The 56,338-nt window shown below is 72.2% G+C and carries 52 protein-coding genes; 31 read left to right on the top strand and 21 right to left on the bottom strand.

Going from position 1 to position 56,338, the window contains the following annotated elements:
- Positions 1-145 precede the first annotated feature (145 nt).
- The 3 genes from ABTZ03_RS15000 to ABTZ03_RS14990 are packed head-to-tail and all read left to right on the top strand — an operon-like array spanning position 146 to position 2,575.
- A complete protein-coding gene (locus ABTZ03_RS15000) occupies positions 146-1,063 on the top strand; it encodes an ABC transporter ATP-binding protein (RefSeq protein ID WP_350513366.1) in 918 nt (305 codons plus the stop codon).
- Entirely contained in the window at positions 1,060-1,794 is a 735-nt protein-coding gene (locus tag ABTZ03_RS14995; RefSeq protein ID WP_350513365.1) for an ABC transporter permease, read from the top strand. Before ABTZ03_RS15000 ends, ABTZ03_RS14995 begins: the two co-directional genes overlap by 4 nt.
- Positions 1,795-1,828: 34 nt before the next feature.
- Positions 1,829-2,575, top strand: a complete 747-nt coding sequence (locus ABTZ03_RS14990) for a hypothetical protein (protein WP_350513364.1) — start codon at positions 1,829-1,831, stop codon at positions 2,573-2,575.
- 326 nt (positions 2,576-2,901) lie between these two features.
- Here ABTZ03_RS14990 and ABTZ03_RS14985 read toward each other — a convergent pair whose 3' ends face one another.
- The gene (locus tag ABTZ03_RS14985) at positions 2,902-3,267 is read right to left on the bottom strand and encodes a hypothetical protein (protein ID WP_350513363.1); all 366 of its coding nucleotides are present in this window, start codon (positions 3,265-3,267) and stop codon (positions 2,902-2,904) included.
- Between the two features lie 120 nt (positions 3,268-3,387).
- Complete coding sequence (locus ABTZ03_RS14980) at positions 3,388-3,870, bottom strand: phage tail sheath subtilisin-like domain-containing protein (protein WP_502894472.1); 483 nt, start codon at positions 3,868-3,870, stop codon at positions 3,388-3,390.
- Positions 3,871-4,487: 617 nt separating this feature from the next.
- Between ABTZ03_RS14980 and ABTZ03_RS14975 the strand changes: the two genes are divergently transcribed.
- From ABTZ03_RS14975 to pcaB, 6 genes are all read left to right on the top strand, one after another.
- Positions 4,488-5,675, top strand: a complete 1,188-nt coding sequence (locus ABTZ03_RS14975; protein WP_350513361.1) for a CapA family protein — start codon at positions 4,488-4,490, stop codon at positions 5,673-5,675.
- A gap of 28 nt (positions 5,676-5,703) precedes the next feature.
- The gene (locus ABTZ03_RS14970) at positions 5,704-6,585 is read left to right on the top strand and encodes a ThiF family adenylyltransferase (protein ID WP_350513360.1); all 882 of its coding nucleotides are present in this window, start codon (positions 5,704-5,706) and stop codon (positions 6,583-6,585) included.
- Entirely contained in the window at positions 6,576-7,589 is a 1,014-nt protein-coding gene (locus ABTZ03_RS14965; protein ID WP_350513359.1) for an aspartate carbamoyltransferase, read from the top strand. Before ABTZ03_RS14970 ends, ABTZ03_RS14965 begins: the two co-directional genes overlap by 10 nt.
- Positions 7,590-7,705: 116 nt before the next feature.
- Positions 7,706-9,085, top strand: coding sequence for an FAD-binding oxidoreductase (locus ABTZ03_RS14960; protein WP_350513358.1), 1,380 nt, complete (start codon positions 7,706-7,708; stop codon positions 9,083-9,085).
- Positions 9,086-9,123: 38 nt separating this feature from the next.
- Entirely contained in the window at positions 9,124-11,112 is a 1,989-nt protein-coding gene (locus ABTZ03_RS14955; protein WP_350513357.1) for an FAD/NAD(P)-binding protein, read from the top strand.
- 73 nt (positions 11,113-11,185) lie between these two features.
- Complete coding sequence (gene pcaB / locus ABTZ03_RS14950; RefSeq protein WP_350513356.1) at positions 11,186-12,619, top strand: 3-carboxy-cis,cis-muconate cycloisomerase; 1,434 nt, start codon at positions 11,186-11,188, stop codon at positions 12,617-12,619.
- A gap of 50 nt (positions 12,620-12,669) precedes the next feature.
- Here the strand turns inward: pcaB and ABTZ03_RS14945 are convergent, their stop codons facing one another.
- Positions 12,670-13,440 carry an ArsR/SmtB family transcription factor gene (locus ABTZ03_RS14945; protein WP_350513355.1) on the bottom strand — a complete coding sequence of 257 codons (771 nt, stop codon included), beginning with the start codon at positions 13,438-13,440 and terminating at the stop codon, positions 12,670-12,672.
- A 224-nt stretch (positions 13,441-13,664) separates the two neighbouring features.
- Here ABTZ03_RS14945 and ABTZ03_RS14940 point away from each other — a divergent pair, with 224 nt between their 5' ends.
- The 5 genes from ABTZ03_RS14940 to ABTZ03_RS14920 all read left to right on the top strand — a co-directional run bounded on the left by ABTZ03_RS14940 (position 13,665) and on the right by ABTZ03_RS14920 (position 17,846).
- A complete protein-coding gene (locus ABTZ03_RS14940; protein WP_350513354.1) occupies positions 13,665-14,078 on the top strand; it encodes a RidA family protein in 414 nt (137 codons plus the stop codon).
- A gap of 32 nt (positions 14,079-14,110) precedes the next feature.
- The gene (locus ABTZ03_RS14935) at positions 14,111-15,556 is read left to right on the top strand and encodes an MFS transporter (protein WP_350513353.1); all 1,446 of its coding nucleotides are present in this window, start codon (positions 14,111-14,113) and stop codon (positions 15,554-15,556) included.
- A gap of 110 nt (positions 15,557-15,666) precedes the next feature.
- Positions 15,667-16,146 (top strand): hypothetical protein, encoded by a 480-nt coding sequence (locus ABTZ03_RS14930; protein ID WP_350513352.1) that lies wholly within the window; start codon positions 15,667-15,669, stop codon positions 16,144-16,146.
- A 97-nt stretch (positions 16,147-16,243) separates the two neighbouring features.
- On the top strand, positions 16,244-16,729 hold the full coding sequence (locus ABTZ03_RS14925; protein WP_350513351.1) for a hypothetical protein: 486 nt from the start codon (positions 16,244-16,246) through the stop codon (positions 16,727-16,729).
- Positions 16,719-17,846, top strand: coding sequence for an MAB_1171c family putative transporter (locus tag ABTZ03_RS14920; protein ID WP_350513350.1), 1,128 nt, complete (start codon positions 16,719-16,721; stop codon positions 17,844-17,846). Before ABTZ03_RS14925 ends, ABTZ03_RS14920 begins: the two co-directional genes overlap by 11 nt.
- A gap of 91 nt (positions 17,847-17,937) precedes the next feature.
- On the opposite strand, the gene ABTZ03_RS14915 is transcribed toward ABTZ03_RS14920, so the two are convergent.
- The 3 genes from ABTZ03_RS14915 to ABTZ03_RS14905 form a co-directional block, all read right to left on the bottom strand.
- On the bottom strand, positions 17,938-18,681 hold the full coding sequence (locus tag ABTZ03_RS14915; RefSeq protein WP_350513449.1) for a peptidyl-tRNA hydrolase: 744 nt from the start codon (positions 18,679-18,681) through the stop codon (positions 17,938-17,940).
- 133 nt (positions 18,682-18,814) lie between these two features.
- Positions 18,815-19,291 carry a hypothetical protein gene (locus ABTZ03_RS14910; protein ID WP_350513349.1) on the bottom strand — a complete coding sequence of 159 codons (477 nt, stop codon included), beginning with the start codon at positions 19,289-19,291 and terminating at the stop codon, positions 18,815-18,817.
- Between the two features lie 101 nt (positions 19,292-19,392).
- On the bottom strand, positions 19,393-20,322 hold the full coding sequence (locus ABTZ03_RS14905) for a beta/alpha barrel domain-containing protein (protein WP_350513348.1): 930 nt from the start codon (positions 20,320-20,322) through the stop codon (positions 19,393-19,395).
- 124 nt (positions 20,323-20,446) lie between these two features.
- Between ABTZ03_RS14905 and ABTZ03_RS14900 the strand changes: the two genes are divergently transcribed.
- Positions 20,447-20,818, top strand: a complete 372-nt coding sequence (locus ABTZ03_RS14900; RefSeq protein ID WP_350513347.1) for a YbjQ family protein — start codon at positions 20,447-20,449, stop codon at positions 20,816-20,818.
- A gap of 137 nt (positions 20,819-20,955) precedes the next feature.
- Positions 20,956-22,059 (top strand): NAD(P)-binding domain-containing protein, encoded by a 1,104-nt coding sequence (locus ABTZ03_RS14895; RefSeq protein ID WP_350513346.1) that lies wholly within the window; start codon positions 20,956-20,958, stop codon positions 22,057-22,059.
- A 37-nt stretch (positions 22,060-22,096) separates the two neighbouring features.
- On the opposite strand, the gene paaE is transcribed toward ABTZ03_RS14895, so the two are convergent.
- The 8 genes from paaE to ABTZ03_RS14855 all read right to left on the bottom strand — a co-directional run bounded on the left by paaE (position 22,097) and on the right by ABTZ03_RS14855 (position 30,626).
- Entirely contained in the window at positions 22,097-23,227 is a 1,131-nt protein-coding gene (paaE, locus tag ABTZ03_RS14890) for a 1,2-phenylacetyl-CoA epoxidase subunit PaaE (protein WP_350513345.1), read from the bottom strand.
- Positions 23,228-23,803, bottom strand: a complete 576-nt coding sequence (gene paaD / locus ABTZ03_RS14885; protein ID WP_502894469.1) for a 1,2-phenylacetyl-CoA epoxidase subunit PaaD — start codon at positions 23,801-23,803, stop codon at positions 23,228-23,230.
- A gap of 20 nt (positions 23,804-23,823) precedes the next feature.
- On the bottom strand, positions 23,824-24,828 hold the full coding sequence (paaC, locus tag ABTZ03_RS14880) for a 1,2-phenylacetyl-CoA epoxidase subunit PaaC (RefSeq protein WP_350513344.1): 1,005 nt from the start codon (positions 24,826-24,828) through the stop codon (positions 23,824-23,826).
- 13 nt (positions 24,829-24,841) lie between these two features.
- A complete protein-coding gene (gene paaB, locus ABTZ03_RS14875; RefSeq protein ID WP_350513343.1) occupies positions 24,842-25,135 on the bottom strand; it encodes a 1,2-phenylacetyl-CoA epoxidase subunit PaaB in 294 nt (97 codons plus the stop codon).
- A complete protein-coding gene (paaA, locus tag ABTZ03_RS14870; RefSeq protein WP_350513342.1) occupies positions 25,132-26,142 on the bottom strand; it encodes a 1,2-phenylacetyl-CoA epoxidase subunit PaaA in 1,011 nt (336 codons plus the stop codon). The genes paaB and paaA overlap by 4 nt, the downstream gene beginning before the upstream one ends.
- Before the next feature lie 245 nt (positions 26,143-26,387).
- Positions 26,388-27,740, bottom strand: a complete 1,353-nt coding sequence (locus ABTZ03_RS14865) for a M20 family metallopeptidase (protein WP_350513341.1) — start codon at positions 27,738-27,740, stop codon at positions 26,388-26,390.
- A gap of 775 nt (positions 27,741-28,515) precedes the next feature.
- Positions 28,516-29,175, bottom strand: a complete 660-nt coding sequence (locus tag ABTZ03_RS14860; RefSeq protein ID WP_350513340.1) for a response regulator — start codon at positions 29,173-29,175, stop codon at positions 28,516-28,518.
- On the bottom strand, positions 29,172-30,626 hold the full coding sequence (locus tag ABTZ03_RS14855) for a sensor histidine kinase (RefSeq protein ID WP_350513339.1): 1,455 nt from the start codon (positions 30,624-30,626) through the stop codon (positions 29,172-29,174). The genes ABTZ03_RS14860 and ABTZ03_RS14855 overlap by 4 nt, the downstream gene beginning before the upstream one ends.
- 216 nt (positions 30,627-30,842) lie before the next feature.
- Here ABTZ03_RS14855 and ABTZ03_RS14850 point away from each other — a divergent pair, with 216 nt between their 5' ends.
- The 4 genes from ABTZ03_RS14850 to ABTZ03_RS14835 all read left to right on the top strand — a co-directional run bounded on the left by ABTZ03_RS14850 (position 30,843) and on the right by ABTZ03_RS14835 (position 34,553).
- Positions 30,843-31,640 carry a class I SAM-dependent methyltransferase gene (locus ABTZ03_RS14850; protein ID WP_350513338.1) on the top strand — a complete coding sequence of 266 codons (798 nt, stop codon included), beginning with the start codon at positions 30,843-30,845 and terminating at the stop codon, positions 31,638-31,640.
- Between the two features lie 156 nt (positions 31,641-31,796).
- Positions 31,797-32,810, top strand: coding sequence for an aldo/keto reductase (locus ABTZ03_RS14845; RefSeq protein ID WP_350513337.1), 1,014 nt, complete (start codon positions 31,797-31,799; stop codon positions 32,808-32,810).
- Between the two features lie 67 nt (positions 32,811-32,877).
- A complete protein-coding gene (locus tag ABTZ03_RS14840; RefSeq protein ID WP_350513336.1) occupies positions 32,878-33,468 on the top strand; it encodes a TetR/AcrR family transcriptional regulator in 591 nt (196 codons plus the stop codon).
- A 167-nt stretch (positions 33,469-33,635) separates the two neighbouring features.
- A complete protein-coding gene (locus ABTZ03_RS14835) occupies positions 33,636-34,553 on the top strand; it encodes an ADP-ribosylglycohydrolase family protein (RefSeq protein ID WP_350513335.1) in 918 nt (305 codons plus the stop codon).
- Between the two features lie 103 nt (positions 34,554-34,656).
- Here the strand turns inward: ABTZ03_RS14835 and ABTZ03_RS14830 are convergent, their stop codons facing one another.
- A complete protein-coding gene (locus ABTZ03_RS14830) occupies positions 34,657-34,923 on the bottom strand; it encodes a GlsB/YeaQ/YmgE family stress response membrane protein (RefSeq protein ID WP_350513334.1) in 267 nt (88 codons plus the stop codon).
- Positions 34,924-35,107: 184 nt separating this feature from the next.
- On the opposite strand from ABTZ03_RS14830, the gene ABTZ03_RS14825 reads away from it, so the two are divergent.
- Positions 35,108-36,349, top strand: a complete 1,242-nt coding sequence (locus ABTZ03_RS14825; protein ID WP_350513333.1) for a glycosyltransferase — start codon at positions 35,108-35,110, stop codon at positions 36,347-36,349.
- Positions 36,350-36,442: 93 nt separating this feature from the next.
- Here ABTZ03_RS14825 and ABTZ03_RS14820 read toward each other — a convergent pair whose 3' ends face one another.
- The 4 genes from ABTZ03_RS14820 to ABTZ03_RS14805 all read right to left on the bottom strand — a co-directional run bounded on the left by ABTZ03_RS14820 (position 36,443) and on the right by ABTZ03_RS14805 (position 41,434).
- Positions 36,443-38,032: an NCS1 family nucleobase:cation symporter-1 gene (locus ABTZ03_RS14820; protein ID WP_350513332.1), complete on the bottom strand. Its 1,590-nt coding sequence runs from the start codon at positions 38,030-38,032 to the stop codon at positions 36,443-36,445.
- A gap of 25 nt (positions 38,033-38,057) precedes the next feature.
- Complete coding sequence (locus ABTZ03_RS14815; protein WP_350513331.1) at positions 38,058-39,071, bottom strand: TIGR03842 family LLM class F420-dependent oxidoreductase; 1,014 nt, start codon at positions 39,069-39,071, stop codon at positions 38,058-38,060.
- A gap of 78 nt (positions 39,072-39,149) precedes the next feature.
- A complete protein-coding gene (hydA, locus tag ABTZ03_RS14810) occupies positions 39,150-40,580 on the bottom strand; it encodes a dihydropyrimidinase (protein WP_350513330.1) in 1,431 nt (476 codons plus the stop codon).
- 11 nt (positions 40,581-40,591) lie between these two features.
- Positions 40,592-41,434 (bottom strand): nitrilase-related carbon-nitrogen hydrolase, encoded by an 843-nt coding sequence (locus tag ABTZ03_RS14805; RefSeq protein WP_350513329.1) that lies wholly within the window; start codon positions 41,432-41,434, stop codon positions 40,592-40,594.
- A 512-nt stretch (positions 41,435-41,946) separates the two neighbouring features.
- Here ABTZ03_RS14805 and ABTZ03_RS14800 point away from each other — a divergent pair.
- The 10 genes from ABTZ03_RS14800 to ABTZ03_RS14755 all read left to right on the top strand — a co-directional run bounded on the left by ABTZ03_RS14800 (position 41,947) and on the right by ABTZ03_RS14755 (position 53,530).
- Positions 41,947-45,054, top strand: a complete 3,108-nt coding sequence (locus tag ABTZ03_RS14800) for a hypothetical protein (protein ID WP_350513328.1) — start codon at positions 41,947-41,949, stop codon at positions 45,052-45,054.
- Positions 45,055-45,206: 152 nt separating this feature from the next.
- On the top strand, positions 45,207-45,284 hold the full coding sequence (locus ABTZ03_RS14795) for a putative leader peptide (protein WP_350513447.1): 78 nt from the start codon (positions 45,207-45,209) through the stop codon (positions 45,282-45,284).
- Positions 45,285-45,492: 208 nt separating this feature from the next.
- Entirely contained in the window at positions 45,493-46,065 is a 573-nt protein-coding gene (locus tag ABTZ03_RS14790) for a cysteine dioxygenase (RefSeq protein ID WP_350513327.1), read from the top strand.
- On the top strand, positions 46,059-46,445 hold the full coding sequence (locus tag ABTZ03_RS14785) for a rhodanese-like domain-containing protein (RefSeq protein ID WP_350513326.1): 387 nt from the start codon (positions 46,059-46,061) through the stop codon (positions 46,443-46,445). The genes ABTZ03_RS14790 and ABTZ03_RS14785 overlap by 7 nt, the downstream gene beginning before the upstream one ends.
- A gap of 313 nt (positions 46,446-46,758) precedes the next feature.
- Complete coding sequence (locus tag ABTZ03_RS14780) at positions 46,759-47,943, top strand: ABC transporter ATP-binding protein (RefSeq protein WP_350513325.1); 1,185 nt, start codon at positions 46,759-46,761, stop codon at positions 47,941-47,943.
- Entirely contained in the window at positions 47,933-48,601 is a 669-nt protein-coding gene (locus ABTZ03_RS14775; RefSeq protein ID WP_350513324.1) for an ABC transporter permease, read from the top strand. Before ABTZ03_RS14780 ends, ABTZ03_RS14775 begins: the two co-directional genes overlap by 11 nt.
- Positions 48,598-49,275 carry an ABC transporter permease gene (locus tag ABTZ03_RS14770; protein ID WP_350513323.1) on the top strand — a complete coding sequence of 226 codons (678 nt, stop codon included), beginning with the start codon at positions 48,598-48,600 and terminating at the stop codon, positions 49,273-49,275. The genes ABTZ03_RS14775 and ABTZ03_RS14770 overlap by 4 nt, the downstream gene beginning before the upstream one ends.
- 41 nt (positions 49,276-49,316) lie before the next feature.
- The gene (locus ABTZ03_RS14765) at positions 49,317-50,279 is read left to right on the top strand and encodes an ABC transporter substrate-binding protein (protein ID WP_350513322.1); all 963 of its coding nucleotides are present in this window, start codon (positions 49,317-49,319) and stop codon (positions 50,277-50,279) included.
- Between the two features lie 138 nt (positions 50,280-50,417).
- A complete protein-coding gene (locus ABTZ03_RS14760) occupies positions 50,418-50,963 on the top strand; it encodes a hypothetical protein (protein WP_350513321.1) in 546 nt (181 codons plus the stop codon).
- 512 nt (positions 50,964-51,475) lie between these two features.
- Positions 51,476-53,530 carry a glycosyl hydrolase family 18 protein gene (locus ABTZ03_RS14755; RefSeq protein ID WP_350513320.1) on the top strand — a complete coding sequence of 685 codons (2,055 nt, stop codon included), beginning with the start codon at positions 51,476-51,478 and terminating at the stop codon, positions 53,528-53,530.
- Between the two features lie 128 nt (positions 53,531-53,658).
- Here the strand turns inward: ABTZ03_RS14755 and ABTZ03_RS14750 are convergent, their stop codons facing one another.
- Entirely contained in the window at positions 53,659-54,942 is a 1,284-nt protein-coding gene (locus tag ABTZ03_RS14750; RefSeq protein ID WP_350513319.1) for a multidrug effflux MFS transporter, read from the bottom strand.
- A 307-nt stretch (positions 54,943-55,249) separates the two neighbouring features.
- Positions 55,250-55,732, bottom strand: a complete 483-nt coding sequence (locus ABTZ03_RS14745) for a hypothetical protein (RefSeq protein ID WP_350513318.1) — start codon at positions 55,730-55,732, stop codon at positions 55,250-55,252.
- Between the last annotated feature and the right edge of the window lie 606 nt (positions 55,733-56,338).

Genomic DNA, 56,338 nt, shown 5'->3' with positions numbered 1-56,338 from the left:
CCCCCGCGGGACTGCCCTCGGTCTCCCTCCCGGGAGGGAGACCGGTCCCCGCCGAGGCGGGATCCGCCGGACCGGCCCGCTCCGGTCGAATGGAGCCACCGCCCGACGCATCGGCGGTGACACCTGCGAGGAGGGGACGGCGGCCGTGATCGAGATCCAGGGCCTGACCAAGGAGTACGACGGCAGGCGGGTCGTCGACGACCTGTCCTTCGAGGTCCGGCCCGGCGTGGTGACCGGCTTCCTCGGCCCGAACGGCGCCGGGAAGAGCACCACCATGCGGCTGGTCCTCGGCCTGGACCGCCCCACCGCCGGACGCGCCCTGGTCGGCGGCCGACCGTACACCGAACTCGACCAGCCGCTACGGCAGGTGGGCGCGCTGCTGGACGCCCAGGCCCTGCACGGCGGCCGGACGGCGCGGGGCCACCTGCGCTGGCTCGCCGCGAGCAACGGCCTGCCGGAGCGGCGGGTCGGCGAGGTGCTCGCCCAGGTCGGGCTGGCGGAGGCGGCCGGGCGGAGGATCCGCGGCTTCTCGCTCGGGATGCGCCAACGCCTGGGCGTGGCGGCTGCCTTGCTCGGCGACCCGCCGGTGCTGCTGCTGGACGAACCGGTCAACGGCCTGGACCCGGAGGGCATTCGCTGGATCCGCACCCTGCTGCGCGACCTGGCCGCGGAGGGCCGGTCGGTACTGGTCTCCTCCCACCTGATGACCGAAATGGCCCTCACCGCCGACCACTTGGTGGTGATCGGCCGGGGTCGACTGCTGGCGGACTCGGCCACCGCCGAGTTCATCGAGCGGCACGGCCGGAGCAGGATCCGGGTCCGGGCCGTCAACCCGAGCAAGCTGGCCGCGCTGCTCGGCGCCGCGGAGCGCGGCTTCAACGCCACCGAAGTCGACGACGGAGCCTGGGAGTTGACCGGAGTCGATGCGGAGCGGATCGCCGCCCTGGCGGCCGCGAACGGCGTGGTGCTGTACGAGATCGCAGCCCAACAGGACTCGCTGGAGGAGGCGTTCATGCGGATGACCGCCGACAGCGTCGAGTACCGGACGGAGCCCGCCGGATGAACCTCGCCGCCCTCCGCGCCGAACGGATCAAGCTCACCACCCTCCGCTCGCTCTGGCTCCCGCCGCTGATCGCCGCCCTGCTCACCGGCGGTGTCACCACGGCCGTCGGGTCGATACTCGGCGGCGGCGCCGACCACACCATCACCGACGACCCCGGCGTCGGGGTCTTCTACGGGCTCAACTTCGGCCAGGCGGCCCTGGTCGCCTTCGCGGTCCTGCTGATCGGGCAGGAGTTCAACACCCGGATGATCGACGTCTCGCTCACCGCCGTCCCCCGGCGCGGCCGACTGTACGGCGCCAAGCTGGCGTTGGGCGCCCTGGTCGGGCTCGGCGCGGGCGCGGTCGGCACCGCGGGCGGCTTCGCCGGCTACGCGGCCACCGTCCCCGGAGACTGGCACGGACCCGCCTTCGTCCGGGCGGCGACCGCCGGAGTGCTCTACCCACCGTTGCTGGTGGTGCTCTGCCTCGGGGCGACCGCGATGCTGGGCAACCTCACGGCCGCCATGGGCCTGTTGGGCCCGACCGTCTTCCTGCTATCCCCGCTGCTCGCCGGCGTCCCCGGAGCCCGGGACGCTGTCCAGTTCCTGCCCGACCGGGCGGGCCAGTACGCACTGCACTACACCGACGACCCGCACACCGTGTACGGGCACTGGACCGGGCTGCTGATCATGGCGCTCTGGACGGCCCTGGCGGCGTACGGCGGCCTGTGGGCCCTGCGGCGCGCCAAGTGACCTCGAACTGCCCCCGGACGAAGGAGAGATGAGGATGAGCCTGGGCAACGCCCTGCGCGCCGAACGGATCAAGTTCACCACCCTGCCCTCGCAGTGGGCGGCCCCGCTGGCCGCCCTGGCGCTGACCGTCGGCATCACCGCGGCCGTCGGCGCCGCCGAGGGCGCCCCGGCACCGGGCTCGGGCAAGGACCCGGCCAACATGATCTACTACGGGCTGCTGTTCGGCCACGTCGCCGTGGCCTGCCTCGGAATCCTGCTGATCGGGCAGGAGTTCAACACCCGGATGATCGGCACCTCGCTCACCGCCGTCCCCGGGCGCGGCCGACTGTACGGCGCCAAGGTCACGCTGGGCGCCGGACTGGGCCTGCTGCTGGGCCTGGTCTCGACCGCCGGCTGCTTCCTCGCCGTCCGCGCCGCCGCCGACCTCGACCTCTCCACCCCCGGCCTGACGCGCAGCTTCGTCGCCGGGGTGCTCTACCACCCGATGATGGTGCTGCTCTGCCTCGGACTGACCGCGATGCTGGGCAACTTCAGCGCCGCCCTCGGCCTACTCACCCCGATGGTGTTCCTCGGCACCACCTGGCTGGGCGCGATCCCCGGTGTGCGCGAGGCCGGCCAGTTCCTCCCCGACCGCGCCGGCCTGTACGCGATGCGCACCCAGACCGAACCGGGCATCCACTACGGCCACTGGACCGGACTGCTGATCATGGCCCTCTGGACCGCCGCGGCCGTCTACGGCGGACACCGGTCGATGCAGCGCTACCAGGCCTCGGGCGGATAGCGGGCCTCAGCCCGGCGACGGCGGCGAACAGGTAACAGAAAACAGCTGACAACTTTCGAAATCTGTTATCTGTTCGCTGTCATCTGTTTGTCGTCACCTGTCTGCCGCCTTCTGCCCGCTGCTCCCACTCCCCGTCACCGCAGCGCCGGGTGCTCCGCGATCACCGTGCAGCTACCGGGGGCGATCTCCCTGCGCCCGGGTTCTGCACCCAAACCGCACCGGCCACAATCCAAGAAGATCATGAGGCAGCTGCACGGGCGAGCCGGGTTCCCCCTGCTCCGCCACCGCATCCTCCTCCAGTGATCACTACCCAGCGCTACCACCGATTACGGGACAGAGCCGAAGACCGTACAGACCCACAGCAGGCGCTGCGGGCCCAGCGGCGTGGCAGCCGGTTCATGGTCGAGCGCCGTTCGCGGTGGCTGCCGCGAATGGCGGGCGGCCACCGCGCCGCCCGGCGGTCTGGCGCGTCGGACGGAGAACAGGCCGAGAAGCCACTTCTCCGGGCTGGGGTCCGGAGAAGCGAAGAAGGTGAAGCCCCAGGCCTGCGCGGCGGCCTTGTCGAGCAGACCGGAGGAGGATCCCTGCGTGAGCTGCGCGTACTCGTCGTTGGCGACCTGCTCGGTGACGTTGCGGGCCTTCATGTACTGCTCGAACTTTGCGTAGTCGACAGGCCCGTCGCCGCCGCACATGAGGTGGGGCCCCGCCTCTGGGAGCGAGCGGACGTAGGAGGGAGCGTCTCGACCTTTTCCCGATCACCGTCTTTTCGACGATCATGAGCGTCTCTTCACGGGACACACGACCGTCACGGGTCACGTCACCGTCCTTGAGGCTGTTCCAACAGTCCTTGAAGGCGCCCTCAAGCGTCGTCGCCCGCGCCGTCGCGGTCGAGGAATGCGCTGGAAGTCATCCCAGGCGATGTATCCGTCGGTGTCGGTGTCGGTGTCGATGACGGGAAACACGTGCAGGCAGTTCACGCCCGTCGAGTTCAGGTCCCCGTTCTGTTGGTCGGTGAGGACCGTCGGGACGGACAGGACGCCGCGGAGGTTCTGGTTCGCCGGGGCTTTGAACACGCCGCGTTCGGCATCGTTGCGGGCCCAGACGCCGACGACGTGGCCGCACGGCGGTACGGTGCGGTTCGCTCTGTCGAGCCCTGGGACGGTGAGCCAGGGGTAGTACACGGTCGTGAACGCGGCACCGTCCGTGTCGGAGGACGCCAACGACCCGACGAAGACGGTGACCTCGGAGGGCTTCTCAACGGGCGGGGGTTCCAGGATCGCCAGACGGTTGCCCATCTTCGTGCAGTGCGCCACAACGGACGCGATGACCGGTATGGGCAGCCGTCGCGTCCCGGCTCCTTGTCCAGAGGTCCGGTACAGCGACCATGTGTGCCGTCCGTCAGCCCCACCGATGCCCGCGCCAACACGAAGCCCGCCAGCACGTCGGTCTCGAACCGCTCCAGTTCCTCCGCCGAGACCGGTTCCCGGTACTCGCGCAGGTCCCGCACTGCCGCCAGCGCCGACGACCCGCACCTCCTCGCCTTCGGCCAGACCGTAGATCGGTCGCACGAGCTGAGAACGCTTCAGGATTCCCGAAGTTACGCCACAGGCCGGCAGAGCACTCGAAGGGGGAAGAAGCCCCAGGCCACGGCCTCGATCAACCAGCGGGGCTCAGGAGAACTCGCGGGATATCGCACGGACGGACGGGATGGCGGACCGTCTCGCTGACCAGGTCGGCCATGCCTGCGCCGGCAACGATGAGGCCCATCGAGCGTCCACTTTAATGGATGCATTTGCGCCAACTCTCGCTTCTCCGTTCGCTGTTGTTGACGCTCAACGCAGGTTTCAGCGTATGGTGAAGCCCGCGCTCATCCACTATTGCGGATGGTGCGGTCGGAGCGGTCGAAGGGGCCATGCCACAGATGGGTGAGTTACACATCGTCGCCGTTGGGGACGTCTTCGTGCACCGCGAGGAACCGGAGGGAGCGTTTCGGCATGTCCGCAGTGTCTTTCGCAGCGCGGAGGTGACGTTCGCCAACCTGGAAGGGGTGTACAGCAACACCGGGGAGCGGGCCCCGAGCGCAGGTGTGCCGGTGATCGCGGAGCCGGCGCATGCAACGAGCATCACGGACGCCGGTATCAACGTTGTCTCGCTTGCCAACAATCACAGCCTCGACGGCGGGTCGCTCGCGCTGCTCGAGACTCGCAAGCTCATGCTGGACAGCGGAGTGGCCACCGCAGGAGCCGGTGAGAACAGTGCTGCGGCACATCGGCCTGCCGTGATCGACACCGGCCGGGGGCGGGTGGCGGTGCTGGCCTACGCCGCAGTCTTCCCTCGAGGGTACGAAGCCCGCCCAGGCGTACCCGGCCTCGCCCCGGTGCGGGCGAGCACGCTCTACTCGCCCTGGGAACAGAACGAGTGGAACCCGGGACTGCTACCCAGGGTCACCACCGTTCCGGACGAGGGTGACATCGAGGCGATGCGTGAGGACATCGCGCAGGCCCGCCAGCAGGCGGATCTGGTGGTGACGAGCTTTCACTGGGGCGACTTCACCAGGCCGTTCGTCCTGACCGATCACGAGGTGCACACCGCGCATGCCGCCATCGACGCCGGCGCGGACGCGGTGCTCGGACACCATCACCACCTGCTGCGCGGAATCGAGTTCCACCGCGGCCGTCCCATCTTCTACGGGCTGGGACACTTCGCCTTCGATCTGCCGGGACTCGAAGAACGGCTGCAGGATTCGGCCTATCTCGGACGCGGAGATGCCAGGCTTCGGCGCGAGAGTGCGCGACGCTTCGGCGAGTACCGCATCGGGGCGCGCGAAGGCTATCCGCTGTTGCCGTTCCATCCCGAGGGCAGGCTCACGGGCTTCGCCGTACTCGGATTCGGCGAGGGGAAGCTGCAGGTCGGGTTCGCCCCCTGCGTCCTCGGCCCGGACAACAGCCCTCGCCCCGTGGCGGCCTCGACTCCCGAAGGGAAGGAGGTCATCGACTACCTGGAACAGTGCTGCGAGTTCGAGGAAATCGCCACGCGCTTCGAGCGGGATGCATTCACGTTCGAGGGCGTGTCGGTTACTGCGGTCAAGCCCGAAAACTGAAATTCCACATACCAGTGAGAGGTCATCGATGTCGGAACGCAAGCGTTTTGTCGCCACGGAGACCAGCGAGCAGTACTACTGGGAGCGGGTCCGGCGCAACCTGGGCTGGCTGGGCGACACGCCGGCGGAGCAGAAGGGACGTCAGCTCAAGCTGAAGAACGCGGTCATCGGGGTCGCCGGCGTCGGCGGGATAGGCGGAGCGACCGCCGAACGCCTGGTGCGGATGGGTGTGCAGAACCTGAAGGTGGCCGACCCGGACACGTTCGAAATCTCCAACATCAACCGGCAGTTCGGCGCGACCATCGACACGGTGGGCCGCAACAAGGCCGAGGTCGTCGCCGAGGCGGTGTACAACACCACGCGGGACGTGAACATCGAGGTGTATCCCGAGGGCATCACCGAGGACACGGTGGACGAGTTCTTCGAGGGCTGCGACTACGTCCTCGACAAGATCGAGCTCTACGCGATCGAGGCTCGTTACACCCTGCACCGGGCCTTCCGTCGTTCCGAGCGGTGCCAATTCATGATGCTCACCCCTGTGTTCGGCCACCGCACGTTCTTCTTCAAGTGGACCCGCGACTCCATGACGGCGGAGGAGTACTTCGGCGTCCCCGAGGGCGAGGAGATGAACGAGAAGAACGCCGAGCAGCTCATCAGCAGGTTCATTCCGGAGATGCCGGACTACCCGGGCCGGCCCATCCTCGACGAGTGGTTCATCAAGAACCAGGAATGCCCTATCTTCGCGGGCACCCCGCCGCTCGCCCAGGGCATGCTGGCGTCCCGTCTCGGCCAGGCCATCACCGGGCTGGACCAACTGCCCGGTGCGGTGCCGCTGCCGGTCACGCCCGGGTACGCGATGCTCGACACGCAGAAATGGGTGGCGAAGACGGTGGAGGGCAAGTGGTGGTAGCCAACGGCCTCACCATCCCCGAGGCCACGCCCGACAGCCGCTCGGCCGAGCGGCCCACGCTGCCTCGGCACGCCGTGTCGCTGCGCACCTGGCGGCGCTCCGACTATGAGAGCGTCTGGGCGAGAGCGGATTGGATGCTGCGCCAGCCGCGGGAGATCGTGGCCCGGTCGGCGCCCGGCATGCTGCTCGGGGTGCTGTTCTACCAGAACAGCACCCGCACCCGGCTCAGCTTCGAGGCCGCCGCGCGCCGCATCGGCGGCTCGACCATCGGCTTCTCCGATGTCACGACCACCAGGGCCGGTGACTTCTACCGGGAGTCCCTGGAGGACACCGTGCGGGTCGTGGGCAGCTACGCCGATCTCCTGGTGCTCCGGCACACGGAGGACACCGCGGCGGAGCGAGCGGCGGCAGTGTCGCAGGTCCCCGTCATCAGCGCCGGCACCGGTGACCGGGAGCACCCGACGCAGGCCATGCTCGATCTGTGGGTACTGCACTCCAAGTTGGGTCAGCTCAAGGGCGTGACACTGGGCTATGCAGGAGATCCCACCTGTCGGCACGCGCGTTCGCTCATCCACGGGCTGGCCGCCTTCGGCGCGGCGGGCATCGTCTTCCTCGCGCCGGACGGCGCGTTGGTTCCGGACGACGTTCAACGCACCATCCGGGACACTGGGATGTCCATGGAGACAGCGGGCTCAGCGGCCGAATTGCTTCGGAAGGTCGATGCGGTCAGCATGATCCCGTTCGAGCTGTCGGACTTCCACGAGACCGCTGTGCACACCCACACCCGGTCCCACCGGCTCGATGAACGGTTTGTGTTCAACAGCGCGCTGCTCGGCCGCACGGGGACGGGCGTTCCGGTTGTACACACCGGCCCGCGCGGCCCCGAGCTGCCGCCCGAGACGGACGATCTGGCCAACGTGCACTACTTCGAGGGTGTGGCCAAGGGCGTCATTCTGCGCTCGGCACTGCTGGCGGAGCTCTTCTCCTCCCGCCGCATCCGGTAACACCTCGCCCCGCGCCGGACGGAGAGACCGAGCGTGGGCCGTACCGGGGCCCGACACCCGCTACGGCCCGCGCTCGCTTCCCTCCCCGACTCCCTCTCCGCTCTCAGGAGATCACCATGCCGGACGACCCGTTGATCGCTGCCCTGGGCGCTCGTGCCCCGCTCTCACGCGTGCTGGCCGAAAAGGACATCGCGAGCGGCTATCTGCACGACGAGGCGGCCGGAGCCCCGTTCGGGCGGGCCCGGGCGCTCGTGCTGCCGAAGGACACCCAGGAGGTCTGCGCGATCGTCGGCGCCTGCGCCGAGTTCGGAGTGCCGCTTGTGCCACGAGGTGCGGGCACGGGCCTTTCGGGTGGTGCCAACGCCGTCGACGGCTGCGTGGTGATCAGCACCGAGCGCATGAATCGGGTGCTCGAGATGGACGTGGACAACCAGACCGCCACCGTGCAGCCGGGCGTGGTCAACGATGAGCTCAATCGTGTGTGCGCCGCGCACGGGTTGTGGTATCCGCCCGACCCGGCAAGCTCCGCCTGGTCGACGATCGGGGGGAATGTGGCGACCAACGCGGGCGGGATCTGCTGCGTGAAGTACGGAGTCACCGGGGACCATGTGCTCGGCCTCGAAGCCGTCGTGGGTGACGGTACGGCGGTGCGGCTCGGCGGCCGCACCCTCAAGGGCGTGGCCGGGTACGACCTGCGCGGGCTGTTCGTCGGGTCCGAGGGCACCCTCGGAGTGATCACAGAGGTCACCGTGCGGCTCCGAAGCGCCAGGCGTCCTCCGGTGACGGCGGTCGGCTTCTTCGGCGAGCTCGCCGACGCGGGGCGGGCCGTCGCCGCGGTGGCCGCCCGCGGAGTGACACCAGCTGCCCTCGAGTTGGTCGACCGCCATTGCCTCAGGGCCGTCGACGAGTGGAAACGGACGGATATTGATCCCGGCGCCGCCGCCCTCCTGCTCGCGCGCAGCGACGCACCGCCGGGTGCGGCGGAGGAGGAAGGCAGAGTGCTGGTGGACTGCTTCAAGGGCGCCGGAGCCACCTGGGCGGACGTGTCCACCGACCCGGGCGAGTCCGAGGCGCTGTTCGAAGCCCGCAGGCTCGCCTACCCGGCGTTGGCCCGGTCAGGCCCCGTCCTGACCGAGGACGTGTGTGTGCCGCGCAGCCGGGTGCCGGAGATGTTGGCCCGCATCGCCGAAATCTCCGCCGGCTGGGAGACACCGGTGGCCAATATCGCGCACGCCGGGGACGGGAACCTGCACCCCCTGATCAGGATGCCGAGCCTGGATGCCGCTGCCATGACCAGAGCACAGCACGTCTTCGACGACATCATGGACGCGGCCATCGCACTGGGCGGAACCGTGACCGCCGAGCACGGTATCGGCTTGCTCAAGCGAGACGGAATGCGCCGCGAGATGAGCCAGGCCGTCCTGGCATTGCAGCGGAGCGTCAAAGAAGCGCTCGATCCCCGAGGAATCTTCAATCCGGGGAAGATCCTGGGCTGACGCGCCGCCCGCGGCCACGCAGAACCGAAGCAGCCATTGTGGAGGATGAGTTGGTACTCGAATTACAGGCATCGACCGCCAGGTCCATCGCGGTGGTCGGAGCCGGGCCGCGCGGATTGGCGGTCGTCGAGCGAATCTGCGCGAACGCGCCCGCGGTGACTCCTGGACGGCGCATACACGTGCACGTCATCGACCCGTTTCCCGCCGGAGCGGGTCGGGTGTGGCGGACCGACCAGGCAGGCGAGCTCCTCATGAACACGGTGGCGTCGCAGATCACCGTATTCACGGACGACTCGGTCGAGTGCGAGGGTCCGGTGGCCGTGGGGCCGAGCCTGTACGAGTGGGCGCGGTTCTTCTGGCTGCTCGCCCGAGCCGGCGAGTACGAGTTCACGGTACGGGAGGAGGCGAAACGGCTCGGGGCCGACTCGTATCCGACCCGTGCCTTCTACGGCTCCTATCTACGGTGGGCCTTCGAACGCATCGTCAACACCGCGCCGCAACAGGTCCGAGTGACGGTATGGCCGGCCAGGGCCGAGCGACTCATCGACAGCGCTGACGGGAGCCAGACCGTTGAGCTGAGCGACGGCGAGCCGATCACCGGTCTGGACGCGGTGATCCTCGCCCAGGGGCATTTGGACTGCGAGCCGACCGGGGCGGAAACAGCGCTGGCCGCCCACGCGAAGGAAGCCGGGGGCCTGTACATTCCGCCGCAGAACCCTTCGGAGGCCGACCTGTCCGGGATCTTCCCCGGAGCCGTGGTGGCGCTGCGTGGCCTCGGACTCAACTTCTTCGACTACCTCGCACTGTTGACCGAAGGGCGCGGGGGCAGCTACCGATCGCGGGGGGACCGCCTGGTCTACGAACCGTCCGGCGAGGAGCCGACACTCATCGCGGGCTCGCGCCGGGGCCTGCCTTATCACGCGCGTGGCGAGAACCAGAAGGGAGTATCCGAACGCCATCAGCCGCTGTTCCTCACCCCCGAAGTGATCGCCGGGTTCCGGCGGCGCGCCGAGGAAGGCGAGGAGGTGGAGTTCCGGCGTGATGTGTGGCCGTTGATCAGCCTGGAGGTGCAGGGGATCTACTACGCCACGCTGATCGGCCAACGCGAGTGCCGGAGCTCGGCGACCGAGTTCCTCGAGATGTACGCCATGACCGCCGGCACGGATGAGGAACCGGAGCTGCTGCGTGGTTGCGGCATCGGGGCGGAGGAGAAGTGGGGCTGGGAAGCGGTAAACCGGGCCGACGCGGGCCTGCGGTTCGAAGGGGTCGACGACTTCAACCACTGGCTGATCCGGCATCTTCGGGAGGACGCCGCACAGGCGGCGCAAGGCAATGTCACCAACCCGTACAAGGCCGCCCTCGACGTGCTGCGTGACCTGCGCAACGAAGTGCGGCTGGTCGTCGACCACCAAGGCATCACCGGCCCCTCGTACCGGGACCACCTCGACGGCTGGTACACCCCCATGAACGCCTTCCTCTCCATCGGCCCGCCCCGCAGCCGCATCGAGCAGATGGCCGCGCTGCTGGAAGCGGGTTTCCTGACCCTGGTGGGCCCCGGCATGAGGATCGTCGCCAACACCGTCGCCGGACGCTTCGACGTGGAGTCCCGGCTGACCGGTACACGGCCCCTCTCGGCGTCCGTGGTCATCGAGGCACGCCTGCCCCGGACCGACCTCCGGCGCACCCGCGATCCCCTGCTGCGCGACCTGCTCGCCTCGGGCCGCTGCCGTCCCTACCGGATCGGCTCCCCGCACGGTCCCGGCTACACGACCGGGGCCGTGGCAGTCGGCCCGCGTCCCTACCCGGTACTGGAGGCCGACGGGCGACCCCATCCCTCCCGGTACGCCTTCGGTGTACCGACCGAAGGGGTGCACTGGGTGACCGCGGCCGGCATTCGCCCCGGCGTCAACTCGGTCACACTCGCCGACGCCGACGCCATGGCCCGCGCGGCGCTCGGCGCCGTCGACAGCCGGTCCGCCGAGCGCGCCCCCTCCTCTTCCCGCCCGGAGGTGTCGTGTGACGCCTGAACGGACCGATACGGCCTCGGCAGGCCGGTGTGCCGGGGGTACCGTGGGGCTCGAAGCCGTGGACGCGGGGTTGATGGCACCGGTGCGAGCCGGTGTGCCGACCGAGGCCGCGCTGTCGGACGGTGCGTGGCTATCGGCCATGCTCGACACCGAGGTGGCCCTCGCCCGCGCCCAGGCGCAGATCGGGATGATCCCGTGGAGTTCCGCCGACTCGATCGCTGCCGCGGCCGGCAGCTGGCGGTGCGACCTGGTGTCGCTGGCCCGCCGGGCGCGCGAGGCCGCCAACCCCGTGGTCGGATTCGTGCAGGAGTTCACCCGGGAGGTGGCGCACCGGTACCCGGAGGCCGCGGACGACGTGCACCGGGGGAGCACCAGCCAGGACATCCTCGACACCGCGACCATGCTGCTCGCGGCCCGTGCCCTGGACCTGATCCTGGACGACCTGGAGCGCGTCTGCGCCGCTCTGGCGGGGTTGGCGGAGCGCCACCGCGACACCCCCATGGCCGCGCGTACCCTCACTCAGCACGCGGTGCCCACCACGTTCGGTCTGAAGGCGGCCGGATGGCTGCACGCCATCGGCGAGGAGTCCCTGCGTCTGCGGCAGGCCCGAGGTGATCTTCCGGCCCAACTCGGCGGAGCTGCAGGAACGTTGGCCGCCTACCAGGAATACGCCGAGCTGCGCGGTGTGGTGGCTCCAGGGGGCGGGTCACCCGCGCTGGAGCTGGCCTCCGCTTTCGCCGAGGAACTGGGCCTGGCGGACCCGGCGCTGCCCTGGCACACCGCCCGCGCTCCGATCGCTGCGCTCGGCGCCGAACTTGCCCTGCTCACAGGGGCGTTGGGGAAGTTCGGGACGGATGTGCTGAACCTCGCGCGGACCGAGGTCGCCGAGGCGATCGAGCCGGTGGCCGAAGGGCGCGGAGCCTCCTCCGCGATGCCGCAGAAGCGCAACCCCGTGCTGGCCACGCTCCTGGTCTCGGCCGCGTTACAAGTTCCCTCCTTTGTATCGGTGTTGATGCACTGCCTGGTGGCCGAGGACGAACGGCCCGCCGGTGCGTGGCACGCGGAGTGGCAACCGCTACGGGAGGCCCTGCGGATCGCGGGCGGTGCGGCGCACACGGCGGCGGAGCTGGCCGAGGGGCTGCTCGCCCGGCCCGCCGCCATGGCACGCAATCTGCGGCTCACCGAGGGACAACTCGTGGCCGAGCGGCTCGCCGTGCACTTGGCGGACGCGCTGGGCAAGGCCGGTGCCAAACAGCACCTGGGGAGGACAGCCGCCGCGGCCACCGAGACTGGTGTGCCTTTCAGCCGTGCGGTCCGCACCGATCCGGGCATTCTCGAGCACCTCTCTCCCGAACGGATCGAGCAGATCCTCGACCCCGCCGACTACTTGGGCGCGGCCGGTGCGCTGGTCGACCGGGCGCTCGAAGCACATCGGCTGCGCTGCCGGCGCGGTGGCGACCGACCCGCGGCCGGCTCGGACGCGAGTTTCCCCGCCCACCGACGGTGATCCGACGCGGTGCGTGCTCCGCCGGTGCTCCGGCCCCGGCCGGGGGACGATCAGGCGGCGGCGCGCGTGCGCAGGGCGTCCATCTCGATGCCCAGCCAGTCGCGGAAACCGCTCACGCCCTCGTCCGGGACCCGGATCGCCCGGCTCTTGGGCGCCTTGACGACCCAGCCGAGCTCCAGCAGCCGTTCGAGCAGTTGGGCACCCACGGCACCGGCCAGGTGATGGCGCTGCTCCGTCCAGTCCACGCAGTAGCGCACGATCGCCCTGGTCGTGAGCGGAGGCTCGACGCCCACTTCGTTCAGCACCTCCCAGCCGGAGTCGGTGACCCGGTAGGTCAGGTCCCAGCCGGGGGCGGAGAGCCGATCCCTGACCGAGTGGGCCGGGTCGTGCACGCCGTCCCCACCGATGAGGACCTTCCGCTCGATCAGCGCCCCCATGACGCTGACCCCCAGGTGGCCGGCCAAATGGTCGTAGCAGGTGCGCGCCAGACGCATGGCGCCGGCCCGGGTGTTGGAGCGCAGGGAGCGTGGTGTGAAGGGCGGGGCGAGTTTGGCAAGCGATTCCAGAGCCTGTGCGACCTCCGCCGAGGCGAGGCTGAAATAGCGGTGGCGGCCCTGCCGTCTGACTGTCAGCAGCCCGCCGTCCACCAGCTGGCCCAGATGACCGCTGACCGTGGACGGTGCCACCCCTGCCTCGGTCGCGAGCATCGTCATGGGAAGCGCCCGATTGTCCAGCAGAGCGAGCAGAATCCGGGCCCGGGTCTGGTCCCCGATCAGGGCGGCCGGAGTAAGGAAATTCGCGTCTCCCGCTAAGTCGCGCATGACTCTCCAACCCATTTGAGTGCGGTCATCGTACGCCCTCGATCCTGCCACTGTCCCGGGTACCGAGCAGGCACCGGCCGGCCGGGATCCCCACGGCACACTTCGACCGGGCCCGAAGCTTTCCGGGGCTAGGTTGGAACTCTCCGCTCCCCGGCAACACGCAGCGCGCAGCGCGCACAACGACGTATGCGTTCCGGGCCCGAGGGAGACGTATCGATGTCCACGTGGAGGTATTGATGGGCCGCGAGTTGATCACCAGGGGCAAGCTTCCGGGCTATCGCTATTCCCCCGGAGTGGTGGTCGGGGACACCGCCTATCTGGCGGGCCATTTCGGTGTCGACGATGACGGGAAACTCGTCGCGGCCGACGTGGCCGCGCAGGGGCACCGAGCGCTGATGAACCTACGATCCACCCTCGACGCCGCGGGAATGACGTTGGGTGACGTCGTGAGCATGCGTGTGTGGCTCACCACCTATGACGACATGCCCGCTTTCGACGAGGTCTACGGGGAGTTCTTCCCGGCGGACCCGCCTGCCCGGACGGCATTCATGATGGAGCGCCTTCCGTTGGGAGCGGCGGTCGAGCTGGACGCGATGGCGGTTCGTCACTCGGCCGAGGTGAAGGCGCGACTGGCCTGATGTCGGGCACGGAAGGAAGTGAAGGAACGTCGATGTCCCTGGATGACGTGAAAGCCCCTGCCGGTGCGGAAACAGCTCCAACGACGACCCGCGCGGCTTCCCGGCTGCCGCTGATCGCGCTCTGTCTCGGCTTCTTCATGGTGATGCTGGACGTGACGGTGGTGACCGTCGCGCTGCCGCCGATCGGCCGGGACTTCGGGTCGAGCGGCGATCTCGCGGGCGCCCAGTGGGTCGCCGACGGCTACACCATCGTCTTCGCCGGGCTGCTGCTGTCGGCCGGTTCCGTCGGCGACCGGCTCGGCAGCAAACCCGCGTTCCTGACCGGACTTGGCCTGTTCGTCGCGACCTCCATCGGGTGCGGCGTGGCGCCGGCCTTGTGGTTCCTGGTGGTGATGCGACTGTTGCAGGGGCTCGCGGCCGCGCTGGTCGTGCCCACGTCGCTCGCTCTGATCCAGGCATCGTATGACCGTAAGGAAGACCGTGCCCGGGCTATCGGCGTCTGGGGCGGGATCGGGGGTATCGCCGCGGCTTCCGGACCCGTGCTCGGCGGGCTGCTGGTCTCCGCGTTCGGCTGGCGCTCGGTGTTTTATGTCAACCTCCCCTTCGGGTTGCTGGGAATGGCCCTGACGGCCCGTTGTGTGGTGGCGCCACGACCGCAGCGAGTGCGTGGGATGGACCTGCCTGCGCAGGCCCTCGGCGTCCTGGCCCTCGGGGCCATGACCTTCGCGATCATCGAAGGCGGGCACCAAGGGTGGTCCTCGCCGACGGCGGTGGCCGCAGCTGCGCTCTTCGCCGTCTGCGGGGTGCTCTTTGTCCTGGTCGAGCGGCGGGTGGTGAACCCCATGCTGCCGCTGTCACTGTTCCGCCAGGTCACGTTCTCCAGTGCCACGGTCGTCGGTCTGCTGCTCAACGTCGGGTTCTACGGGCAGTTGTTCGTCGTCACCTTCTACTTCCAGCAGTACCGTCACTATTCGGTGCTCTGGGCCGGTCTGGCGATCCTGCCCCAGACGGCGATGGCCGGCCTCGCCTCGGCCCTGGGGGGCCGGATGACCGCGCGCACCGGCCCGCGGGCGCCCATGACGCTGGGCCTGCTGATCGGCGCGGCCGGGTTCTTTGGCCTGCTCGTTGCGGGGCGCTCGACCCCGTACTGGGCACTGGTGCTGCCGTTGGCCGCGATCGGTTTCGGCACAGCCTTCACCATGCCCGCGGCGGTGGCGGCGGTCGTGGAGTCGGCTCCGTCGAACAGGTCGGGCGTCGCGTCGGGAGTGCTCAATGCCGCTCGCCAGGTCGGGAGCGCGGTGGGTGTGGCGCTCCTGGGCGCTCTGGTCGCCGGTGCTGGGCACTTCGAGTCGGGGATGCGGGTCGGTTCGCTGATCAGCGGAGGTTGTTTCCTGGTGGGTGCGCTGATCGCCCAGGCAGTGGGCCAAGGGCGGCGCGAGCCGTTCGGGGATGACCTGCAGTGCTCGGGGAGCCGTTGAGGGCCCATCAATGTTGTCCGCCAAGGCGGATGAACACGCCGAGCCGCGTGTAGCATCGACCGACACAGCGAACAGCCCACGCCGGGCGTTACGTATCCACCAGAGGCTGGATGATGAGCAACAGCGGACTCCCTCGGGAGCATGGCAACCGACCGCTGCTCGCCAAGTTCGATCAACGCTTGAGCGAGTTGATCGCGGCGCTCTACCCGGACGAGCGGCAGCGCCCCGGATACGCGAAAATCGCCGCACAGATCAGGCAGACCACCGGCGGCACGATCTCGGCGACCTATCTGTGGGAGCTGGCCACGGGTAAGAAGCGCAATGTGACCCTGGAGCAGCTCGATGTCCTAGCCGAGTTCTTCGGGGTCCCGCCCGAGTATTTCTTCGACGACCAGGTCGCCGAACGTGTGAACTCACAGCTCAAGCTGGCCGCCGCGCTGCGCGACACGCGCGTCCGCAACCTTGCTCTGCGTGCCGACGGGCTGTCGCCCGAGACTCTCGACGCCCTGCTCACCATGGTCAATGAGGCCCGCAGATTGCAACGTCTTCCCGACGACGAGGCACCGGGCGAGCTGACGGACGAGAGCTAGCCCCGAGCGCTGATTCTTATTTGCCCACTCGAATGAGAGTGAAAGCATCCGAATGTTGAGCTGCTTCAAGAGACTCCGACGACAATGTCAGTCGATAGTGGATCAGCTGGACCTTCCCCACCCCTTCTCCGCAGAAGCCTTGTGCGTACAGCTCTCCCGAAAGCGTCGACGCCCCATTCATTTACACGCGCTTCCACTGCACAGTCTGGGCAATTCGGTCTGCGGCCTGTGGCTGGCCACGGATACCGACGACCACATATTTTACGAGCAACAGACGACCAGACTCCATCAAGAGCACATCGTCCTCCACGAAATCGGACACCTCCTCTTCGATCACTATGCGCTCGGTACGCGTGGCGCCGCCGAACTGACCGAACTGACCGGACTGTTCGCGGACCTCAGCCCTCGGACCGTCCAACGACTCCTCACCCGCACGAGTTATTCCACGGTTCAGGAGGAGGAGGCGGAAATGCTGGCCAGCCTCATCAGGACAGCGCGGACTCGAGAAGGCGGGTCACCGCAGGTCGGAGCCCTCGGCGAGCTCGAGGCGGCGTTCGGAGGCGGCGGTCTGCATGCTCGCTGAGACGGCCCACCTCGGGCAACTGGTCGAATATGCGGGGACGGCAGCCATCTGGGCCGCAGTACTGCTGCGTATCCCCTCGGCCCGCCACGACCGCCGACGGCGCGGACTGTGCATCGCTGTGGCTGCAGCAGCGGCCGCCATGGCACTTCGCCTCGGCCCGGTGGGTCGGGCCATCGGTTTCTTCACTCATGACCCCAATCTGACCCAGCTGGCCATGCACCTGTTCGGAGCCTTCTCCGCCATCCTGGTGCTCGACTTCGTCCTCGTGGTCACCGGCGGCGGTCCACCAAGAGCACGGCTGCACATAGTCGGCGCGACGCTCCTGCTCGCCCTGGTCCTCCTCGGTGCGACGGCGAAGCCACCCACCCTGGCGCTCATCGGACCGCACGGAGTTTCGGTACCGTCCATCGGGTTCTGGTGCACTCTCATCGGCATGCACCTCGCGGCCGACGGCACGTGCCTCATCGTGTGCTGGCGCTACAGCCGCCGAAGCACCAGTGGCTCCTCGCGAACGAGCCTGGCGCTGTTCGGGCTGGGAACCGCCTTCGCCGGGCTGTTCTGGATCGGGTATCTGATCTACCTACCGACCCGGTCGGCGTGGATTCCCCCGCTTCTGTCGCTCACCATGGGCCTGCACGGTATGCTCCGGGCTGCCTCGATCGTCGTTCCGACCGCTCTGGACACCCGCCGAGTCCTGGACAACACCACAACCCTGTGGCGTCTGTGGCCGTTGTGGCGGGCTCTCGTGGACGCCGTGCCCTCCGTGGCACTGGCCAGGCCGCGCAACCGCCTGCGGGAGACCCTCTGGCCGCAGGGCCCCCGGGAACTGCTCATTTACCGCAAAATTGTGGAGATCCGCGACGCGATCCTCGTCCTGTGCGACTACTTGCCGTCGAAGCACGCCTTCGCCACGGGAGGGACCGACTCCGCAGGCACCCGTGGCGAAGACCCCGACGCCCTCGCCGACCTGTTGAGGGAAGCATGCCGGGCCAAGCTTGCGGGTGAGCCCCCGTCAGTGGATCGGTCGGCTCTTGCCCAGCCGGACTTTGCGGACATGGCAGGGGAGACGGAATTCCTGCTCCGGGTCGCCGCGGCCTACCGCTGCCCGGCGGCGTGAGCCCCCAAGAAGACCCGCCGGAGGCATGCGCCTGTCGGGAACACGCGCGCCTCACCCGCTACGCTGCCGTGTTGGGGTCAGCACGGCGCGTTCACGGACGTCGTCGGCGCGGGGTGGGGCAGTAGCGCGTGCCGCCTTCGAGTGCGACAGTTAGCCCGGGGGCGATCTCCGTGAAGCCCGCGTCGTGGACCACCGGCAGCCCGCTGCGGACCAGTTCCTCCCACGCCTCCGGCGCCGCCGTGCGGACCGCGAGCGCGAAGCCCGACTCCGCCCACTCCTTGCGCCGCACCTCGTCCAGGCGCCACCAGGCGAGCTGCGCCGCGTGCCCGGTCTGGGCCATCGTCTTGCCTGCGCTCATCTCCAGCGTCGGATTGAGCCAGAGCACCGGCACCCCGGCCTCGGGCGCGCCGACCTCGGCGGTCTCCTCCAGGTCCGTCCCGGAGACCTGCAGCTTGGCGAGCTCCTTGGGCCAGCCGTCCAGCGGGATCGGCGGGAACACCCGCACCTCCGCCTCGCGCCCCCGCACGGTGATCCCCGGCAGCTCCTCCGCCCGACGCCACTCCCCGCCCCGGGCCCGCCGGACCACCTTGCGGATCCGGGCGTCCTCCCAGGCCGCGACCCGCTCCGCCCACTCGCCGTCCGCCGCGGTCACCCGGGGATCGGCGAGCAGGGTCAGCACGGCCCGGGCGGAGGTCTCCAGCGCGTCCGTCCGCCCCGGCGGCGTGGCCCGCTCCATCCGGACGACCAGCGGCAGCACGTACTGCGGCCGCGCGTCACGGTCCTCGGGGCCGGGGACGTCGTCGGGGGCGGGAACGGGGGCCGGGGCGTCGAACAGAGAAGTCACCCGTCCAGCATGCCAGCCACGCCCCCGACGCCTCGGTCCGCCCCTGGTCCGCCCCTGGTCCGGCGCTGCTCCGGTGCTGGTCCCGCCCCGGGTCGGCCCCGGGTCGGCCCCGACCGGCAGGCGCTCAGCGCAGCCGCTGCCGCAGCTCCTCCACCGCCGCCCGGATCCCCGCGCCGTAGGCGTCCTCCGGCAGCGCGTCCAGGCTCCGCACCGCCCGTTCAAGCTGCTCGCGGGCGAGGTCGGGCTCGCCGAGCTTGAGGTGGTCGGAGGCCAGGTTGAGGTGCAGGGAGGGGTAGAAGGCCCGCACCTGGAGGGCCGACTCATAGGTCCGGGCGCGCTCGGCGGTCAGCGAGTCCGCGGCCGCGAGGGCCCGCAGGTCCCACTCCAACTCGGCCCGGGGGTCCTCCTGGAGGTCGGCCAGATAGTGCGCCAGGACGCAGCGGTGGAAGACGTCCCGCTCCCCCAGCTCCTCCCACAGGGTCTCGAAGCTGGAGCGTGCCTCGGCGGTCCGCCCGCGCTGCGCCGCCCGCACCCCGTCCAGCCCGAGCGCAATCCGCCCCAGGGCCGACTCGTCCACCTCCGGCACCGCTCCCGAGGGCACCCCTCGCTCCCCGGCTGCACCGGCTGCACCGGACACGCCAGAAACATCAGACACATCGGACATGTCGGCAGCGTAGCCGTCCGGGCCGGACCGACGCCCGTTCAGCGCCGGTACCCCCGCTGCGGGTCCCGTTCCTCCGCGTCCTCGTACATCAGGAACCACCCCTCCGGATGCGTGGCCGCCAGCAGCAGTTCGGTGCGCTGCTCGGCGCCGAGTTCCGGGTCCCCGTCGTCCGGCCCGAACACGCCGAACAGCTCGTCGTGGCAGCCGTCCCAGTCGTAGTCGTACAGGTCGGCCGGCAGGTCGCCCATCATGTCGGCCACCGATTCGGGCTGGGAGCCCAGCAGCGTCCGGGCGTCCACCAGAGCCATCCGGAGCGCGATCTCCTCCGCCAGGCAGCGGGGCAGCGGCCACTCGCCGAGCGCGAGGTCGTCGGCCAGGTCGTCGAAGGCGCGCGACATGGTACGGCGCCAAGTCCGGTGCAGTCGCCAGGTGCGCTGGGGCAGCCGGGCGAAGACCGTCCAGTCCACGTCCTCGCCGTCGACCACCGGGTCGTCGCCGTGCTCGTCGAGGTCGTCGTAGCCGGCGTCGGCGAGGCCGAGCAGCTGGGCGTGCAGCAGGCACGCCGTGCGCGGGGTGAGGGTCCAGTCCGCGCCCGCACCGCCGTCCTCGTCCTCGCCGTCCAGCGGGAACAGTTCGGCGAAGTCCGGGGTGAAGTCCTCGGTGACGCTGATCTCCAACGTGCCGCCGAGCGCCTCGACCCCGGGGATCGCCGCCACCAGCCGGTCGGGGTGGAGCAGCGCGCCGAGCGCCGCGTTGGCGTCCTCGGCGACCTCGCGCAGCAGTTCACGGCGCTGGCCGGCCGGGTCGATGCCGTCGAAGTCCAGTTCCTCGACGGCCCTGATCGCGGCCGCGCGCAGCGCCGGCCAGTCGGTGATCCGCAGGCCCAGCACCACCGTCGCCTCGATCTCCGGCGCGCCGGAGTACTCCGCCGCGCCCGGCCCCTGCGGATGATCGCTTCGCTCGCCCATGGGGCTACGGTACGGCTTTTCCGCCGCCCGATCACCGGTCTGTACCAGCTTCCGGAGAGCTTCTCGGCCACCGCCCCGCCGCGCCTCCGTCACTCGAACGCACGACACGGGCAGGATGGGCCCCATGGCTGACATCAACGAGTACGGCGGCGGGCAGGGCCCGAACGCCGACGTCATGGTCGTGACCACCAACGACATCCCCGGTTACCGGGTCGACCACGTGATCGGCGAGGTCTTCGGGCTGACCGTGCGCAGCCGCCACATCGGCAGCCAGATCGGCGCCGGGCTGAAGTCGCTGATCGGCGGCGAGCTGCGGGGTCTGACGAAGACCCTGGTCGAGAGCCGCAACGAGGCGATGCAGCGACTGATCGAGCAGACCAAGGCGCGCGGCGGCAACGCGGTCCTGATGATGCGCTTCGATGTGACGGAGGCGGCGGACGTCGGCACCGAGGTGTGCGCGTACGGCACCGCCGCGGTGATCTCCCCGCTCGCCTGACGCCCCTCCCGTTGCTCTCCCACTGATCTCCCACTGATCTCCCGCTGTCCGCCCCGGTACGGGAACAGGCACCGGCCCCCCGATGTTTCACGTGCGTGACTGTTTACGGTGCAACCAACGCAGCCGGTCAGCGACGCGTGGACGTCCTGGTGGTGGGCGCCGGACAGGCAGGACTGTCCGCCGCCTACCACCTCCGCCGCCGCGGCTTCGCCCCCTACCGGGACGGCGTCGACGGCGGCTTCGTCGTGCTCGACGCCGACGCCGCCCCCGGCGGTGCCTGGGCGCACCGCTCGCCGTCGCTGCGGATGGCCACCGTGCACGGCTTCCACGACCTCCCGGACGCCGAGCTCCCGCCGGTCGACCCCGAGGCCCGCGCGCGCGAGGTGGTGCCGGGGTACTTCGCGGCGTACGAGGCCAGGCACACGCTCCCGGTCGTACGCCCGGTCGCGGTCCGCGCCGTACGCGCCGAGTCCGAGCGCCCCGACTCCCGGCTGCTGGTCGAGACCGACCGCGGCACCTGGTCCACCCGCGCGCTGATCAACGCCACCGGCACCTGGACCCGCCCCTTCCTCCCCCACTACCCGGGCCGCTTCGCGGGCCGGCAGCTGCACTACGCCGAGTACCGCGGCCCCGAGGAGTTCACGGGCGAGCGCGTCCTGGTGGTCGGCGGCGGCGCCTCGGCGATCCAGGTGCTGTCGGAGGTGGCCGCGGTCGGCGAGACGGTCTGGGTCACCCGTTCCGAACCCGTCTACCACGAGGGCCCGTTCACCCCCGAGTACGGACGCGCCGTGGTCGCCAAGGTCGAGGAGCGGGTCCGCCAAGGCCTGCCGGTGCGCAGCGTGGTGAGCGTGACCGGCCTCGGCCCCTCCGTCGCCTACCGCCGCGCGGAGGAGCTGGGCGCACTGCACCGCCGGCCGATGTTCGACCGGCTCATCGAACACGGGGTGGCCTGGGGCGACCAGGAGCTGGCGGTGGACGCGATCGTCTGGGCGACCGGCTTCCGCCCCGAGGTCGGCCACCTCGCCCCGCTCGGCCTGCGCTCCCCCGGCGGCGGCATCGCGCTCACCGGCACCCGCGCCACCGCCGACCCGCGGGTCCACCTGGTCGGCTACGGCCCGTCCGCCAGCACCGTCGGCGCCAACCGGGCGGGCCGCGCCGCCGTCAACGACCTGGTCAAGCTGCTCGGGGACCCGGCCGAGGCCCCGGCCGCGGAGCCGGTCGAGGAGCCGGTCGCGGCCTGAGACCGGTCAGGGGCCGGCGGCCGGCGCCGCTCGGGTGTCAGCGGTCGTAGTCGACGGTGACCCGTTCGGTGACCGGGCGGGCCTGGCAGGTGAGCACGTAACCCGCCGCCAGCTCCTTCTCCTCCAGCGCGAAGTTGCGCCGCATCTCCACCTCGCCCTCGGTGACCAGGGCCCGGCAGGTGCCGCAGACCCCGCCCTTGCAGGCGAAGGGCAGGTCGGGGCGGGAGCGCTGGGCGCCGTCCAGGATCGAGCGGTCGCGCGGGAGGGTGAGGGTGCTGCCGCGCCCGTCCAGGACGACGGTGACCTCACTGCGCTCGCCGGGCGCGCCCAGGGCGTCGCCGTCGGGCCCGTCCCGGTCCTCGTCGCGTTCGGCGAGCGGCTCGTCCTCGGCGTGGAACAGCTCCTGGTGCACCCGCTCGCCGGGCACCTCCAGTTCGGCGAGCAGTTCCTTCGCCCCGGCGACCATGCCGAACGGGCCGCACAGCCACCAGTGCCCGACGGCGCCGACGTCCACCAGCGCCGCGAGCAGCGCCCGGACCCGCTCCGGGTCCAGTCGGCCGCTGAGCAGTTCGGCGTCCCTGGTCTCCCGGGAGAGCACGTGGACCAGCTGGAACCGGCCCAGGTAGCGGTCCTTCAGGTCGGCCAGCTCGTCCGCGAACATGACGGTGTCGCTGCGCCGGTTGCCGTACAGCAGGGTGACGGTGGAGCGGCGGTCGGCGGCCAGCACGGAGGCGGCGATCGACAGCATCGGGGTGATGCCGGAGCCGGCCGCGAGCAGCACGTGGTCGGCGGGGACGCCGAGCTCGGGGGTGAACAGGCCGGACGGGGTCAGCACCTCGACCTCCTCGCCGGGCTGCGCCTCGCGCACCAGCCAGCGGGAGAACAGCCCGCCGGGCACCTCCCGGACCGCGATCCGCAGCGGCCCGCCGACGGGGGCGCAGATCGAGTACGAGCGGCGCTCGTCGACGCCGTCCACCACCTTGCGCAGGGTCAGGGTCTGCCCGGGCCGGAACGCGTACTCGGCCGCCAGGCCGTCCGGCACCTCGAAGGCCACCGCCACGGCGTCCTCGCAGAGCCGCTCCACCCGGTCGATCCGCAGCCGGTGGAAGGACGGGCGGCGGGCGGGGCGGACGGCGTCGGGCTCCGTCACAGGGGTCGCGGCGGGCATTCAGATCTCCTTGACGCGTTCGAACGGCTCGCGGCAGGCGCGGCAGCGCCAGAGCGCCTTGCAGGCGGTGGAGCCGAAGCGGGACAGCTCCTCGGTGTCGCCGTCACCGCAGTGCGGGCAGGTCACCGGGGCCACGGCTCCGGTACGGGTGGGGCCTAGGGTCAGCGCGACCGGGCCGGGCGCGGACCCGGCCGCGACGGCCGAGGTCGGGTGCGGCGGGGCGATGCCCGCCTCGGCGAGCCTGCGACGGCCCTCCGCGGTGATCAGGTCGGTGGACCACGGCGGGTCCAGCCGCAGCCGTACCCGGACGTCCGGGTACCCGGCGGCGCGCAGCCGGCGGTCCACGTCGGCCGCCATCTCGGCGACGGCCGGGCAGCCCGAGTAGGTCGGGGTCAGCCAGGCGGTCACCGTGCCGCTGCCGCCGTCCACCTCGACCCCGGCCAGCACCCCGAGGTCGGCCAGGGTGAGCATGGGCAGCTCCGGGTCCGGGACGGCCGCGGCGACCTGCCAGGCCCGGTCGCGGGCGGTGGTCGCCGTCTCCGCCGTGCCCGTCACCGGGTCCGCCGTGGCTCTCACCGTGACCTCCGCCGCGCCCGTCACCACGTCGCCCCCGGGTGCGCGCGGGCCAGCACCTGCAGCTCGGCGAGCAGCGGGCCGAGCGCCTCGGTGTGCACCCCGTCCCGGCCGGCCCGGCCCAGCACGGTGGCCAGCGGCGGGACGTCCGGCACGGTCAGCCCGGCCTCGGCGACGACCGCGGCGAGCTCGCGCAGCACCGGCTCGCGCAGCGTCGCCGGGTCGACCCCGACCCGCAGCTCCACCGGGTGGGCGGTGAACAGCTCGTCCAGCAGCGGCCAGACCGCGTCCAGCCCCACCTGCATCCGCTCCGCCGAGTACGGCGTGCCGTCGCCGAGCCGCAGCGTCCAGGCGGTGGCGTACTCGCGGTGGTACGCCAGCTCCTTGACGCCCCGGGCGGCGACCGCGGCCAGCACCGGGTCCGGGTGTCCGGCCAGCGCCTCGTACAGCGCGCCGCGGGCGGTGGCGAACAGCAGCAGCCGGGCGACCGAGTAGGCGAAGTCGCCGTTCGGGGTCTCCACCAGGCGGACGTTGCGGAACTCGTGGTCCTCCCGCCAGTACGCCAGGTCGTCCTCGGTGCGGCCGGAGCCGTCCGCCTGGCCGGCCCGGGTGAGCAGCAGGCGGGCCTGGCCGAGCAGGTCGAGGCCGAGGTTGGCGAGCGCGACCTCCTCCTCCAGCTCGGGCGCCCTGGTGCACCACTCGATCAGCCGCTGGGCGAGCACCAGGGCGTCGTCGCCGAGCATCTGGCAGTAGGCGGCGAGGTCGGCGCCGTCCAGGCCGGCGGGCAGGGTGGTGTCCACGCCGAGCAGCGGGTCGGCGAAGCCGGTCCCGTACGCCCAGCGGCCCTCGCCCTCCGGGCCGGGGGTGGCTCCGGCGAGGCTGAGGTAGACGTGGTCGTCCTCGGCGGCCGACGCGGCCGACGCGGCCGACGCCGCGGACCCGGCCGATGTCGCGGACCCGGCCGATGTCGCAGATCCGGCCGACGTGGCGGACGCGGCTGGTGTGGTTGGCGTGGTGTGGTCGTGCACGGTGGCTCCCCCGTCAGATGTGCGGGACATCCTCGGGGATGTCGTAGAAGGTCGGGTGGCGGTAGACCTTGTCGCCGCTGGGCTCGAAGAACGGGTCGCGCTCGTCCGGGGTGGAGGCGGTGATCGCGTCCGAGCGGACCACCCAGAGGCTGGCGCCCTCGTTGCGGCGGGTGTACAGGTCCCGGGCGGCGAGCAGGGCCATCCGGTCGTCGGCGGCGTGCAGCGAGCCGACGTGGACGTGGTTCAGTCCGCGCCGGGGGCGCACGAACACCTCGTACAGCGGCCAGCCTGCCTTGGACTCGGTCACTTCGCGTTCTCCTCATCGGTGCGCGGCCGCTCGGCGGCATCGGTGTGCGGCTGCTCGGCGGCGCGCTTGGCGGCGTAGGCGACGGCCGCCTCGCGCACCCAGGCACCGTCCTCGTGGGCGGCCCGGCGGCGGTCGACTCGCTGGGCGTTGCACGGGCCCTGGCCCTTGATGACCCTGGTCAGTTCGGACCAGTCCGGCTCGCCGAAGTCCCAGCCGCCGCGTTCCTCGTTCCGGCGCAGCGCGGGGTCGGGGAGGGTGACGCCGAGGTGCTCGGCCTGCGGGACGGTCATGTCGACGAAGCGCTGCCGGAGCTCGTCGTTGGTGTGGCGCTTGATCCGCCAGGCCATCGAGCGGGCGGTGTTCGGGGAGTCCGCGTCGGGCGGGCCGAACATCATCAGCGACGGCCACCACCAGCGGTCGACGGCGTCCTGGACCATCCGGCGCTGGGCCTCGGTGCCGCGCATCAGGGTCATCAGGAGCTCGTAGCCCTGGCGCTGGTGGAAGGACTCCTCCTTGCAGATCCGCACCATCGCGCGGGCGTACGGACCGTAGCTGCAGCGGCAGAGCGGGACCTGGTTGCAGATCGCGGCGCCGTCCACCAGCCAGCCGATCACGCCGACGTCGGCGAAGCTGAGGGTCGGGTAGTTGAAGATCGAGGAGTACTTCTGGCGGCCGCTGATCAGCTTCTCGGTGAGCTCGGCACGGTCGACGCCGAGGGTCTCGGCGGCGGCGTAGAGGTAGAGGCCGTGGCCCGCCTCGTCCTGGGCCTTGGCGAGCAGGATGGCCTTGCGGCGCAGCGAGGGGGCCCGGGTGAGCCAGTTGCCCTCGGGTTGCATGCCGATGATCTCGGAGTGGGCGTGCTGGGCGATCTGGCGGATCAGGGTGGCCCGGTAGGCATCGGGCATCCAATCCCTGGGTTCGATCCGCTGCTCGGCGGCGATCACCGCGTCGAACCGGTCCTCCGGCGTCTGCGCCGGGACCGCCTCGGCCACCTCTGCTGTCACCACGGTCCCCTCTCCTGCCTTCACTACCGACTGACCGTTCGGTCGGTACCATTCTGCGCGGCGAGGCGGAGGGATGGCAAGGGATGGCGAGGGGCGGCGACGGCGAACAAAAAACAGATAACAGCTGACAGAATCTGAAATCTGTCAGCTGTTATCTGTTATCCGTCGGCTGTCGGCTGTTACCCGTCAGCCGTTACCCGCCGACCGTTACCCGTCGGCGGCCGACGCGGGCCCTCGCCTGCTCCCGCTCACCCCTCCCCGCGGTCCCGCAGCCGCGGCAGCGGAACGGCCAGCAGTGCCGCCAGCAGGGCGATCCGCGGCGCGAGCTGGTCCAGCCGGATGTACTCGTGCCGGGCGTGGGCACCGGCACCCACCGCCCCGAAGCCGTCCAGCGTCGGCAGTCCGCGCGAACCGGGCAGGTTGGTGTCCCCCGCCCCGCCCGCCGGGGCGCCGTCCAGCTGCTGCCCGAGCACCGCGGCGAGCGAACGCACGTGCCGCAGCAGCGGGTTGCCGGTCCGCTCGGGCCAGGCCGGGCGACTGGACAGCACCTCCGTCCGCACCCGCGCGCCCGGGCGCAGTGCGGTCAGCCGGGCGAGGTTGTCGAGCGTGCGGCGCTGCGCCTCGACGGTGGAGAACCGCAGGCCGAGCTCCGCCTCGGCCCGTCCGGCGACCACGTTCGCCCGCGAACCACCGCTGATCCGACCGGCGTTGAGCTCGGTGCCGGGCTGACCGGCGAGGCCGCGGACCAGCACCAGCTGGTCGACCAGCTCGTCCACCGCCGACACCCCGTCGTGGGAGTCGTTGCCCGCGTGGGCCTCCCGTCCGGTGACGGTGAGCCGCACCCGGGTGCTACCACGACGCGCGGTCTTCAGCCGACCGTCCGGATGCGGCGGTTCCAGCCCCACGACCGCTGCCGCGCCGCGCAGTTGGCGCTCGACCAGGCGTCGCCCGTCCGGGCTGCCGACCTCCTCGTCGGAGACCACGACCAGCCGCACGGTGCGGTGCGGCCGCTGCCCGAGGTCCGCGAGCAGTGCCAACGCGCCCTCCAGGATGGCGAGTCCACCCTTCATGTCGACCACACCGGGCCCGGTGAGCCGCCCGTCCTGCTCGGCCACCGGCCAGTCCGCCAGGGTGCCGACCGGCCAGACCGTGTCGTGATGCCCGACGATCAGCAGGTGCGGAAGGCTCTCGTCCCGCCCCTCCCACTCCAGCACGAGGTGGTCGCCGGCCGGCCCGGGTTCCCGGCGGGCGGTGGCCCCGGTGGCGCGGAAACCGGCGGCCAACTCCTCGGCGAGCGCGTCTAGTCTGGGCGCGTCGCCGCTCGGCGACTCGATCCGGGCCAGGTCGGTACAGCGCCGCCGGACGGCACCGGCGAGGGTGCGGGCCCGGGCGCTGAGCGCCTGCGGCAGTCCGGGCAGCGCCGCGGTGGTGCCGGAGGCCGTGGTGCCTGCGGTGCTGGCGGTGGCGGTGGCGGTGCTGGTGGCGGTACCGACGGTGGCGGAGTTGGCCGGAGCCGCGGCGGGAACGGCAGTGGCGGGAGCAGCGGCAGCGGCAGCGGCAGGAGCGACGCCGGCCGGAGCGGTTGCCGCAGGACCGGCCACGGCCCGGGCACCCCCGGCGCCCACGGCCTCCCCGTCAGCGGCGGCGGGAACGGTCACCGGTACGCGATCGGGCTCCGCGGCGGCACCTTGTGCGGCCGGCGACCCGACGATCTGGGGACTCAACGCTCGCCTCCGCGGCCGCAGCCGATATTCAGCGGTCGGACCGGCCGACCGCCCCCGCCCGGGCACCGGACCCGGCCGGACCGCACCGGTCGGCCGGGATGGCGGACGGCCCGTCGGAACGGCCCGTCTGGCCCAAGTGCGGTGGAACGGCTGGGCGGCGTGCTTGGCATTGACGTCCTCCTCGCTCGATCCGGTGGCCCCGGTCCACCCGGAGCCCCGTGGACGGCGGCTTCCTGATGGCGGGCGCAGTGGCCGGACCGCCGCAGGGAAGCCGAGATGTGAGCCTAGAAGAACCGTTCGGTTTCCTGCGAGGTGGCCCTGCTCCCAGCGTGCCGGTACGGGCCCCGGATTCGGGCGCCCGCCGGCGGGAGCGGCGGGCGCCCGACGGGCGGACCCGGATCGACGCGCGGGGCGCGGTCGCCGGATCGCGCCCATCTCCACCATGGACCCGCCGCCCGGGTTCGGCAGCGCAAAGCGCCAAGGCACGGCATTTCCACGCCGGATGGGTGACAACGGCTCAGCAGGCGGTACGAACCGGAGGCACGCGACGGCTCAGGGGAGCCCGCCGCGCGGCCCGAACCGAAGGCCGGGGAACGTCCGCATGAACACCGTCCGACGCTGCGCCCCACCCTGCCCTCACGAGCGCCCGCCGTCAGGCGCCGTCCCCGACCAGTCCCGCATCCCGTGCGAGCAGCGCCGCCTGGACCCGGTTGGCCACCCCGAGCGTGGTCAGGATCCGACTGACGTGCGCCTTGACGGTGCTCTCCCGCATCCCCAGCACGCCCGCGATCTCGGCGTTGGACAGCCCGTCGGCGACCTCGCGCAGCACGTCGGTCTCGCGCGGGGTCAGCCCGGCGATCCGGCCGCGGGCGGCCACCGAACGGGGCGCACCGACCCGGTGGTAGCGGTCGATCAGCCGCCGGGCGGCCACGGGGTGCAGCATCCCCTGGCCGGCCGCGACCACGTGGACGGCCCGGGCGATCTCGGCGGGCGGGGTGTCCTTGAGCAGGAAGCCGTCGGCCCCGGCGGCGAGCGCCTGGTACACGTACTCGTCCAGGTCGAAGGTGGTCAGCGCGATGACCCGTGGGGCGTCCGGGAGTTGGCGCAGCCGTCGGGTGGCGGCGATCCCGTCGAGCCGGGGCATCCGGATGTCCATCAGCGCGACGTCGATCCGGCGACCGCGGGCGAGCTCGACGGCCTGCAGTCCGTCGGCAGCCTCGGCGACCACGGTCAGCGCCGGGTCCTGGGCGAGGAGGTCGACCAGTCCGAGGCGCACCAGCGCGTCGTCGTCGACCACCATCGTGCGGATCATGCGGCGTCCTTCGGCAGTGGCGGTTGTCGGTGCGGAGGTTGTGGCTGCGGCTTCTTCGGTTCCGAACTCATCGCCCCCGGCCCCATCGCCCCCGGATGCTTCGGCTGCGAACTCACGTCGGCGGCGGTCGGGGCGGGGTCCGGCGGCGGCACCGTCTGCGGGGGGCGGTCCGGCGCGGGCAGCCGGGCCGAGAGGCGGAAGCCACCGGTCCCGTCCGGGCCCGCGTCCAGGTGGCCGCCGAGCGCACCGACCCGTTCACCGAGTCCCACCAGCCCGTACCCGCCCCCAGCGCCCGGCCCGTTCGGCGAGGCCGGGCCCGGACCGTTGCGGACCTCGACGGTGGTCGCCGGGTCCCCGTAACCGACCCGGACGGCGACGGGTGCGGCGTGCGCGTGCTTGCGGGCGTTGGTCAGCGCCTCCTGGACGACCCGGTGCACGGCGAGCCGGTGGGTGGTGGGGACCGACTCCGGATCACCGGAGAGGGAGAGTTCGACCTGCTGTCCGGCCTGCCGCGCCTCGGCGACCAGTTCGGTGAGGTCGCGCAGGGCGGGAGCCGGGACGCGGGCCGGGACGCCGACCGGGACGCCGACCGGGCCGGGCGACGCGGGCGGGCGGACCTCCACGACGGGCGGCACCGACGGCACCGAAGCCGCCGACGACACCGGGGATTCCGACGACTCGGGCGGGTCGGGTGGATCAGACGGATCAGGCGGATCGGCACGCAGGGCGCCCAGGACGTCCCGCAGATCGTCGAGCGAGCGGGCGGCGGTGGTGCGGAGGAGTTCCAGGCGGTGGGTGAGCCGGTCCGGGTCGGCCGCGACGGTGCCGGCCAGGGCCTGGTCGCGCAGCACTCCCGCGTGCAGCACCAGCAGGCTCAGGCGGTGCGCCAGCACGTCGTGCATCTCCCGTGCGATCCGGGCCCGTTCGGCGGACCTGGCCTGCTCGGCGCGCAACTCCCGCTCCCGGCGCAGGGTTTCGACCTGGGTGTGCAGGGTGCGGATCAGCATCCGCCGACCGTGCAGCCACAGCCCGAAGGCCAGCGTGGCGGCCTGGACGAGAAGTTGGGAACCGGTGGTGCCCGCCCACCCGACCAGTGACTCCGCCCTGGTCACGCTGAGCACCGCGATCAGCGCGCCGCCGATCGCCGCCGGGCCGGTCCGGCCGAGGGAGGCGAGGTAGAAGACGCTGAACAGGCCGGGGAAGGCCCGGTTGAACAGGCCGCCGGTGAGCACCGGCAGGACGGCCGAGGCGACGGGGTACCGGCGGGCGAACAGCAGGCAGAGCGCCGCGAGCGCGGCCACCACCGTCCGGGGCAGGCGCAGCGCGCCGTCGGCGTGCAGCCACTGGAAGACCCCCTCCTCACCGGCGAGGGCGAGGATGCCGAGCAGCAGCAGGGTGTCCACCCAGGGGCGGCGGTCCGGGCCGTACCAGCCGAGCAGTCCTGTGCGCATCGGGCTCCTCCCCTCCGACTCCGCCCGGCCGACTCCGCCCGGCCGTCGCGCCCGTTCAAGTCCCGTGCGACCGTTCGCATCCGCCCGCTCGATGCTACGGGCGGACGACGGCGCGGACCCCCTTCTCCCGGGCAGCCGCACCCTCGACTTTGGTCGGGGGCGGGCGCCGCTCACCGGCCGATTCCGTACGGTCGCGCCCTCCCTAGCGTCGACGGCATGACGACCGAACAGCAGCTCCACCTCCGCCCCGACTCCCCTTCGCAGCAGCGCAGTTCGTACGGCTCTCCGGACAGTGCCCGGTACGGCGGGGAACGCCTGCTGTTCCTCGCCGAGGCGCTGCGCACCTTCCACGACACCGGCGCGCTGGCGCCGAGCGGGCCGGATCTGGTGAACGCCCTGGTGGTGCCGGCCACCAGCCGGCCGAACCGGCCGATCTCGGTCCTGGAGGTCGGCGCCGGGACGGGGGTGGTGACCCGTCGACTGGCCCGGGTGCTGCGCCCGGGCGACCGGCTGCACGTGGTCGAGGCGAACCCGCGCTTCGCCGACCTGCTGCAGGAGGACCCGGTGCTGGCCGCCCGCCCCGCGGGGGTGGGACTGCGACTGTCGGCCTGCCGGGTGGAGGAGCTGCCGGAGGCGACCGGGGCGACGGACGACGGACAGGAGGGCGACACCGACCAGGCCGTCGGCACCGACCGCGCAGGCGTCGGCGAGCGGTACGACGTGATCGTGTCCGGGCTGCCGTTCACCAACTTCGAGCCGGCCCTGGTCCGGGACATCCTCGACCTCTACCTGCGGCTGCTGGCCCCCGGAGGCGAGCTGACGTACTTCGGCTACCTCGGCACGACGACCGCGCGCACCCTCGTCTCGGGCCCCCGCCAGGGCGCCCGCCACCGGGCGGTGGTGCGACTGCTGCGGCGCTTCGAGGCCACGTACGGGCTGGGCAGGCGCACGGTGTGGCGCAACCTGCCGCCCGCCCGGGCCCACCTGCTGCGCTCGCCGGGGCCGTACGCCTGACTCCGAGCGGAACGGGGGACCGGGCGGAGCGGCGCCGCGAACAGATGACAAGAGACAGCGAACAGATTTTGAAATCTGTTCGCTGCCATGGCATAGTGAGATCCGGGTCACACTGCCCCCGTCATCCGGCGCCGCACCTGCCTCTGGAGCACCCCCATGACTTCGCCCACCCGCCCCGCACAGCGCACCCTCGGCACCTCCGGCCCCCTCACCTCCGCCCTCGGCCTCGGCTGCATGGGCATGTCCGACCTCTACGGCCCGGCCGACGAGGCGGAGAGCATCGCCACCATCCACGCCGCCCTCGACGCCGGGATCACCCTCATCGACACCGGTGACTTCTACGGCATGGGCCACAACGAGCTGCTGATCCACGAGGCGCTGCGCGGCCGCGACCGCGAGAGCGTGCAGATCAGCGTGAAGTTCGGCGCCCAGCGCGGCCCCGACGGCCAGTGGCTCGGCTACGACACCAGCCCGGCCGCCACCAAGACCGCGCTCGCCTACACCCTGCGCCGGCTGCGCACCGACCACATCGACGTCTACCGCCCGGCCCGCCTCGACCCGTCGGTCCCGATCGAGGAGACCGTCGGCGCCATCGCGGACCTGGTGAAGGCCGGCCACGTCCGCCACATCGGCCTGTCCGAGGTCGGCGCCGACACCCTGCGCCGGGCCGCCGCCGTCCACCCGATCAGCGACCTGCAGATCGAGTACTCGCTGCTCACCCGCTCGATCGAGGCCTCCGTCCTGCCCGCCGCCCGGGAGCTCGGCATCGGCATCACCGCCTACGGCGTGCTCTCCCGCGGCCTGCTCAGCGGCCACTGGAACCCGGACCGCCCGCTCGCCGACACCGACTTCCGCGGCGCCAGCCCGCGCTTCCAGGGCGACAACCTGGCCCACAACCTCGCCCTGGTCGAGGCGCTGCGCACGATCGCCGACGCGAAGGGGGCCAGCGTCGCCCAGGTCGCCATCGCCTGGGTCGCCTCGCGCGGCGAGGACGTCGTCCCGCTGGTCGGCGCCCGCCGCCGGGACCGGCTGACCGAGGCCCTCGGCGCCCTGGACGTGACGCTCACCCCGGCCGACCTCACCGCCATCGAGGCCGCCGTCCCCGCCGGCGCCGCGGCGGGCGACCGGTACGCTGCCGCGCAGATGGCACGCCTGGACAGCGAGCGCTGACCGAGCCGACGCTGACCAGCGGAAACCCTCCGCACCACCCTGACCGCACGACCCTAAGGACGGCCCCGTGACCACGGACACCGCACTCACCGCCGAGCAGATCCTGATCGCGGCGGAGGAAGTCCTCCGGCGGTTCGGCCCGGCCAAGGCCACCGTCGTGGACGTCGCCCGGGAGATCGGCGTCAGCCACAGCAGCGTCTACCGCCACTTCCCCAGCAAGGCGGCGCTGCGCGAGGCGGTCACCCAGCGCTGGCTGGACCAGGCCCACCACGACCTGACGGCCGTCAAGGACGAGGCCGGCGACGCCGCCGAGCGCCTCGAACACTGGCTGACCACCCTGTTCGCGGCCAAGCGCAAGAAGGCACTGGACGACCCGGAGCTGTTCGCCACCTACCTGGTGCTGGCCGAGGAGAACAGCGCCGTCGTCGACGCGCACATCGAGACCCTGGTCCGGCAGATCGCCGAGATCTTCCAGGACGGTGTGGAGCGAAAGGAGTTCAAGCCCGCGCACATCCTCAACACCGCCCGGGCCGTCTTCGACGCCACCGCGCCCTTCCACGACCCGGTGTTCGCGGCCAGCTGGTCCGAGCCGACGGCGGACGCGCGCTTCGCGGCGGTCTGGAAGCTCGTCATCGGCGGACTGCGGGCCGGGGCCTGAGGCCCGGCGGCAGTCCGGCGGTCCTCAGGCCCCCACCAGGAGCCACCGGACGAGGCGTCGGACGGGCCACCGGACGAGGCGTCGGCGACCAGGGGGAAACCCGGTCGCCGACGCCTCGCTCTTTCGGGCACACTTCCGCACACAGTTGATCTCACTCGGAGGATGACATGCGTGCGCCCACCCCGGTCCTGGACAGTCTGCGCGGGCTCGCGCTCGGCGACGCCTTCGGCGACCGCTGGTTCTCCGTACCGGTCGACGAGGCGCCCGCCGCGCTGGCCGCCCGCCTGGTCCGCCCCGCCCCCTGGCACTGGACCGACGACACCGCGATGGCCCTCGTCCTGGTCCACCACCTGACCGTCCACGGCGAGGTCCGGCAGGACGCGCTGGCCGAGGGGTTCGCGGCCGAGTACGCCCGCGAGTACCAGCGCAAGTACGGCCCCTCGATGCACCGGGTGCTGCGCGGGATCGGGGCCGGCGGGGACTGGCGCGCCATCACCTCGGGCCAGTTCGAGGGCCAGGGCTCGTACGGCAACGGCGCCGCGATGCGGGTCGCCCCGCTGGGCGCCTGGTTCGCCGAGGACCTGGACGAGGTGGTCCGGCAGGCCGAACTCCAGGCGCTCACCACCCACTTCCACCCGGAGGCGGTCTCCGGCGCGGTGGCGGTGGCACTCGCCGCGGCGCTCGCCTCGCGGAGCCGGGGCGGCCGCGCGCCCGGCCGGTCCGAACTGCTCACCTCGGTCGCCGACCGGCTGCCGGACGGGGACGTGCGCTCCGGTCTGCGGATCGCCGCCCGCCTGCCGGAGCACACCAGCGTCCGACACGCCGCGACCGTACTCGGCTCGGGGCTGATGATCTCCGCCCCGGACACCGTCCCGTTCGCCCTGTGGTCAGCCGCCGGGCACCTGGACTCGCTGCCCGAGGCGATCTGGCACACCCTGGAGGGCTGGGGGGACAAGGACACCACCTGCGCCATCGCCGCCGGCGTGGTGGCCGCCCGCACCGGGCTCGTGGACGTACCGGCCGGCTGGCTCGCCGCCTGCGAGGCGCTGCCGGACCGGGCCGCCGAGACGTCGGCGGCCCGGTAGCCGACGGCTCCCGGCGGGCCGAACGGCCCGGGCCCGCCGGCTTCCGCTGGCAGTCGACAATCGACAGTCGTCCGTCGTCCGCCAGTGCGCCCGAACGCCCTGCTCAGCGGCGCGAGTTGCCGAACAGCAGCCGGTAGACGATCAGCAGCACCAGTGCGCCGCCGATCGCCGACACCCAGGTCGGCCCGTCGAAGAAGCGCGCCGAGATCGACCGGTGCAGGAAGTGCGAAGCGATCCAGCCGCCGACGAAGGAGCCGGCGATCCCGATCAGGGTGGTCACGATCAGGCCGCCCGGGTCCCTCCCGGGCAGCAGCAGCTTGGCCAGGGCCCCGGCCACCAGGCCCAACACGATCCACGCGACGATGCTCATCCGACCCGTCCCTCCCGTCCTCGGCGCGACGGCCCCGTCCCGCCCGCTCTGCACCCAAGGACGCCGCCGCGCTCGTACCCGGTTCCGGCCGGTCCGGTCGGGCGGCGGGATCCGGCCACCCGGAGCCGACCGGTCCGCGCGTGGCGTCCTTCCGGGCGGCCGCACCCGCCGAAATACTGCGGCCATGCGCATCCTGATCGCCACCGCCGGCTCCCGGGGCGATGTCGCGCCCTTCACCGGGCTCGGCGTCCGTCTGCGGGCGGCCGGACATCAGGTGGCCGTCGCCACCCACACCACCTTCGCCGAGTCGGTCCGGGCCGCCGGGCTGGAGTTCCGCCCGCTGCCGGTCGACCCGCGCGCCGAACTCGCCTCCGTCGAGGGCCGACGACTGCTGCGGGCTGGCGGCGGACCCGGTGCCGTGCTGCAACTCCTACGGCTGGGCCGGAAGTTCATGCCCGCCCTCGGCCAGGGCATCGTCGACGCGACGGCCCTCGGCACCGACCTGCTGCTCACCACCAGCACCACCAGCGCGCTCGGCCAGGTCGCGGCCGAGGCAGCCGACATCCCCACCATCGGGCTGTACCTCCAACCCCTCTCCCCCACCCGCGAGTTCGCGCCGGCCGTCACGGGCACCCGCTCGCTCGGCCGGACCGGCAACCTGCTCGCCGGGCACGCCGTCCAGACGACGACCGACCGGATGTTCGTCCCGGCCGTCCGCGCACTGCGCCGCCGGCTCGGCCTGCCGCGGCGCGGCGTCGCCCGGGCCCGCCGCGACCACGCCGTGCTGCACGGGTTCTCGCCCCGGGTCGTCCCCCGGCCCACGGACTGGCACCCCCGGCTCGACGTCGCCGGGTACTGGTGGCCGGCCGAACAGCCGGGGTGGCGGCCGCCGGAGCGACTGCTGGACTTCCTGGCCGCCGGACCGCCGCCGGTCTTCATCGGCTTCGGCAGTCTGGTCGTGCCCGATCCGGACCGGCTGACCGCGACCCTGCTCGCCGCCGCCCGGGCCGCCCGGGTCCGGGTCCTGCTGCAGTCGGGGTGGAGCGGACTGGCCGCCGAGGACTCGGACACCGTACTGACCATCGGCGACACCCCGCACGACTGGCTGTTCCCGCGCACCGCGGCCGTGGTCCACCACGCGGGCGCGGGCACCACGGCGGCCACCCTGCGCTCCGGCACCCCCACCGTCCCGGTGCCCGCCCAACTGGACGCACCCTTCTGGTCCGCCCGGCTGACCGCGCTCGGCGTCTCCCCCGGCCCGGTCCCGCTGCACGCCCTGGCCCCCAGCCGACTCGCCACCGCCATCCGCCACAGCCTGGACGACCCCCGCTACCGCACCCGCGCCCGCTCCGTCGCCGCGGCCCTCGCCACCGAGGACGGCGCCGCCAAGGTCCTGGCGGCCGTCGAGGCGACGGCGAACAGATGACAGCGGACGAATCACAGACGACGGATGACAGATAACGGATAACAGATGACAGCTGACGGATGTTGAAATCTGTCAGCTGTCATCTGTTCTCCGTCATCCCTTGCTCGTCATCCGCTTCTCGTCATCGGCCCCCGCCGCCCGTTCCCGGAGGTCCGTCCGCGACAACCCGCCGAGCACCAGGTACACCGCCGCCGCCGAGGCGAAGCCCACCGCCCAGCCGTAGTCCGCGAGCGGCTTGAGGAAGGGGATCACCCCGTCCACCGGGAACGGCCCCTGCTTCACACCGTGCGCGTCGAGGCCGGAGTACGAGCCCCCGACCGCCAGCAGCCCGCCGACCAGCAGCGCCACGACGGCCCGCCAGTTCCATCCGGCCGCGTACCAGTACGCCCCGAACGGCCGGTAGAGGTCGGCGAGTCGGAGCCGGGTGCGGCGCAGCACCCAGTAGTCCGCGATCAGTACCCCGGCGACCGTTCCGAGCAGTCCGCCGACCACGCCCAGCCACACGTAGATGTAGACGTGCGGGTCGGCGGTCAGCCGCCACGGGAAGATGGCGATCCCGACCACGCCCGTGATCAGCGCCCCGGTACGGAAGTTGATGAACCGGGGCAGCAGGTTGGCCAGGTCGTAGGCCGGGGAGACGACGTTGGCGGCGATGTTCACCGACAGCGTCGCGATCAGCACGGTCAGCAGCGCGAACAGGACCGCCACCGGGCTCTCCATCTTCGCGGCGAGCTTGATCGGGTCCCACACCGGCTCGCCGTACACCGCCGCGGAGCCCGAGGTGACCAGCACCGACAGCAGGGCGAAGAGCGTCATCGTGGTCGGCAGGCCGAGCGCCTGTCCGCGGATCTGGGCCCGCTGGCTGCCGCCGAAGCGGGTGAAGTCGGGGATGTTGAGCGACAGCGTGGACCAGAACCCGATCATCCCCATCAACGACGGGAAGAAGACCTTCCAGAACCCGCCGCCCCAGCCCAGCGCGGAGGGCTGGTCGAGCAGCGGCCCCACTCCGCCCGCCTTGACGCCGATCCACACCAGCAGCGCCAGCGCACCGACGATGACGAACGGCGCCGCCCAGTTCTCGAAGCGCCGCAGCGTCTCCATACCGCGGGCGATGAGGACCATCTCGACCAGCCAGAACAACAGGAAGGAGGCCCACTGCGTCCACGGGTACCCGCCGAACTCCGTTGCCGTTCGCCAGGATTCGCCGAACAGCTTGCCCGCCAGCAGGAAGATCCCCTCGCCGCCGATCCAGGTCTGGATGCCGAACCAGGCACAGGCCACCGCCGCCCGGATGAGCGCCGGCAGGTTGGCTCCGCGCAGTCCGAACGAGGCCCGGGCGAACACCGGGAACGGGATGCCGTACTTCGTCCCCGCGTGTCCGGTGAGGAGCATCGGCCCGAGCACGATCAGGTTGGCGAGCCCGATGGTCAGCACCGCCTGCTTCCAGTCCATCCCGAGCGCGACCAGGCCCGAAGCCAGCGTCCAGGAGGGGATGTTGTGGGCCATGCCGACCCACAGCGCGAGGAAGTTGTAGGTGGTCCAGGTGCGCCGCCGCACCGGGACCGGCCGGAGGTCGTCACTGGTGAAGCCGTTGGTGGGCAACACCCCCTCGGCCGGTTCGAGTTCGACCCGGCCGTCGGGGTGCTGCCGCTGTCCGCCGCCGCCGGTCACGGTGTCGGCCATGGGCAACTCCCGTCTGGGCAGGGGATCACAGGTGGGGGATGACGTCCGTCCCGTAGGCGTCGATGGTGCTCTCGACGGCGTCGTGCATGGCGTAGACGGCGAACTGGTCGACGCCGAGCGAGCGGAGCTCCGCCAGTCGGGCGCGCTGGACCTCGGCGGGCCCGATCAGGCAGAAGCGGTCCACGATGGCGTCCGGGACGAAGGCCGTGTCCGGGTTCCCGGCCCGGCCGTGGTGGCTGTAGTTGTAGCCCTGGCGGTCCTTGATGTACTCGGTGAGCGCGTCGGGCACCAGCTCGGAGTGCTCGCCGTAGTGGCCGACCAGGTCGGCGACGTGGTTGCCGACCATCCCGCCGAACCAGCGGCACTGCTCCCGGGCGTGGGCGAGCGCGGCGGGCGAGTCGTCGGCGGTGACGTACGCGGGCGCGGCCACGCAGACGGTGACCGAGGCCGGGTCCCGGCCGGCTTCGGCGGCCGCGGCGCGGACCGCCTTGACCATGTACTCGGTGAGGTACGGGTCCGCCAACTGCAGGATGAAGCCGTCGGCTTGGCGTCCGGTCAGGGCGAGCGCCTTCGGGCCGTACGCGCCCATCCAGATCGGCAGCGCGGCGTCCGGGCCGACCCAGGGCAGGTGCATCTCGGTGCCGTCCACCTCGACGGTGCGTCCCTCGGCCAACTCCTTGATGGCGTGCATGGCTTGGGACAGCCGGTCGAGCGTGGCGGGCCGGCGGCCGGCCACCCGCATGGCGGAGTCGCCGCGGCCGATGCCGCACACGGTGCGGTTGCCGTACATGTCGTTGAGGGTGGCGAACAGGGAGGCGGTGACCTCCCAGGTGCGGGTGGAGGGGTTGGTGACCATCGGGCCGACGGTCAGCCGCTCGGTCTCGGCGAGGATGCGGCTGTAGATGACGAAGGGTTCCTGCCACAGCACGCAGGAGTCGAAGGTCCAGCCGTGACTGAACCCGGCCCGTTCGGCACGGATCATGCGGTCGATGAGCAGGCGGGCGGGCGGGTCGGTCTGCAGGACGAGGCCGATGTCCATGGGGAGCTCCGGGAGAGGGGTCGGGAGGGCGGCCCGGGGCCGAAGCGCGCACGCCGCGGCCCCGGACGGCAGGGGGGATCAGGTCAGGTACTGGCAGGTGTCGCGGCGCAGGAAGGTGCCGTGCCCGGCCCGGCCGAGCCAGTGCCCGTCGTCCAGCACCACGGTGCCGCGGGAGAGCACCGTCCGGGCCCGGCCGGTGAGTCGGCGGCCCTCGTAGGCCGAGTAGTCCACGTTCATGTGGTGGGTGGCGGCGGAGACGGTCTGCACGGCGGTGGGGTCGTAGACCACCAGGTCGGCGTCCGCGCCCGGCGCGACGGTGCCCTTGCGCGGGTGCAGCCCGAACATCCGGGCCGGGGTGGTGCAGGCGATCTCGACCCAGCGCCGCCGACTGATCCGCCCGTCCACCACGGCCTGGTGCAGCAGGTCCATCCGGTTCTCCACCCCCGGAAGGCCGTTGGGGATCTTCGAGAAGTCGCCGCGGCCGAGTTCCTTCTGCCCGACGTAGCAGAACGGGCAGTGGTCGGTGGACACCACCTGGAGGTCGTTGGTGCGCAGGCCCTGCCAGAGCGCCTCCTGGTGCTCGCGCGGCCGCAGCGGCGTGCTGCACACGTACTTGGCGCCCTCGAAGCCGTCCGCGCCCTCCTCCGCGAGGTTGTCGGTGGAGAGGAAGAGGTACTGCGGGCAGGTCTCGCCGAAGACGTTGAGCCCGGTGTCGCGGGCCCGGGCGAGTTCGGCCAGCGCCGAGGCCGCGGAGACGTGCACCACGTAGAGCGGGCTGCCCGCCACCTGGGCGAGTCTGATCGCCCGGTGGGTGGCCTCGGCCTCCAGCAGTTCGCGCCGGACCTCGCCGTGGTGGCGCGGGGCGGTGCGCCCGGCGGCCAGGGCCTGTTCGACCAGGACGTCGATGGCGATGCCGTTCTCGGCGTGCATCATGATCAGCCCGCCGTTGGCCGCACCGCGCTGCATGGCGCGCAGGATGCGGCCGTCGTCGCTGTAGAAGACGCCGGGGTAGGCCATGAAGAGCTTGAAGGAGGTGGACTCGCCGGAGTCGACCAGCCCGTCCATCTCCTTGAGGACGGCCTCGTTGACGTCCGAGACGATGGTGTGGAAGGCGTAGTCGATCGCGCAGTTGCCCTCGGCCTTGGCGTGCCAGGCGTCCAGGCCCTCGCGCAGCGCCCCGCCGACGGGCTGGACGGCGAAGTCGACGATGGTGGTGGTGCCGCCCCAGGCGGCGGCGCGGGTGCCGGTCTCGAAGGTGTCGGAGGCCGCGGTGCCGCCGAACGGCAGCTCCATGTGGGTGTGGACGTCGACGCCGCCCGGGATGACGTAGTGGCCGGTGGCGTCGATGACGGTGTCGGCGGTCCAGGCCTCGGCGGCGGTGCTGCCGGTGGCGGCCAGGGCGGCGATGCGCTCGCCCTCGATCAGGACGTCGGCGTGGAGTTCGTCGGTGGCGGTGATGACGAGGCCGCCGCGGACGAGGGTGCGCTGCTGCGGGTCGCGGGTGGTCATCGCGGTGCTCCTCAGGCCTCGGCGAGCGGTCCGTAGGCGTCCGGTCGGCGGTCGCGGTAGAACGCCCACTGCTGGCGGACCTGTTCGATCAGGCCGAGGTCGAGGTCGCGGACGACGAGTTCCTCCTCCTTGTCGGAGGCGACCTCGCCGACGAACTGGCCGCGCGGGTCGACGAAGTAGGAAGTGCCGTAGAAGTCGTTGTCGCCGTACTCCTCGGTGCCGACCCGGTTGATGGCCGCGACGAAGTACTCGTTGGCCACGGCGGCGGCGGGCTGTTCGAGCTGCCACAGGTAGCCGGACAGGCCGCGGCTGGTGGCGGAGGGGTTGTAGACGATCTGCGCGCCGGCCAGGCCCAGGGCCCGCCAGCCCTCGGGGAAGTGGCGGTCGTAGCAGATGTAGACGCCGACCTTGCCGACGGCGGTGTCGAAGACGGGCCAACCGAGGTTGCCGGGCTTGAAGTAGTACTTCTCCCAGAAGCCCTTGACCTGCGGGATGTGGTGCTTGCGGTACTTGCCGAGGTAGCTGCCGTCCGCGTCGATGACCGCGGCGGTGTTGTAGTACACGCCGGTCTGCTCCTCCTCGTAGACCGGCACGACCATCACCAGGCCGAGTTCGCGGGCGAGGTCCCGCATCCGGCGCACGGTCGGACCGTCCGGGACGGCCTCGGCCCAGCGGTAGTGCTCGGGCTCCTGGACCTGACAGAAGTACGGGGCGTTGAAGACCTCCTGGAAGCCGATGATCCTCGCGCCCTGCGCGGCGGCCTCGCGGGCGTACCGCTCGTGGAGCGCGATCATGCTCTCCTGGTCGCCGGTCCAGCGGGTCTGGACGAGCGCGGCACGGACGATCTGCGACATGGGTACCTCCGCAACTCCGCGGCCCGGCCGTGCGGTCGGGCCCGCGGTCTGAGGGTTGACGGGGAGGGTCTCGCCTGCGGGTCCGGTCAGGGAACCACAGGGGTCTACGTGACGGGTCCACGCGATGGGTCTACGTGCGTAGAACGTGGTCTGTAGACGGTAGGCCGGGCCTCGGTGGCCTGACAATACGTCGGTGGCAACGCGTCCGGGGCGATCTTGCTGCACGGACACGCGGTCGGCCGTGGGTGGGATGAAAAGCTCATCTACCCCGGAAGGCAACTCCTTACTCATTCGAGTGAAAGCGGACACCGGGGGTGCGGAATCAGCCATGCCGGGGTAGGACCCGCATGGATGTGCGAGCGATCGTCATCTGCTGGTGATACAAGGCGACTTCGGAGACCGTACGGAGATCGTCCGCGGATCCTCGGGGAGCGTTCAGGAGGCGCTCCGGGGTCCGCGGCGGGGAGCGACGGTCGACAGGGGGCCGAACGGGGGCGGTACGGATGGCTGCGGTGAGCGGGATCGAGGAGCGTACGGCGGGTGCGTCGGCACCGGACGGGCGGCCGCCGGCCCTGCCCGCCTGGGCGGGGCTGCTGCTCGCCCTCGGGGCCCTGCTGCCGCTCGCCCTCGGGCTGTCACTGGCCCGCGGGCAGTCGCCCGGGGCGCGCCTGACCGCCCTGCAGCTGGCCGGTTCCCGGGCGGCCGCCGAGGCCGTGGTCGGCGAGCGCACCACGGCGTACCGAGCGGCCCTGCGTGCCGAGTTCTGGCTGATCGGCGGCTACGGTCTGACGCTGTCGGCCGCGGCGCTGCTGGGCGGGTACGTGCTCGGGCGGCGACGCCGGGCCGTCCCGGCGCTGGTGGTCGGGCTGGCCGGGCTGCTCGCCGCGGGCTGCGACCTGGGCTCGAACGTCCTGCTGCACCTGGGGCTCGACCACGGCGGCTCCGACACCCCCTTCGCGGTCGCGGCGGCGCTCACCACGGTCGGTCGGCTGCTGCTCCTGCCCGCGGGGGTGACGGCGGCGGGCCTGCTGGCGGTGACGGCCGCCCGGGCGATGCGCGGCCTGCGGCCCTCGGCCTCCGCAGCCACCGCCACCGCCGACGGAATCGGCCCGGACGGCACCGATCCGCAACGCCCGGCGCTGATACCGCCCTGGCCGGTGACCGACCGGTCCGGTCGTCTCCGGCACCGGCACCGGGAGCCGCACTCGGACCGGTCAGTGGGCCGGCCGAAGGACGGGCCGACGGACGGGCCGACGGACGGGCCGACGGACCGGTCCGCGGAGCCGTCGGCGGCCGACGCCCCCGGCGCCCATACCCACTGGCGGGACGCCGGCCGGGTGCCGCCCGGCCGCGAGCCCGCCGAACTGGGCTTCTGCGCCTCGGGCGGCGGCATCCGCTCGGCCTGCGTGACGCTCGGCGCGCTCCAGGCGCTGCGCCCGTGGCTGAAGCGGGCCCGCTACCTGGTCTCCGTCTCCGGGGGCGGCTACACCGTGGGCGCGCTGCAGCTCGCGCTCAGCGACTCGGCGCCCGGCAGCCCGGTGCACGCCCTCTCGGGCCTGACGGCGGACACCGTGCTGGAGCCCGGCTCCCCGGAGGAGGACCACCTCCGCCGGCACAGCAAGTACATCGCCGACGGCGCCGGCGAGTGGCTGGTCGCCCTCGGAACGCTGCTGCGCGGCGTGCTGTCGGCACTGTTCCTGCTGCTGGCCGCCGTCCTGGTGCTCGGCCTCGGCCTCAGCCGCTTCTACCACGCCGTCCCGGTCACCGACCTGCACGCCCTGGCGGCCGCCGGCCTGCGCCACCAGGGCGCCGTACCGGGCGTCCTGGAGTTCCGTCCGCCCGCGCTGGCCGCCCTCGGCGCCCTGCTGGCCGCGGCGGCCGGGTGCTGGCTGCTGTGGCTGCTGGTCTTCCCGCCGCTCGGCTGGCACGCGTCGCTGCCGCGCGCGCTGCGCCGGCTCAACTACGTCGCGCTGTCGCTGGCCGGGCTGCTGGTCCTCGGGGTGCTGGCGGTGCCGGGCCTGGCCTGGGGCGCGGTCCGGCTCCAACAGGCGCTCGCGGCCGGTCCGCAACTGACCGGCGCCGGGCTGAGCCTGACCGTCGTGCTCAGCTACCTCGCCCTGCTGCTCGGCATACTCTGGCGCGACCGCCGGACGATCGGCCGGGGCGTGCGCGCGGCCGCCGGAGCACTGCGCGGCGCGGGCCGGATCGGCGGCGGGCTGACCGCCAACCTCCCGCAGTACCTGGTGGTGTGGGCCGCGCTCGGCACGCTCACGGCGGGCGCGCTGCTGGCCCTCGGCTGGGCGGTCGCCACCGGGTACGCCTGGCCGACGGCCGTCCAGGTGCTGCTGCCGCTGGTGCTCGGCGCGGTCGGGCTCAACCTCGACCAGACCTGGATGAGCCTGCACCCGTTCTACCGGCTGCGGCTGGCCTCGGCGTTCGCGGTCCGCCGGGTCACCGAGGGCGGCCGCACCACCGCCCGCCGGTACGACTTCTACCGGGAGCAGACCTGGCTGAGCCACTACGCCGCCCGGCACCCCGACTTCCCGCAGGTGATCTTCTCGGCGGCGGCCAACCTCTCCGGCAACTCCCGTACGCCACCGGGCCGTCGGGCGGTCTCCTTCACACTCTCGCACGACTACGTGGGCGGCCCGGACGTCGGGTACGCGCGCACCGACCTGCTGGAACGGCGCACCCGCCGGCACATCGCCCGGGACCTCACCGTGCAGTCCGCGATGGCCGTCTCCGGCGCCGCCTTCTCCTCCGCGATGGGCCGCCAATCCCGGGTCTACCAGGGGCTGTTCGCGGTGACCAACGCCCGGCTCGGAACGTGGCTGCCCAACCCGGCCGAACTCGGCCCGGCCTGGTCCGGCACACCGGACTGGCGCCGCGCCGGGCAGCCCTTCGTCCGTCGGCTCCCCTACCAACTGCGGGAGCTGACCGGCCGGTTCCCCGTGGACGACCGCTTTCTGCTCACCACCGACGGCGGGCACTACGAGAACCTCGGGCTGGTCGAGCTGCTGCGCCACCGGGTGCGGATGGCGGTGAGCATCGACGCCAGCGGGGACTCCGGCTACGCCGCCAACCTGGCCGCCGCGATCACCCTGGCCCGCGAGGAGCTCGGCATCGTCATCACGCTGCACCAGCCGGAGCTACTGATCCCGGGCGGCGCGCCCACCGTCCGCGACGGCGGCGGGGTGCCGCTGCGCGGACTGGCGGCCCAGCTGTCCGACCGGCTCTCGACCCGCGGCGTGATCACCGGGGACATCCACTACCCGGCCGTCGACGGCGAGCCCGACGCCGGACCGCCCGGCACGCTGATCGTCCTCCAGGCGGTGCTGACCGCCGACATGCCGTACGAGCTGCAGTCCTACGCGATCGCCAACCGGGCCTTCCCGAACGACGGCACCAGCGACCAGTGGTTCAACCACCAGCAGTTCGACGCCTACCAGACGCTCGGTCGCTACCTGGGCGAGCAGGCCGGGCCGGTGATCGAGCAGGCCCTCGCGGAGGGAGCCGCCGGGTCCTCCGGCGGCCCGGCGTCCGTGCCCGCTCCCGCCGCCTCACCCGCCGCCGCGCCGGCCACCGCCCCGCCGGCCCCGCGCGCCCCCGTGGAGGACTGAGCCCGAGGACCGACGCCGACAGCTGAGCCCGACGGCCGAGCCCGAGGTCGGGCCGGGGACGGTGGGCTCGTCGAGGAGATCCTGTTAACAGGCCGCAACAAGCGGGCGCCCCGGCTTGACTTCGTCCGACCGGCTCGGAAAAGATCCGGTGCATGGACTCCGGCACCCTTCTGGTCTGCCGCCTGCACGTCGATCTGCGACGCCAGGCGAGTTCCATCTGTGCCCGCTGACCTTGCTCCGCTCCGCCGGTGCCGCCCTGTGACCTCCGCCAGGGCCCGTACCGCGCACCCGCACCCGCAGTCCTGAACCCCGCTCCCACTCGGCGCACCCGTGCGTACCGGGCCGGGCCGCTCCCCCGGTCCCCGCCCGCCGTCACCACGACCGCCGGCCCGGGGCGCACACCCTGACGACGTTCCCCGCCGCACCCGAGGACGCCCCATGAGCCTTGACCTGATCTCCGAGCCCCCGACCCGAACCCCGGACTCGTCGCCCTCCGCCGGACCGGCTCGCGTCGGCCCCTCGTCCGCCGGCTCCTCGCCTGCCGGACCGGCCCGCGCCCCGCTCAGCCCGCGCACCCTGCGGACCCTCGTCCGCGAGCTGGCCGAGCAGCCCGACCGGTGGATCCACCTGGTCCGGCTCTCCACCGAGGAGCGCTGGTTCCAGCGCCTGGCGGCCGACGACGACCACGAGGTCTGGCTGATCAGCTGGCTGCCCGGCCAGTCCACCGGCTTCCACGACCACGGCGGCTCGCGCGGCGCCTTCACCGTCGCGCTCGGCGAGCTGGAGGAGCTGTCGCTCGGCGGCCCGGACCAGGGCCTGCTGATCCGCCGGGTCCCGGCCGGCACCGCCCGCGCCTTCGGCCCGGAGTACGTGCACGACGTGCGCAACACCGCCTCCGGCCCGGCCGTCACCCTGCACGCCTACTCGCCCCCGCTCAGCTCGATGGCGCACTACGACCTGCGGGCCGGCGGGCTCGTCCGCACCTCCGAGGAAGGACCGGAACAGTGGTGACCACGATCGACGACCTGGTGGAGCGAGCACGCGAGGGCGTCCACCGTCCGCGCGCGCGGGAGGCCTACCAGGCCCATCTGGAGGGCGCGCTGCTGGTGGACATCCGTCCGGCGGCGCAGCGGGCGGCCGAGGGCGGGATCCCCGGCTCGCTGATCATCGAGCGCAACGTCCTGGAGTGGCGGCTGGACCCCACCGGCAGCCACCGCATCCCGGAGGCCTCGGGCTATGACGTCGAGGTGATCGTGATCTGCTCCGAGGGCTACGCCTCCAGCCTGGCCGCGGCCTCGCTGCGCGAGCTCGGGCTGCACCGGGCGACCGATCTGGACGGCGGGTTCGTCGGCTGGGCGGCCGACGGTCTGCCCACCCGCCCGGGCGACTGAGCCGGGATCACGCCGCGTGGCCCCGGCCGGTGAGTCGGGGTCACACCCCGTGGCCGCCGACGGCTGATAACCGGTGGTCACGCGGTGTGTTCCCCGGCCGCCGAGCCGGGGTCACGCCACGTGCCGGGTCGTAAATCAGGGACAGGGGATGATGCAGGTCATAGTCTGATCAGAGTTTCCGCCGGTCCGAACCTGGGCAGCCACGCGGGCGGAAGAACGCCCGAACGGGTGAAACCACCGTCAACCGAACGACCCGCAAGACCGACCGACACAGGCGCCGCCTCCCCGGAGCGCCCTGACGAGGAAACACTCCGTGATCAGATTCGAGGGCGCCGGCAAGCGCCACCCCGACGGCACCATCGCGGTCGAAGGACTGGACCTTGAGGTCCCGACCGGTCGGATAACCGTCCTGGTCGGACCGTCCGGCTGTGGCAAGACCACCCTGCTGCGCATGGTCAACCGGATGGTCGAGCCCACCTCGGGCCGGGTGCTGCTGGACGACGCCGACGTCGCCACCCTGGAACCCGCCAAGCTGCGCCGCGGCATCGGCTACGTGATCCAGCAGGCCGGGCTGTTCCCGCACCGCAAGGTGATCGACAACATCGCCACCGTCCCCTACCTGCTCGGCTGGGACCGCAAGAAGGCCCGTGCCCGGGCCGCCGAACTGCTCGAACTGGTCGGGCTCGCCCCCGGCACCGCCAAGCGCTACCCCTTCCAGCTGTCCGGCGGCCAGCAGCAGCGGGTCGGCGTGGCCCGGGCGCTGGCCGCCGACCCGCCGGTGCTGCTGATGGACGAACCGTTCAGCGCCGTCGACCCGGTGGTGCGGGCCGGGCTCCAGGAGGAGCTGCTGCGACTGCAGTCCGAGCTGCACAAGACGGTGCTGTTCGTCACCCACGACATCGAGGAGGCCGTCCGACTCGGCGACCAGGTCGTGGTGCTGCGCGAGCACGGCCGGATCGCCCAGCTGGCCGACCCGCACACCCTGCTGACCTCCCCCGCCGATGACGGCGTGGCCGCCTTCCTCGGCCGCGACCGGGGCCTGCGCGGCCTCGCTCTGCGGCCCGCGACGGCCGTGGCACATCGCCCGGTCGGTGACGGACTCCGGTACGGCGACTGGGAGTTGGCCCTGGACGACGAGCGCCGCCCGATCGGCTGGATCGACCGCGGCGGCGCCGGCGCCGAGCTCCGGTCCGCGGCCGGCTACCGCCGGGACACCGACACCCTGCGCGCCGCCCTGGACGCCGCCGTGCTCTCCCCCGCCGGGGTCGCGGTCGTCCTGGACGCCGACGGTCGGGCGATCGGCACCGCGAGCCGGGAGGCCGTCCTGGCCGCGCTCACGCCCGCCGATGGCACGGCGGTCGGCCTCGGCCGGACGGCGGGCCCGGCGAAGACCGTTGGCCCGGAAGAGACGGCGGGCCCGGCGAGGGCAGTCGACGCCGAAGAGGCCGTCGACGCCGACAGGACGCCCCCGGCGGACGGAGCCGACGGTGGACGATGAACCGATCGTCCGCTGGTACTGGATCGGCGACCACCTCGGCTACCTCGGCAGCCTGCTCGCCGACCACGCCGTGATCGCCCTGGTCCCGGTACTCATCGGACTGCTGCTGGCCGTTCCGCTCGGCCTGGCCTGCGCCCGCTTCCCCCGGCTGTACCAACCGCTGTCGGCGGTCTTCAACATCGTCTACGCGCTGCCCTCGCTGGCCGTCTTCGTGGTGCTGATCCCGTACACCGGGCTCGCCACCCAGGCGACCGTGATGATCCCGCTCACCTTCTACGCCCTCGCCGTCCTGCTGCCGACCACGGTGGACGGGCTGCGCGCCGTCCCGGACTCCGTCCGGCAGGCCGCCACCGCGATGGGGTACGGGCCGTGGCACCGGCTGACCGCCGTCGAACTGCCCGCCGCCGTGCCCTACCTGATCGCCGGGCTGCGGGTCGCCGCGGTGTCCAGCATCTCGCTGGCCAGCGTGGGCGCGCTGATCGGCCGCGGCGGGCTGGGCTACCTGTTCATCGACGGCTTCCAGCGCACCTTCCCGACCCCGATCGTGGCGGGCATCGTGCTGATCGCCGTCCTGGCGCTGGCCGTCGACCTGCTGCTGGTGGTCGCCCGCCGGCTGCTCGCGCCCTGGGCCGTCCGGGAGCAGGGGGCGGGTTCGTGAACTGGCTCAACTGGCTGACCGACTTCTTCTCCGACCCGGACCGCCGCAGCGGTCCGGACTCGATCGTGCACCGGGTCTCCGAGCACCTGCTGTTCTCCGGCGAGGCACTGCTCTACGCGGCGCTGCTCGCCGTCCCGCTCGGACTGCTGATCGGCTACACGGGCCGCGGCGTCACCGCGGTCACCGCACTCGCCGGGGCCGCCCGTGCCCTGCCGACCCTCGGCCTGGTGACCCTCGCGGTGCTGCTGGCCGGTGTCGGCGACACCGCCGTGCTGATCCCGCTGGTCGCACTGGCCGCGCCGCCGCTGCTGGTGGCGGCCGTCGAGGGGGTGCGCGGCACCGACCCGGACGTCCGGGACGCCGCGCGCGGGATCGGGCTGACCCACCCGCAGGTGCTGTTCCAGGTCTGCCTGCCCTCCGCCGCGCCGACCCTGCTGGCGGGCTTCCGCACCGCGACCGTCCAGGTGATCGCGACCGCCACGGTGGCCGCCTACGTCGGGCTCGGCGGCCTGGGCCGCTACGTCATCGACGGGCTGGCCACCCGGCAGTACGCGGTGACCGTGGGCGGTGCGCTGCTGGTGGTGCTGCTCGCGGTCGGCGCCCAGCTGTTCTTCTCCCTGCTCGCCCGGTTCGCGCTCCCGCCCGGGGTGCGCGCCCAGCGCCGGGCCCGCTGAGGCTCTCCTCTCCCATCCGCTCCGGAAGGACTACTGTCACCATGTCGACATTGAAGAGAAGCAGGCGCGCCGTTCTCCTCGGCACGCTCGCCGCGCTCGCCCTGGGCGCCACCGCGTGCGGCTCCTCGGGGAGCAGCAGCAACCCGCTCGGCGGCGGGTCCACCGCCTCCTCCGGCAGTGCGGCGTCCGGTGGCACCGGCGGCTCCGGTGGTTCCGGTGGCACGGTGGTCGTCGGTTCGGCGAACTTCCCGGAGAACGTCCTGCTCGGGTCGATCTACTCGCAGGCGCTCAAGGCCAAGGGCGTCAAGGTCGAGGAGAAGTTCAACATCGGCAGCCGCGAGGTGCTCTACGGGCAGCTGCAGAGCGGCAACCTGACCGTGCTGCCCGAGTACAACGGCGCACTGCTCGCCTACCTGGACGCCAAGAACACCGCCGTCACCACCCAGGACGTGAACGCGGCGCTGACCAAGGCGCTGCCCGCCTCGCTCGGGATCCTGGACTCCTCGCCCGCCGAGGACAAGGACTCGCTCAGCGTCACCCAGGACACCGCCGACAAGTACGGCCTCAAGAGCATCTCCGACCTGGCCGCCAAGGCGGGCGAGTTCACCATCGGCGGCCCGCCGGAGTTCAAGTCCCGGCGCGAGCAGCAGTTCAAGGACGTCTACGGGCTGACCTTCAAGGAGTGGAAGCCCACCGCCGACACCACCGCGAACGCGCTCAAGGACGGCAGCATCCAGGTCGGCAACGTGTTCACCACCGACCCGAAGATCGTCCAGTACAAGCTCGTCGCGCTGAGCGACCCGAAGAACGTCTTCGGCGCCCAGAACATCACCCCGCTGATCAACAAGGCGGGCGTGGACGCCAATGCGACGGCGGCGCTCAACGCGGTGTCGGCCAAGCTCGACACCGCCGGGCTGACCGGGCTGATGAAGCGCGTCTCGGTCGACAAGGAGGACCCGTCGGCGGTGGCCAAGGACTGGCTGAAGGCCAACGGGCTCGGCTGACACCCGGCCCGGGTACGACGGACGACGGACGGCGGCACGGGGGATCTTCCCCGGGGCCGCCGTTCGGCGTGCCGGGGCCGGTTCGTCGGCAGGACGGGACCTTCCCTTCGGCGCCGCGAACATGACAGTGTGACGCCCATGCGTACTCGTCTCCTCGCCGCCTCCCTCACGGCACTCGCCGCGGTGAGCCTCGCTGCCTGCTCCAGCTCGGGTTCCACCTCGGCCTCCGGCTCGAACAAGGCCACCGTCGCCGCTGCCACCCCGTCCGGCGCCACCACCGCCTCGGGCTCCGACGCGCCCGAGACGCCCGCACCGCCGGCCTCCGTGCCCGCCACGCCCGACGCACCCGGCACGCCCGAAGCGCCCGGCTCGGCCCCGGCCAAGCCCGCTCCGCCCACCGACGCCGGGCTGCCCGCCAAGCCGGACGCCGACCTCACCGGCAAGACGGTCGCCGCGCTGAACGCGATCGACCCGGCGATCGTCGGCGGCAAGCCCGACCAGGTGGTGGACCAGGCCCGCAAGCAGTGCCAGGCGATGTACCAGTTCCCCAAGGACAAGGCCAAGTTGGCCGAGCTGGCCAAGCAGAACTTCACCTCGTCCGAGCACCCCCGGAGCCTCGACCCGGACACCGTGGCGAAGATCGACGACGCGCTGCGCGCCACCCTCTGCCCGCCGCCGCACTGACGCCGTTCCGCCCTGTCTCCAGAACCGCCCCGCCCCCAGAACCGCCCGGTGTCCTGAGCTCCGGGCAGCCGTGGCCGCGCCCCGCCCGCCGGGTGCGCGGCCATCGGCGTCCCCGGCCCGGTAGCGGTCAGGGCCGTCCGCTGACGAACTGTTAGGCGTCTTGACAGACCAGTGGTCTAGTCCAAACATAAGCATGTCGATCCGACCGGGATGCACTGTGGGGGTGTGACCACCGGCGGCTGAGGCACTGCCCTGCCCTGTCCCGCTCCACCCCCGCTCCGTTCGGCGTGCACACGATCGCACCGTCACCCGCCTCCACGCGGGAGTCGGTGGGTTCCGCACGCCCCTGTGTCCGCACCGAAGGTGTCCCCGCCGAACGTGTCCGCACGGAAGGCGTCCGCACCGAACACTCCGGACCGGGTGCCCGCGCGGCCGACCCCACACGGCCCTCGGCACCCCGGCCCTGCTCCTCCCCAACGTCCTGCCCCACCACGTCTGTTGGAGAAGAATCCATGCGTCTTCGCAGAACCGTCCAGGCCGCTTTGACGGCCTGCGCCACGCTGGCCGCCTCGGCCGGACTGGTCGCCGCCGGGACGGGCTCCGCCCAGGCCGCCACCCCGCTCCCCAGCCGGGTCTTCGCGCCCTACTTCGAGTCCTGGACCGGCCAGAGCCCCGCCACCCTGGCCGCGCAGTCCGGCGCCAAGTACCTGACGATGGCCTTCCTCCAGGCCGCCACCAAGGGGTCCTGCACCCCGTACTGGAACGGCGACACCTCGAAGCCGGTCTCCTCCTCGACCTTCGGCTCCGACATCGCCACCATCCGCGCCAACGGCGGGGACGTGATCCCCTCCTTCGGTGGCTACACCGCCGACAACACCGGCACCGAACTGGCCGACAGCTGCACCGACGTCAACCAGATCGCGGCCGCCTACGAGAACCTGATCACCACCTACGACATCAGCCGGATCGACCTCGACATCGAGGACAACTCGCTGACCAACACGGCCGGCATCGACCGCCGCAACAAGGCGATCAAGGTCGTGCAGGACTGGGCGGCCGGCAACGGGCGCAACGTCCAGTTCTCCTACACCCTGCCGACGACCACCAGCGGGCTGGCCGACAGCGGCCTCGCGGTGCTGCGGAACGCGGTCAGCAACAACGCGCGGGTCGACGTCGTCAACATGATGACCTTCGACTACTACGACGGCGCCACCCACGACATGGCGGCCGACACCCAGACCTCGGCGCAGGGCCTGTACAACCAGCTCGCCGGGCTCTACCCGGGCAAGTCCCCGGCGCAGCTGTGGGGTTCGATCGGGATCATCGAGATGCCCGGCATCGACGACTACGGCGCGGCCGAGACCTTCACCGTCGCCAACGCCACCACCGTCTACAACTGGGCGGTGTCGAAGGGCATCAGCACGCTGTCCTTCTGGGCGCTCCAGCGCGACAACGGCGGCTGCGTGGGCAAGGGCGGGGACGACTCCTGCTCCGGCATCGCGCAGAACACCTGGGACTTCACCCACGTCTTCGCCCCGTTCACCAGCGGCTCGACGGTGACCAACGACTTCTCGGTCGCGGTGAACCCCAACTCGGGCACCGTGGCGGCCGGTTCGTCGACCTCGGCGGCCGTCGCCACGGCGGTCACGGCCGGCTCGGCGCAGAGCGTCAACCTCAGCGTCAGCGGCGCCCCGACCGGCGTCACCGCCACCGTCACCCCCGGCAGCGTCACCGCCGGCAACGGCGCCACCCTGAACATCACCACCACCTCCTCGGTGGCGCCCGGGAGTTACCCGCTCACGGTCACCGGCAGCGCGGCCTCCGGCAGCCACACCGGGGTCTTCACCCTGAACGTCACGGGCAACCAGCCGGGCAATGACTTCTCGGTCGCGGTGAACCCGAACTCGGGTACCGTGGCGGCCGGTTCGTCCGCCTCGGCAGCCGTCGCCACGGCGGTCACGGCCGGCTCGGCGCAGAGCGTCAACCTCAGCGTCAGCGGTGCCCCGACCGGCGTCACCGCCACCGTCACCCCCGGCAGCGTCACCGCCGGCAGCGGCGCCACCCTGAACATCACCACCAACTCGGCCGCCGCGGCGGGCACCTACCCGTTGACCGTGACCGCCACCGCGCCGTCCGGCACCCACACCGCGACCTACGCGCTGACCGTCACCGGCTCCGCCCCGTCGACCGGCCTGGTCAACGGCGACCTGGAGACCGGCAACCTGGCCCCGTGGACCTGCCAGAGCGGTGGCGGCATCGTCACCACGCCGGTCCACTCCGGTTCGTACGCGCTGCAGGCCGCGGCCTCCGCGAGCCAGACCGGCGACTGCACGCAGACCGTGACGCTTAAGCCCAACACCAGCTACACGCTGAGCGGTTGGGTTCAGGGCAACTACGCCTACCTGGGTGTCAGCGGCGGCGCCACCGCCAGCACCTGGACCAACTCCTCGGGCTGGACCAAGCTGTCCGTCCCCTTCACCACCGGCGCCTCCGGCACCGTCACGGTGTACCTGCACGGCTGGTACGGGCAGGGCGGTGTGTACGGGGACGACTTCTCGATCGCCTGACGGACGACGGGTAGCAGGTGACAAGTAACAGGTAACAGGCGACAGCAGTCAGACAACAGATAACAGCTGACAGATTTCATCATCTGTCAGCTGTTATCTGTTTGCCGTCGCCTGTCAGCTGTCAGTCGTCAGCTGCCGGCCGCCGCCTCGCGCAGCCGCCCCGGCCGACACAGCGTCACGTACGCCGCCAGCGCCAGCATCCCGCACCCCAGGACCACCACCGCCAACAGCGTGGCCGACGGCCGTCCGCCGAGGCTGCTCAGCGGTGCGACCACCGCGCCGCACAGGAAGTTTCCCGTCCCCAGCAGTGCCGAGGCGGTCCCCGCCTGCTGGGGCTCGACCAGGCTCAGCGCCTGCGCCGCCGTGTTCGGCAGCACCACCCCCAGGCTGCCCATCAGCACGAACAGCGGCGGGCAGAACCCGGCCAGCCCGAAGTCCCACACCGTCGTCAGCAGCACCAGCGCCACCCCCGCCACGACCGCCGCCACGAGCCCGGCCAGCATCAGCGACCGCGCCGCGAAACGCGGCGCCAGCACCCGCCCGTTCAACTGGGTCATCACCACGATCGACAGCGAGTTCAGCCCGAACAGCAGGCTGTAGGTCTGCGGCGACACCTGGTACACGTGCTGGAGCACCGTCGACGACCCGCTGATGTACCCGAACAGCGAGCCGAAGGCCAGCGAACTGGTCAGCGCCAGCCCCAGGAACGGCAGGTGCCGCAGCAGCCGGCCCATCGTGCGCAGCGCCGTACCCACCCCGCCGCCGTTCCGGGCCTGCGGCGGCAGGCTCTCGCGCAGCGCCCCGAACGCGGCCAGCGCGAGCAGCAGTCCGAGCGCCGTGAGCGCCCCGAACGTGCCGCGCCAGGAGGTGAACCGCATCAGCTGCGCCCCGATGATCGGCGCGAGGATCGGCGCCAGCCCGGATATCAGCGCGATCGAGGCGAGGAAGCGCAGCATCGCCACGCCCTGGAAGCGGTCCCGGGCGACGGCCCGACCGATGACCAGTCCCGCCGACCCGGCCACGCCCTGGACGAAGCGGGCCGCGATCAGCACCGTCAGGTTCGGCGCGACCACGCACACCACGCTGGAGAGGGTGTAGACGACCAGCCCGGCGAGCAGCGGCGGGCGGCGCCCGAAGCGGTCGCTGAGCGGCCCGAAGAGCAGCTGCCCGGCCGCGACCCCGAACATCGAGAAGGTCAGGGTGAGCTGGACGGCGGCCGGCTCGGCCGCCAGGTCCTGGGCGATCGCCGGCAGGCCGGGGAGGTAGAGGTCGGTGGTGAGCGGGCCGAGCGCGGTGAGGCCGCCGAGAACGGCGATCGTGGCCCGGCCGGGGCCGGTCGGGCCGGCGGCCTCCGCAGTACCGGTCGCTGGGGAACCGGCCTCCGCAGTACCGGTCGCTGGGGCAGCAGTCACCGGGGCAGCGGTCACCGGGGCGGAGGCTTGGGCGGGGACGGGAGCGGTCGACGTGTCGTCGGTGGGACCGACGGTCGGGCCGGGCATGGCTCTCCTAACGGACGCGGTGACAGGTGTTCGTTCGCAATCCGTCCTATCGCAGCCCGGCAGGTGCCTGGACACCAGGGGTGCTCCCGGGACGGATCCGCCCACCGGCCGATCCACAGCACGCGCACGACGACGGCCCGCCCGCACCTTCCGGTGCCCGGCGGGCCGTTCGTTCCCTGGTCAGGACGGCTGATCCGGGATCAGTGCCCGGTCAGCACCCTCAGTGCTTGGCGACGTGCTCGGCCCGGAGGGCCGCCTGCATCGTCGCGCCGTCCTGCCACGCGTAGAGCTGGTTGCCGGTGAGCGTCACATTGTAGTGCCCGCAGGTGCCGACGGCCTTGGCCGCGATGCCCTCCGGGAACCAGCCCGCCTTGAGCGAGACCGGCACCGGGTGCGGGCCCTTGCCCGACAGCCCGGTGCTGCAGCCGACGGGCAGCCGACCCTCGGGCAGCGTCGCCCGCAGCAGTCGGTCGTCGCCCGTGGTGGACATCAGGTACTTGACCGAGGAGGCGTTGTCGGGCAGCCAGGTGGGCATCGAGCGGCGGTCGGCCTTGGCCTGGGTACCGCTGTCGTACGAGACCTGCTCCTGGTGGCGCCCGTCGTACCACTCGGACACCCGGGGGCCGATGGCCACGGCGCCCACGGCGACGGCCATGCCGGTGCCCGCGACTCCCAGCGCGACCTTGCTCACGATGCCCTTCATGCCTGGCTGCCCTCTCCGTGTCCGTTGCCGCTGTGCCCGGTGCGTCCGGTGCGTCCGGTGGATCCGATGCGTCCGGTCCGGACGGCACCGTCGCCGGGCCGTCCGTCACCCGTCCGGGCTGAGCACTCCGCCGGCCGGGTGTATCCATGGTGGCCCGGGCCGACCTGCCGGAGCGTCACCACGAGGTCGCGATCTTGCATCCAACCCACGGGGTACCGTCTCCACCTTCAGGCGTATGTCCGTGGGCCCGACCCCCGAGTACGGGCCGTTCCGACGCTCGGGCTGCCGGGCCCGGTCCGGGTCCAGTCCGGGTCCGGGTGCGTCCCGGGCCCCGATCGAGCCTGACTCACGCGGGACCCCACCGCAGCCCGGCCTGCTGCACCCGGGGCACCGGCCCGGACCCGGCCGCGGCCGGAACGGGCGGTGCGGGGTGGCACGGCCGTGGCCGCGTGCGGGGTTCGGGCGGCTGCGGGACCGGGACGGCCACGCGACTCGGACAGCGGCGCGGCTCAGAAAGTGTTGGGTAAGTGATCAACTCCGTGGCGTGATGCATGCCGGTGATCTTCGCGGTCTGGGGACCCGCGAATATCACCGGCATGTGTGTCT

Origin of the sequence: Kitasatospora sp. NPDC096077, from assembly GCF_040303245.1 — a bacterium.
Taxonomy (GTDB): domain Bacteria; phylum Actinomycetota; class Actinomycetes; order Streptomycetales; family Streptomycetaceae; genus Kitasatospora.
Note: the sequence above shows the minus strand (reverse complement) of the source record. Positions and strands in the feature narration are given on the sequence as shown.

What these genes read in the sequence shown, in the direction of transcription:
- ABTZ03_RS14995 (WP_350513365.1), top strand. Translation starts at nt 1,060, where the DNA reads ATGAACCTCGCCGCCCTCCGCGCCGAACGGATCAAGCTCACCACCCTC.
- ABTZ03_RS14990 (WP_350513364.1), top strand. Translation starts at nt 1,829, where the DNA reads ATGAGCCTGGGCAACGCCCTGCGCGCCGAACGGATCAAGTTCACCACC.
- ABTZ03_RS14985 (WP_350513363.1), bottom strand. Translation starts at nt 3,267, where the DNA reads ATGTGCGGCGGCGACGGGCCTGTCGACTACGCAAAGTTCGAGCAGTAC.
- ABTZ03_RS14980 (WP_502894472.1), bottom strand. Translation starts at nt 3,870, where the DNA reads ATGGGCAACCGTCTGGCGATCCTGGAACCCCCGCCCGTTGAGAAGCCC.
- ABTZ03_RS14975 (WP_350513361.1), top strand. Translation starts at nt 4,488, where the DNA reads ATGCCACAGATGGGTGAGTTACACATCGTCGCCGTTGGGGACGTCTTC.
- ABTZ03_RS14970 (WP_350513360.1), top strand. Translation starts at nt 5,704, where the DNA reads ATGTCGGAACGCAAGCGTTTTGTCGCCACGGAGACCAGCGAGCAGTAC.
- ABTZ03_RS14960 (WP_350513358.1), top strand. Translation starts at nt 7,706, where the DNA reads ATGCCGGACGACCCGTTGATCGCTGCCCTGGGCGCTCGTGCCCCGCTC.
- pcaB (WP_350513356.1), top strand. Translation starts at nt 11,186, where the DNA reads ATGGCACCGGTGCGAGCCGGTGTGCCGACCGAGGCCGCGCTGTCGGAC.
- ABTZ03_RS14945 (WP_350513355.1), bottom strand. Translation starts at nt 13,440, where the DNA reads ATGCGCGACTTAGCGGGAGACGCGAATTTCCTTACTCCGGCCGCCCTG.
- ABTZ03_RS14935 (WP_350513353.1), top strand. Translation starts at nt 14,111, where the DNA reads ATGTCCCTGGATGACGTGAAAGCCCCTGCCGGTGCGGAAACAGCTCCA.
- ABTZ03_RS14930 (WP_350513352.1), top strand. Translation starts at nt 15,667, where the DNA reads ATGATGAGCAACAGCGGACTCCCTCGGGAGCATGGCAACCGACCGCTG.
- ABTZ03_RS14920 (WP_350513350.1), top strand. Translation starts at nt 16,719, where the DNA reads ATGCTCGCTGAGACGGCCCACCTCGGGCAACTGGTCGAATATGCGGGG.
- ABTZ03_RS14905 (WP_350513348.1), bottom strand. Translation starts at nt 20,322, where the DNA reads ATGGGCGAGCGAAGCGATCATCCGCAGGGGCCGGGCGCGGCGGAGTAC.
- ABTZ03_RS14900 (WP_350513347.1), top strand. Translation starts at nt 20,447, where the DNA reads ATGGCTGACATCAACGAGTACGGCGGCGGGCAGGGCCCGAACGCCGAC.
- paaE (WP_350513345.1), bottom strand. Translation starts at nt 23,227, where the DNA reads ATGCCCGCCGCGACCCCTGTGACGGAGCCCGACGCCGTCCGCCCCGCC.
- ABTZ03_RS14860 (WP_350513340.1), bottom strand. Translation starts at nt 29,175, where the DNA reads ATGATCCGCACGATGGTGGTCGACGACGACGCGCTGGTGCGCCTCGGA.
- ABTZ03_RS14855 (WP_350513339.1), bottom strand. Translation starts at nt 30,626, where the DNA reads ATGCGCACAGGACTGCTCGGCTGGTACGGCCCGGACCGCCGCCCCTGG.
- ABTZ03_RS14850 (WP_350513338.1), top strand. Translation starts at nt 30,843, where the DNA reads ATGACGACCGAACAGCAGCTCCACCTCCGCCCCGACTCCCCTTCGCAG.
- ABTZ03_RS14845 (WP_350513337.1), top strand. Translation starts at nt 31,797, where the DNA reads ATGACTTCGCCCACCCGCCCCGCACAGCGCACCCTCGGCACCTCCGGC.
- ABTZ03_RS14835 (WP_350513335.1), top strand. Translation starts at nt 33,636, where the DNA reads ATGCGTGCGCCCACCCCGGTCCTGGACAGTCTGCGCGGGCTCGCGCTC.
- ABTZ03_RS14830 (WP_350513334.1), bottom strand. Translation starts at nt 34,923, where the DNA reads ATGAGCATCGTCGCGTGGATCGTGTTGGGCCTGGTGGCCGGGGCCCTG.
- ABTZ03_RS14825 (WP_350513333.1), top strand. Translation starts at nt 35,108, where the DNA reads ATGCGCATCCTGATCGCCACCGCCGGCTCCCGGGGCGATGTCGCGCCC.
- ABTZ03_RS14820 (WP_350513332.1), bottom strand. Translation starts at nt 38,032, where the DNA reads ATGGCCGACACCGTGACCGGCGGCGGCGGACAGCGGCAGCACCCCGAC.
- ABTZ03_RS14815 (WP_350513331.1), bottom strand. Translation starts at nt 39,071, where the DNA reads ATGGACATCGGCCTCGTCCTGCAGACCGACCCGCCCGCCCGCCTGCTC.
- hydA (WP_350513330.1), bottom strand. Translation starts at nt 40,580, where the DNA reads ATGACCACCCGCGACCCGCAGCAGCGCACCCTCGTCCGCGGCGGCCTC.
- ABTZ03_RS14805 (WP_350513329.1), bottom strand. Translation starts at nt 41,434, where the DNA reads ATGTCGCAGATCGTCCGTGCCGCGCTCGTCCAGACCCGCTGGACCGGC.
- ABTZ03_RS14795 (WP_350513447.1), top strand. Translation starts at nt 45,207, where the DNA reads ATGGACTCCGGCACCCTTCTGGTCTGCCGCCTGCACGTCGATCTGCGA.
- ABTZ03_RS14790 (WP_350513327.1), top strand. Translation starts at nt 45,493, where the DNA reads ATGAGCCTTGACCTGATCTCCGAGCCCCCGACCCGAACCCCGGACTCG.
- ABTZ03_RS14765 (WP_350513322.1), top strand. Translation starts at nt 49,317, where the DNA reads ATGTCGACATTGAAGAGAAGCAGGCGCGCCGTTCTCCTCGGCACGCTC.
- ABTZ03_RS14760 (WP_350513321.1), top strand. Translation starts at nt 50,418, where the DNA reads ATGCGTACTCGTCTCCTCGCCGCCTCCCTCACGGCACTCGCCGCGGTG.
- ABTZ03_RS14755 (WP_350513320.1), top strand. Translation starts at nt 51,476, where the DNA reads ATGCGTCTTCGCAGAACCGTCCAGGCCGCTTTGACGGCCTGCGCCACG.
- ABTZ03_RS14745 (WP_350513318.1), bottom strand. Translation starts at nt 55,732, where the DNA reads ATGAAGGGCATCGTGAGCAAGGTCGCGCTGGGAGTCGCGGGCACCGGC.